The sequence below is a fragment of the Burkholderia contaminans genome, from assembly GCF_029633825.1.
In the GTDB taxonomy this organism is placed as follows: domain Bacteria; phylum Pseudomonadota; class Gammaproteobacteria; order Burkholderiales; family Burkholderiaceae; genus Burkholderia; species Burkholderia contaminans.
This window is the reverse complement of sequence record NZ_CP090642.1, coordinates 1322360-1378242: the sequence shown is the minus strand read 5'-3', so window position 1 is coordinate 1378242 and position 55883 is coordinate 1322360. Positions and strand designations below refer to the sequence as shown.

58 protein-coding genes and 1 pseudogene (2 of these 59 running past the window's edge) are annotated in these 55883 nt (G+C 67.5%); 41 read left to right on the top strand and 18 right to left on the bottom strand.

Features of this window, described 5'->3' with window-relative positions:
- Positions 1-112, top strand: partial view of a hybrid sensor histidine kinase/response regulator gene (locus LXE91_RS38310; protein ID WP_039371355.1) — the 3' portion only. The gene continues 2204 nt to the left of window position 1, outside the view; 112 of the gene's 2316 nt are visible here — the last part of the coding sequence; its start codon lies beyond the left edge, outside the window; the stop codon is at positions 110-112.
- Between the two features lie 31 nt (positions 113-143).
- Here LXE91_RS38310 and LXE91_RS38305 read toward each other — a convergent pair whose 3' ends face one another.
- Positions 144-1190, bottom strand: a complete 1047-nt coding sequence (locus tag LXE91_RS38305; protein WP_039371388.1) for a UDP-glucuronic acid decarboxylase family protein — start codon at positions 1188-1190, stop codon at positions 144-146.
- Positions 1190-2509: a glycosyltransferase family 4 protein gene (locus tag LXE91_RS38300; RefSeq protein WP_039371352.1), complete on the bottom strand. Its 1320-nt coding sequence runs from the start codon at positions 2507-2509 to the stop codon at positions 1190-1192. The genes LXE91_RS38305 and LXE91_RS38300 overlap by 1 nt, the downstream gene beginning before the upstream one ends.
- A gap of 242 nt (positions 2510-2751) precedes the next feature.
- Between LXE91_RS38300 and LXE91_RS38295 the strand changes: the two genes are divergently transcribed.
- The 7 genes from LXE91_RS38295 to LXE91_RS38265 all read left to right on the top strand — a co-directional run bounded on the left by LXE91_RS38295 (position 2752) and on the right by LXE91_RS38265 (position 7441).
- Positions 2752-3153, top strand: coding sequence for a BON domain-containing protein (locus tag LXE91_RS38295; RefSeq protein WP_039371349.1), 402 nt, complete (start codon positions 2752-2754; stop codon positions 3151-3153).
- A gap of 30 nt (positions 3154-3183) precedes the next feature.
- Entirely contained in the window at positions 3184-4212 is a 1029-nt protein-coding gene (locus LXE91_RS38290; protein WP_039371345.1) for an SDR family oxidoreductase, read from the top strand.
- 26 nt (positions 4213-4238) lie between these two features.
- Entirely contained in the window at positions 4239-4538 is a 300-nt protein-coding gene (locus tag LXE91_RS38285; protein WP_039371385.1) for a DUF2795 domain-containing protein, read from the top strand.
- A gap of 64 nt (positions 4539-4602) precedes the next feature.
- Positions 4603-5172, top strand: a complete 570-nt coding sequence (locus LXE91_RS38280; protein WP_039371344.1) for a hypothetical protein — start codon at positions 4603-4605, stop codon at positions 5170-5172.
- A gap of 105 nt (positions 5173-5277) precedes the next feature.
- On the top strand, positions 5278-6135 hold the full coding sequence (locus tag LXE91_RS38275) for an SDR family oxidoreductase (protein WP_039371341.1): 858 nt from the start codon (positions 5278-5280) through the stop codon (positions 6133-6135).
- Positions 6136-6169: 34 nt separating this feature from the next.
- Positions 6170-6775 (top strand): DUF4142 domain-containing protein, encoded by a 606-nt coding sequence (locus tag LXE91_RS38270; protein ID WP_039371338.1) that lies wholly within the window; start codon positions 6170-6172, stop codon positions 6773-6775.
- 57 nt (positions 6776-6832) lie between these two features.
- Positions 6833-7441 (top strand): DUF892 family protein, encoded by a 609-nt coding sequence (locus LXE91_RS38265; RefSeq protein ID WP_039371335.1) that lies wholly within the window; start codon positions 6833-6835, stop codon positions 7439-7441.
- A 71-nt stretch (positions 7442-7512) separates the two neighbouring features.
- Here LXE91_RS38265 and LXE91_RS38260 read toward each other — a convergent pair whose 3' ends face one another.
- Positions 7513-8793, bottom strand: coding sequence for an NRAMP family divalent metal transporter (locus tag LXE91_RS38260; RefSeq protein WP_039371332.1), 1281 nt, complete (start codon positions 8791-8793; stop codon positions 7513-7515).
- The gene (locus tag LXE91_RS38255; RefSeq protein ID WP_046196867.1) at positions 8790-9449 is read right to left on the bottom strand and encodes a UdgX family uracil-DNA binding protein; all 660 of its coding nucleotides are present in this window, start codon (positions 9447-9449) and stop codon (positions 8790-8792) included. The genes LXE91_RS38260 and LXE91_RS38255 overlap by 4 nt, the downstream gene beginning before the upstream one ends.
- A gap of 195 nt (positions 9450-9644) precedes the next feature.
- On the opposite strand from LXE91_RS38255, the gene LXE91_RS38250 reads away from it, so the two are divergent.
- On the top strand, positions 9645-10121 hold the full coding sequence (locus LXE91_RS38250) for a response regulator (protein WP_039371329.1): 477 nt from the start codon (positions 9645-9647) through the stop codon (positions 10119-10121).
- A 30-nt stretch (positions 10122-10151) separates the two neighbouring features.
- Here LXE91_RS38250 and LXE91_RS38245 read toward each other — a convergent pair whose 3' ends face one another.
- Both LXE91_RS38245 and LXE91_RS38240 read right to left on the bottom strand, forming a co-directional pair.
- The gene (locus LXE91_RS38245; RefSeq protein WP_039371327.1) at positions 10152-11363 is read right to left on the bottom strand and encodes an MFS transporter; all 1212 of its coding nucleotides are present in this window, start codon (positions 11361-11363) and stop codon (positions 10152-10154) included.
- 38 nt (positions 11364-11401) lie between these two features.
- Positions 11402-11674, bottom strand: a complete 273-nt coding sequence (locus LXE91_RS38240; RefSeq protein ID WP_039371324.1) for a DUF4148 domain-containing protein — start codon at positions 11672-11674, stop codon at positions 11402-11404.
- A gap of 195 nt (positions 11675-11869) precedes the next feature.
- Between LXE91_RS38240 and LXE91_RS38235 the strand changes: the two genes are divergently transcribed.
- The gene (locus LXE91_RS38235; RefSeq protein WP_039371322.1) at positions 11870-12763 is read left to right on the top strand and encodes a LysR family transcriptional regulator; all 894 of its coding nucleotides are present in this window, start codon (positions 11870-11872) and stop codon (positions 12761-12763) included.
- A gap of 111 nt (positions 12764-12874) precedes the next feature.
- On the opposite strand, the gene LXE91_RS38230 is transcribed toward LXE91_RS38235, so the two are convergent.
- The 3 genes from LXE91_RS38230 to LXE91_RS38220 form a co-directional block, all read right to left on the bottom strand.
- Positions 12875-13357 carry a PRC-barrel domain-containing protein gene (locus LXE91_RS38230; protein WP_039371318.1) on the bottom strand — a complete coding sequence of 161 codons (483 nt, stop codon included), beginning with the start codon at positions 13355-13357 and terminating at the stop codon, positions 12875-12877.
- A 91-nt stretch (positions 13358-13448) separates the two neighbouring features.
- A complete protein-coding gene (locus LXE91_RS38225; protein ID WP_039371315.1) occupies positions 13449-13880 on the bottom strand; it encodes a CBS domain-containing protein in 432 nt (143 codons plus the stop codon).
- Between the two features lie 79 nt (positions 13881-13959).
- Positions 13960-14214: a hypothetical protein gene (locus tag LXE91_RS38220; RefSeq protein WP_039371313.1), complete on the bottom strand. Its 255-nt coding sequence runs from the start codon at positions 14212-14214 to the stop codon at positions 13960-13962.
- 168 nt (positions 14215-14382) lie between these two features.
- On the opposite strand from LXE91_RS38220, the gene LXE91_RS38215 reads away from it, so the two are divergent.
- The 14 genes and pseudogenes from LXE91_RS38215 (at position 14383) to LXE91_RS38150 (ending at position 25378) form a co-directional block, all read left to right on the top strand.
- Positions 14383-14688 carry a hypothetical protein gene (locus LXE91_RS38215; protein WP_039371311.1) on the top strand — a complete coding sequence of 102 codons (306 nt, stop codon included), beginning with the start codon at positions 14383-14385 and terminating at the stop codon, positions 14686-14688.
- A 184-nt stretch (positions 14689-14872) separates the two neighbouring features.
- Complete coding sequence (locus LXE91_RS38210) at positions 14873-15100, top strand: hypothetical protein (protein ID WP_076841500.1); 228 nt, start codon at positions 14873-14875, stop codon at positions 15098-15100.
- Positions 15097-15408, top strand: coding sequence for a hypothetical protein (locus tag LXE91_RS38205; protein ID WP_039371305.1), 312 nt, complete (start codon positions 15097-15099; stop codon positions 15406-15408). The genes LXE91_RS38210 and LXE91_RS38205 overlap by 4 nt, the downstream gene beginning before the upstream one ends.
- Positions 15409-15433: 25 nt before the next feature.
- Positions 15434-15739, top strand: a complete 306-nt coding sequence (locus LXE91_RS38200; RefSeq protein ID WP_039371301.1) for a hypothetical protein — start codon at positions 15434-15436, stop codon at positions 15737-15739.
- Positions 15740-16238: 499 nt separating this feature from the next.
- On the top strand, positions 16239-16427 hold the full coding sequence (locus LXE91_RS38195; protein WP_039371381.1) for a DUF3008 family protein: 189 nt from the start codon (positions 16239-16241) through the stop codon (positions 16425-16427).
- Positions 16428-16473: 46 nt separating this feature from the next.
- The gene (locus LXE91_RS38190; protein WP_006767422.1) at positions 16474-16635 is read left to right on the top strand and encodes a DUF1328 family protein; all 162 of its coding nucleotides are present in this window, start codon (positions 16474-16476) and stop codon (positions 16633-16635) included.
- Positions 16632-17018: a DUF3022 domain-containing protein gene (locus LXE91_RS38185; protein ID WP_039371292.1), complete on the top strand. Its 387-nt coding sequence runs from the start codon at positions 16632-16634 to the stop codon at positions 17016-17018. Before LXE91_RS38190 ends, LXE91_RS38185 begins: the two co-directional genes overlap by 4 nt.
- A 129-nt stretch (positions 17019-17147) precedes the next feature.
- Entirely contained in the window at positions 17148-19253 is a 2106-nt protein-coding gene (gene katE / locus LXE91_RS38180; RefSeq protein WP_039371289.1) for a catalase HPII, read from the top strand.
- A gap of 12 nt (positions 19254-19265) precedes the next feature.
- Positions 19266-19769 (top strand): DUF421 domain-containing protein, encoded by a 504-nt coding sequence (locus LXE91_RS38175; RefSeq protein ID WP_039371286.1) that lies wholly within the window; start codon positions 19266-19268, stop codon positions 19767-19769.
- Positions 19770-19805: 36 nt separating this feature from the next.
- Positions 19806-20813: a non-homologous end joining protein Ku gene (ku, locus tag LXE91_RS38170; RefSeq protein ID WP_039371283.1), complete on the top strand. Its 1008-nt coding sequence runs from the start codon at positions 19806-19808 to the stop codon at positions 20811-20813.
- 24 nt (positions 20814-20837) lie between these two features.
- Positions 20838-23582: a DNA ligase D gene (ligD, locus tag LXE91_RS38165; RefSeq protein WP_039371280.1), complete on the top strand. Its 2745-nt coding sequence runs from the start codon at positions 20838-20840 to the stop codon at positions 23580-23582.
- Positions 23583-23762: 180 nt separating this feature from the next.
- A pseudogene (locus tag LXE91_RS43720) lies at positions 23763-24184 on the top strand (hypothetical protein).
- A 69-nt stretch (positions 24185-24253) separates the two neighbouring features.
- A complete protein-coding gene (locus LXE91_RS38155; protein WP_039371274.1) occupies positions 24254-24628 on the top strand; it encodes a DUF3022 domain-containing protein in 375 nt (124 codons plus the stop codon).
- Positions 24629-24829: 201 nt separating this feature from the next.
- On the top strand, positions 24830-25378 hold the full coding sequence (locus LXE91_RS38150; protein ID WP_039371378.1) for a type 1 glutamine amidotransferase domain-containing protein: 549 nt from the start codon (positions 24830-24832) through the stop codon (positions 25376-25378).
- A 135-nt stretch (positions 25379-25513) separates the two neighbouring features.
- Here the strand turns inward: LXE91_RS38150 and LXE91_RS38145 are convergent, their stop codons facing one another.
- Positions 25514-26764, bottom strand: a complete 1251-nt coding sequence (locus LXE91_RS38145) for a phosphatidylserine decarboxylase family protein (protein WP_039371270.1) — start codon at positions 26762-26764, stop codon at positions 25514-25516.
- Positions 26765-27140: 376 nt separating this feature from the next.
- Between LXE91_RS38145 and LXE91_RS38140 the strand changes: the two genes are divergently transcribed.
- Positions 27141-27716, top strand: coding sequence for a YbhB/YbcL family Raf kinase inhibitor-like protein (locus LXE91_RS38140; RefSeq protein ID WP_076841498.1), 576 nt, complete (start codon positions 27141-27143; stop codon positions 27714-27716).
- A gap of 30 nt (positions 27717-27746) precedes the next feature.
- Here LXE91_RS38140 and LXE91_RS38135 read toward each other — a convergent pair whose 3' ends face one another.
- From LXE91_RS38135 to LXE91_RS38120, 4 genes are all read right to left on the bottom strand, one after another.
- On the bottom strand, positions 27747-28403 hold the full coding sequence (locus LXE91_RS38135) for a hypothetical protein (RefSeq protein ID WP_135370830.1): 657 nt from the start codon (positions 28401-28403) through the stop codon (positions 27747-27749).
- Between the two features lie 176 nt (positions 28404-28579).
- Positions 28580-29416, bottom strand: coding sequence for a lysozyme inhibitor LprI family protein (locus tag LXE91_RS38130; protein WP_039371374.1), 837 nt, complete (start codon positions 29414-29416; stop codon positions 28580-28582).
- An 89-nt stretch (positions 29417-29505) separates the two neighbouring features.
- Positions 29506-31377, bottom strand: a complete 1872-nt coding sequence (locus LXE91_RS38125) for a hypothetical protein (protein ID WP_046196860.1) — start codon at positions 31375-31377, stop codon at positions 29506-29508.
- A gap of 171 nt (positions 31378-31548) precedes the next feature.
- On the bottom strand, positions 31549-32379 hold the full coding sequence (locus LXE91_RS38120) for a hypothetical protein (RefSeq protein WP_135370829.1): 831 nt from the start codon (positions 32377-32379) through the stop codon (positions 31549-31551).
- A 333-nt stretch (positions 32380-32712) separates the two neighbouring features.
- On the opposite strand from LXE91_RS38120, the gene LXE91_RS38115 reads away from it, so the two are divergent.
- From LXE91_RS38115 to LXE91_RS38105, 3 genes are all read left to right on the top strand, one after another.
- Positions 32713-33084, top strand: coding sequence for a hypothetical protein (locus LXE91_RS38115; RefSeq protein ID WP_135370828.1), 372 nt, complete (start codon positions 32713-32715; stop codon positions 33082-33084).
- The gene (locus LXE91_RS38110; protein WP_223274488.1) at positions 33084-34031 is read left to right on the top strand and encodes a hypothetical protein; all 948 of its coding nucleotides are present in this window, start codon (positions 33084-33086) and stop codon (positions 34029-34031) included. The genes LXE91_RS38115 and LXE91_RS38110 overlap by 1 nt, the downstream gene beginning before the upstream one ends.
- 222 nt (positions 34032-34253) lie before the next feature.
- A complete protein-coding gene (locus tag LXE91_RS38105) occupies positions 34254-34856 on the top strand; it encodes a TetR/AcrR family transcriptional regulator (protein WP_039371259.1) in 603 nt (200 codons plus the stop codon).
- Between the two features lie 202 nt (positions 34857-35058).
- On the opposite strand, the gene LXE91_RS38100 is transcribed toward LXE91_RS38105, so the two are convergent.
- The gene (locus LXE91_RS38100) at positions 35059-35661 is read right to left on the bottom strand and encodes a LysE family translocator (protein WP_039371256.1); all 603 of its coding nucleotides are present in this window, start codon (positions 35659-35661) and stop codon (positions 35059-35061) included.
- A 594-nt stretch (positions 35662-36255) separates the two neighbouring features.
- On the opposite strand from LXE91_RS38100, the gene LXE91_RS38095 reads away from it, so the two are divergent.
- Genes LXE91_RS38095 through LXE91_RS38080 form a run of 4 tightly spaced genes read left to right on the top strand, consistent with a single transcriptional unit; the run spans position 36256 to position 41858 of the window.
- Entirely contained in the window at positions 36256-37869 is a 1614-nt protein-coding gene (locus LXE91_RS38095) for a tryptophan halogenase family protein (RefSeq protein ID WP_046196863.1), read from the top strand.
- Positions 37869-38954, top strand: coding sequence for a monodechloroaminopyrrolnitrin synthase PrnB family protein (locus tag LXE91_RS38090; protein WP_039371250.1), 1086 nt, complete (start codon positions 37869-37871; stop codon positions 38952-38954). Before LXE91_RS38095 ends, LXE91_RS38090 begins: the two co-directional genes overlap by 1 nt.
- Before the next feature lie 58 nt (positions 38955-39012).
- On the top strand, positions 39013-40713 hold the full coding sequence (locus LXE91_RS38085) for an NAD(P)/FAD-dependent oxidoreductase (protein ID WP_039371247.1): 1701 nt from the start codon (positions 39013-39015) through the stop codon (positions 40711-40713).
- A 23-nt stretch (positions 40714-40736) separates the two neighbouring features.
- The gene (locus LXE91_RS38080; protein WP_046543616.1) at positions 40737-41858 is read left to right on the top strand and encodes a Rieske 2Fe-2S domain-containing protein; all 1122 of its coding nucleotides are present in this window, start codon (positions 40737-40739) and stop codon (positions 41856-41858) included.
- Between the two features lie 41 nt (positions 41859-41899).
- Here LXE91_RS38080 and LXE91_RS38075 read toward each other — a convergent pair whose 3' ends face one another.
- The 3 genes from LXE91_RS38075 to LXE91_RS38065 form a co-directional block, all read right to left on the bottom strand.
- Complete coding sequence (locus tag LXE91_RS38075; RefSeq protein ID WP_039371241.1) at positions 41900-43915, bottom strand: glycoside hydrolase family 3 protein; 2016 nt, start codon at positions 43913-43915, stop codon at positions 41900-41902.
- A 211-nt stretch (positions 43916-44126) separates the two neighbouring features.
- Positions 44127-45215 (bottom strand): aldose epimerase family protein, encoded by a 1089-nt coding sequence (locus tag LXE91_RS38070; RefSeq protein ID WP_039371238.1) that lies wholly within the window; start codon positions 45213-45215, stop codon positions 44127-44129.
- A gap of 27 nt (positions 45216-45242) precedes the next feature.
- Complete coding sequence (locus LXE91_RS38065) at positions 45243-46436, bottom strand: XylR family transcriptional regulator (protein ID WP_039371235.1); 1194 nt, start codon at positions 46434-46436, stop codon at positions 45243-45245.
- A 265-nt stretch (positions 46437-46701) separates the two neighbouring features.
- On the opposite strand from LXE91_RS38065, the gene xylA reads away from it, so the two are divergent.
- The 9 genes from xylA to LXE91_RS38020 form a co-directional block, all read left to right on the top strand.
- The gene (gene xylA / locus LXE91_RS38060; protein WP_039371233.1) at positions 46702-48024 is read left to right on the top strand and encodes a xylose isomerase; all 1323 of its coding nucleotides are present in this window, start codon (positions 46702-46704) and stop codon (positions 48022-48024) included.
- A 4-nt stretch (positions 48025-48028) separates the two neighbouring features.
- Entirely contained in the window at positions 48029-49507 is a 1479-nt protein-coding gene (xylB, locus tag LXE91_RS38055) for a xylulokinase (RefSeq protein WP_039371231.1), read from the top strand.
- A gap of 88 nt (positions 49508-49595) precedes the next feature.
- Positions 49596-50624 (top strand): D-xylose ABC transporter substrate-binding protein, encoded by a 1029-nt coding sequence (xylF, locus tag LXE91_RS38050; protein WP_039371228.1) that lies wholly within the window; start codon positions 49596-49598, stop codon positions 50622-50624.
- Between the two features lie 66 nt (positions 50625-50690).
- Positions 50691-52250 (top strand): D-xylose ABC transporter ATP-binding protein, encoded by a 1560-nt coding sequence (gene xylG, locus LXE91_RS38045; protein ID WP_039371225.1) that lies wholly within the window; start codon positions 50691-50693, stop codon positions 52248-52250.
- Positions 52247-53458: a sugar ABC transporter permease gene (locus tag LXE91_RS38040; protein WP_039371222.1), complete on the top strand. Its 1212-nt coding sequence runs from the start codon at positions 52247-52249 to the stop codon at positions 53456-53458. Before xylG ends, LXE91_RS38040 begins: the two co-directional genes overlap by 4 nt.
- A gap of 107 nt (positions 53459-53565) precedes the next feature.
- Positions 53566-53823 (top strand): hypothetical protein, encoded by a 258-nt coding sequence (locus LXE91_RS38035; RefSeq protein WP_046196870.1) that lies wholly within the window; start codon positions 53566-53568, stop codon positions 53821-53823.
- A 352-nt stretch (positions 53824-54175) separates the two neighbouring features.
- The gene (locus tag LXE91_RS38030) at positions 54176-54853 is read left to right on the top strand and encodes a GntR family transcriptional regulator (RefSeq protein ID WP_046196864.1); all 678 of its coding nucleotides are present in this window, start codon (positions 54176-54178) and stop codon (positions 54851-54853) included.
- 141 nt (positions 54854-54994) lie between these two features.
- Positions 54995-55780 carry an ABC transporter substrate-binding protein gene (locus tag LXE91_RS38025; RefSeq protein WP_039371210.1) on the top strand — a complete coding sequence of 262 codons (786 nt, stop codon included), beginning with the start codon at positions 54995-54997 and terminating at the stop codon, positions 55778-55780.
- Positions 55781-55865: 85 nt separating this feature from the next.
- Positions 55866-55883 carry the 5' end (the start) of an ABC transporter permease gene (locus LXE91_RS38020; RefSeq protein ID WP_039371208.1) on the top strand. 681 nt of this gene lie beyond the right edge of the window, so only the first 18 of its 699 coding nucleotides appear in the window; it begins with the start codon at positions 55866-55868; the stop codon falls past the right edge of the window.

The following is a 55883-nucleotide window of genomic DNA, read 5'->3' as shown; positions in this document are numbered from 1 at the left end:
GGCGGACGAGCGCCGTGCACTCGAGGCCGGCTTCGACGGCTATCTGTGCAAGCCCGTCGACGTGCGCGAACTGGCGCACAAGATCATGCACGTGACGAAGCGCGACGACTGACGGACGTCGCGCGCCGAATGCGCCGGCGTCGTCACTGCGCCGGTGCCGGGCGGCGCGGCATATCGACCTGCGCGAGCAGGTGCGACGCGATTTGCGTGCTGCGCACGAGATCGCCGGGCGGGTGATGCGCGGCCTGCCGATGAATGAAGTACCGCACGGTACGCGCGAGCCCGGTGGCGAGCGGCGTGGTCGCGCGCCAGTCGAGACGCCGCTGCGCGGCATCGAGGTTCGGCCGCCGCTGGCGCGGATCGTCGGACGGCAGCGGCCGAAATTCGATCGCGACCGTCGCGCCGACGATCCGCACGACTTCGCGCGCGATGTCGAGCATCGCGATTTCGGCGTCGCTGCCGAGATTGACCGGCTCGCTCGCGTCGCCCGGCTCGTTCATCAGCCGGATCAGCGCGTCGACCATGTCGTCCACGTAACAGAACGAGCGCGTCTGCCTGCCGTCGCCGTAGACGGTCAACGGCGCGTCGGCAAGTGCCTGCGTGATGAAGTTCGACACGACGCGGCCGTCGGCCGGATGCATGCGCGGGCCGTACGTGTTGAAGATGCGGGCGATCCGCACGTCGACGCCGTACTGGCGGTGATAGTCCATGAACAGCGTTTCCGCGCAGCGCTTGCCTTCGTCGTAACAGGCGCGCACGCCGACCGGGTTCACGCGGCCGCAGTATTGCTCGTGTTGCGGATGGACGTCGGGATCGCCGTACACCTCGCTCGTGGACGCCTGCAGGATGCGCGCCTTCACGCGCTTCGCAAGACCGAGCAGGTTGATTGCACCATGCACGCTCGTCTTGGTCGTCTGGACGGGGTCGCGCTGGTAGTGGACGGGCGACGCGGGGCACGCGAGGTTGTAGATCTCGTCGACTTCGACGTAGAGCGGAAACGTCACGTCGTGCCGCATCAGCTCGAAGGTCGGCGCGTCGAGCAGGTGCGCGATGTTGTCCTTCGCGCCCGTGTAGAAATTGTCGACGCACAGCACGTCGTGGCCGTCCGACACGAGGCGTTCGCACAGATGCGAGCCGAGGAAGCCGGCGCCGCCGGCGACGAGCACGCGTTTGCGATCATGGCCCTTCATCATGCGTTCTCCTTGCGATGGGCGAGCGCGCCCTGTGTGATCGAGACGGGCGTGCGGTGGCCGGTGCCGGCCGACGCGCCGGCGCGTCGTGGGCGGGCGACGTCGCGATAGATGTCGACGAGCCGGTCGGCCACGCCTTTCCATGTATAGAAACGATGCGCGCGCAGGTAGCCGGCGCGTCCCAGCGCCGTGCAGAGCTCGGGTTCCGCGCGTAGCTGGACGAGCCGCGCGGCCAGCGCGGCGGGATCGCGCGGGGGCACGAGATAGCCGGTCGTGCCGTCGTCCACCGTCGTGCGGATGCCGCCGACGTTGCTGCCGATCACCGGTGTCGCACAGGCCATGGCCTCGACCGGCGTGATGCCGAACGGCTCGTACCACGGGGTCGTGACGAACACGTCGGCCGCGCTGTAGTACAGGTGCAGCGTGTCGCGGTCGCGCCGGCCGACGAAGGTCACGCGATTGGCGATCCCGAGGTCGTGCGCCAGCCCGGCGAGGCGGGCGAGTTCCGGGTCGCGGGCCGGGTCGGGCGTGGCCTGGCTGCCGCCGACGATATAAAGGTGGGTCGGCCGTCGCGGGTCGCGCGGCATGCGGGCCAGCGCGTCGATCACCGTGTCGATGCCTTTGCGCGGCACGAGGCGTCCGAGCTGCAGCACGACGAACGCATCCTGCGGCCAGCCGAGCCGTGCGCGCGCGTCGATGCGTGGCGTCGGCCTGAGTTCCTGCACGTCGAAACCGCACGGCACGATCTCGATGCGCGCGGCGTCGGCGCGATAGTGCGTCGTCAGGTCGAGCGCATCCTGCGGGCATTCGGCGATCACGCGGTCCGAGCGGCGCGCGAGCGTGTCCTCGATCGCGAAGCGCGCATCGGGGAAGCCGTCGGCGTCGCCCTGATGGAGCCGGCGCACGCGGCCGAGCGCATGAAAGGTCGTGACGAGCGGGATGCCGAGCTGCCGCTTCACGCGCAATGCCGCGTCGCCCGACATGAAGAAATTCGCGTGCATCACGTCGACCGGGTCGGGTTCGCGTCGCATGCGCGCGACCATGCCGTCCGCAAACGCGACCATGTACGGCAGCAGCCGCTCCTTGGGCACGTCGGTCGGTGGTCCGGCCGGTACGTGGATCACGCGCATGCGCGTGCCGATCGGCACGACTTCCGGCAGGTGCGGATTGTCGCAGCGCGTGTAGACGTCGACGTCGAGGCCGCGCTCGGCCAGTTGCTTCGCGACGTTCGCGACATAGATGTTCTGCCCGCCGGCATCGACGCCGCCGATCACCCCCAGCGGCGATGCGTGCTCACTGATCAACGCGATTCTTTGCATGGTGTTGCTCCCGGTATCGGGGCCGCGTGGATGGGCCACCGTTGCCGGTGGTTCGGCAAGCGGCGTACCCGGTGCATTGCCCGCGAAGCCGCCGGTCGGGATACCGAAAAAATTACAACGGGTTGGATGAAAGGGCGTCTGATCGGGAGAACCCGCGACTGCGCCGCACGGGCGGCGCGGCACGCGACTTGCGCTGTCCCGTTCACCCGCCGGCAATCCCGGCTCGACGAAAGGAGGTCACGATGAAGGCATTTCCGCTGCAAGCCCGTTCCCTGGGGTTCCGTCGTCGCAACGCGATGCGCGCCGGCATGGCGATCGCGATCGCCGCCACCACGGCGTGCGCGGTGATTGCGCCGAACGCGCTCGCCGCCGGCGACGACAGTGCCGCGTCGACGTCGGCGTCGACGCATTCGACGACCGGCACGAAGATCCGCGACGCGACGATCACGACCAAGGCGAAGGCCGAGCTGGTCGGGACGAACGGCCTGTCGTCCGGCGACATCCACGTGAAGACGCGCCGCGGCATCGTGACGCTCACCGGCAGTGTGCCCGAGGAGGCGCAGCGCGCGCAGGCCGTCAGCGTCGTGAAGCAGGTCGACGGCGTACAGGACGTGCGCGACCAGTTGACGATCCGGGCCAAGTGACCGCGGCCGCGCCGCACAAGGAGTCCAGTCATGAACTGCATGCTCAAACCGGTCGGCGAGCAGACGATCGTGATCACCGGCGCGACGAGCGGCATCGGTCTCGTCACCGCGCGCAAGGCCGCGCGCCGCGGCGCGAAGCTGGTGCTGTTCGCGCGGAATGAAGCCGCGCTCGATACGTTGTGCGAGGAGCTTCGCCAGCATGGCGATCTCGCGGTGGCGGTCGCGGGCGACGTCGGCAATCTTGAAGACCTGCAGCGCGCGGCCGCGAAGGCGGTCGAAACCTACGGCGGTTTCGACACGTGGATCAACAATGCCGGCGTATCGATCTTCGGCCCCGCTTCCGCGGTGCCGCTCGACGACCAGCGCAAGCTGTTCGACACCAACTACTGGGGCGTCGTGCACGGCTCGCTCGTCGCGGCCGATCACTTCCGGCGCAAGAACGACTTTCACGGCGGCGCGATCATCAACATGGGCAGCGAGGCGTCCGACGCGCCGGTGCCGTTGCAGAGCGCGTATGTGGCGTCCAAGCATGCGGTGAAGGGTTTTACGGATTCGCTGCGGCTCGAGATGGAGGGTGACCATCTGCCGGTATCCGTGACGTTGATCAAGCCGGCCGCGATCGACACGATGTTCGTGATGCACGCGAAAAACTACATGAACGTCGAGGCGAAGCTGCCGCCGCCGATCTACGACCCGGAACTGGTGGCCGACGCGATCCTGTTCGCGGCCGCGCATCCGCGCCGCACGCTGTTCGTTGGCGGCGCGGCGAAGTTCACGTCGGCGAGCGCGTATCACGCGCCGCGCCTGTTCGATCGCATTGCGTCCCGGCTGTTCTGGCGCAGCCAGCGCACGGATCGCCCCGCCCGCCCGCGCGACGACAACGCGCTGTACGAGCCGCGCCACGCACTGCACGAGCGCGAAGGCATGGACGGGCCCGTGCTGCGCGGTTGCGCGTACAACACGGTGGTTCAGCGGCCGAAGGTGGCGGGGGCGGTCGCCCTCGGTGCGGCGGCGCTGGTGGTCGCCGCGCTGGCGCGTGCGCGCCGCGCGTCGACGTGATTTCGTTCATCTCCAAGGAGGGTTTCATGACATCCCGACAACATACGGGCCACGAATACAGCCACTCGCGCGCGCACGAAGGCGAGCGCACGCAGCAGGACCATGACAAGGGTGGCCACCAGGGCGGCCACGGCAAGGCGCCGAGCCCGATCGACGTGCAGAAGGCCCTGAAGGGCATGGACTATCCGGCCAGCAAGTCGGCGGTCATCGAGTGCGCGGAGCGCTCGCATGCGGACCCCGGCGTGATCGACATGCTTCGCCGCATTCCCGATCGCGAATACGGCACGCCGGCCTCGGTGTCGAAGGAACTCGGCCGGCTGATGTGAGCGCCGCCCCGTCGCGCCGCGTGCGGTTGCACGCGGCGCCACCCCCGTCACGAGGAGCACGACCATGGCGATGATCGTCGCAGGCCGCTTCACGACGTTCGACGAAGCGGAAGGTGGGGCGCGTCACCTGTACGAGCGCGCGTTCGGTTCGGATGACGTATCGATCTTCTTCCTGAATCCCGGCGGACAGCATGCGCGCTTTCCGATCGGCGGCGACGTCTATGCCGATACGGCGGCGAAGCCGGGCGGGCGCGGCGCGATGATCGGCGCGATCCGCGGGGTGGTGATCGGCATCGTCGTGGGGCTGCTCGTCTATGCGATCGGCGTGCGCTACTGGTTCGTGCCGGCCGCCGCCGCGCTGGCCGGCGCGTATCTAGGCGCATTCGGCGGCGCGCTGGGCCGCATGCGCGGCGAGCCGGCCGAGGGCAAAGGCACGCTCGCGAAGAGCGAAACCGGCGTGATCCTCGCGGTGCGCGTGGCGCCCGACACCGCGACTACCGCGGAAGACGTGCTGCGCGCGACCGGGGCGTCGTCGATCGAGCGGGTCGAGGGCGACTGGCAGGACGGCGAGTGGCGTGACTTCGATCCGGTACGCCGGCCCGGCGAGCCCGCATCGGGCGCCAATCAACACTGAATTTTTTACGCCCGTTCGCAGCGTTGCACGCGCGATGACGGCGCCGCCGTGCGCGGCACGCCGCTTGCGAGCGATTGACGACACCGTTCAGGGAGGAACGAACCCATGACTACCGCACAGACACCACCGCCGCAGAAGCAGGACCACCAGCCGGGCACCGAGCGCGACATGCATCCGGAGCCGCGCGACTTGGCGGCCGATTACGTCGGCAGCGGCAAGCTCGCCGGCAAGGTCGCGCTCGTGACGGGCGGCGACAGCGGGATCGGCCGCGCGGTCGCGATCGGCTTCGCGAAGGAAGGGGCGGACGTCGCGATCGTCTATCTGAACGAGTCGGACGACGCCGCGCATACGAAGCAGCTGATCGAACAGGCCGGCCGGCGTTGCGAGGCGATCAGGTGCGACGTCGGCGACCGCCGGCAGGCGCACGACGCGGTGGCGCGCACGGTCGAGCGGCTCGGGCGGCTCGACGTGCTCGTGAACAACGCGGGCGAACAGCATCCGCGCCCGGGCATCGAGGACGTGACCGAGGAACAGCTCGAACGCACGTTCCGCACGAACGTGTACGGGATGTTCTTCTGCACGCAGGCTGCGCTGCCGCACATGAAGCACGGCGGACGCATCGTCAACACCGCGTCGGTGACCGCGTATCACGGCAATCCGAAACTGCCGGACTACTCGGCGACCAAGGGCGCGATCGTCGCATTCACGCGGTCGCTGTCGGCGGAGCTGGCCGAACGCGACATCCGCGTCAACGCGGTCGCGCCCGGACCGATCTGGACGCCGCTGATTCCATCGACGTTCACCGCCGAGCAGGTCGCGAAGTTCGGCGCGAACGTGCCGCTCAAGCGGCCGGGGCAGCCGGACGAACTGATCGGCTGCTACGTGCTGCTCGCGTCGGAAGGCGCGAGCTACATGACCGGGCAGACGCTGCATCCGAACGGCGGCTCGATCGTCGGCGGCTGATGGCCGTCTCTCGCCAAATGCAAGGAGGAAGCCCATGAAACGACCCAACTGGACGATCGCGGTGTTCGCCGCGGCCGTGCTCGCCGCCGGCGGGTTCGCCCGCGCGCAGATGCCGAGCGAGCCGCCCGCATCGAATTCACATGTGCCGGGCGGCGTGATCAACCCGTCGTCGGGCGCGGGCGACGCGATGATCGCGAAAGCGCCGCAAGGCGGCGACGCGGAATTCGTCGACAAGGCCGCCATCGCCGGCAAGGCGGAGGTGCAGGCAAGCCAGCTCGCGCTGAGGCAGGCGCAGTCGCCGGACGTGCGCGCATTCGCGCAGCGCATGGTGGCCGATCACGGCAAGGCGAATGCGCGCTTGAACGAGATCGCCGCGCGCCAGGGCATGAAGCCGCAGGTCGAACAGATCCAGGATCCCGACGTCGAGGCGCTGCGCGGCAAGCAGGGCCGGGACTTCGACGTCGCGTACGTCGCGGCGGTCGGCCCGGAGGCGCACCGCAAGGCCGTCGCGCTGTTCGAAGGCGAGGCGCGCAACGGGCGGGATCCGCAATTGCGCGCGTTCGCGAGCACCACGCTGCCGACGCTGCGGCATCACCTGAGCATGGCGCAGGCGCTCGAACGCAAGGTGGGCACGCACTGACGCGTGCCCGTTCAACCCCGGGCCGCGCGTGCGGCCCGTCTTTTTGGAGAGTCAGTCATGGCCCATCGGCAACCGAAGCATGAAGGCATCCTCGAATTGCTCTGCCAGGCATACGAAACCGAGCTTGGCGGCGCGAAGATCTATGAAGCCGCGCTGCAATGCGCGACCGACGAGGATCTGCACAAGGAATGGGAGAAGTACCACCGCGAGACGCTGCATCACCAGGAGGTGCTGCGCAAGGTGTTCGAGACGTTCGGCATGGACCCCGACACGCAGACACCCGGCCGCAGCGGGGTGGCGGCCATCGGGAAGGCGCTCGCGCATACGATCGAGCAAGCCCGGAAGCAGGCCGACCCGGCTGTCGCGCAGGTCGTCGCGGCCGAGTGCGTGGTGCTCGCCGAGACCAAGGATCACCTGAACTGGGAGCTGATCGGCTATGCGGCAGACCAGTTGTCGGGCGACGCCGCGAAGACGCTGAAGGACGCGCACGACGAGGTCGAGGCCGACGAGGATCATCACCTGTATCACACGCGCGGCTGGGCGCGCGAGATGTGGATCGCGTCGATGGGCTTCAAGGCAGTGCTGCCGCCGCCGGAAGAAGTGAAGAAGGTCGAATCGGCGGCCGAGGCGGCGCGCGCCGAACGTTCGCGCGGCAAGATGATGTAATCGCGGCGAGCCGGGCATGGCCGCGATGCGGTCGGCCCGGCTCCATGAAAGTCGCACGCGCGATCAGCGGTTCAGGTCAGCAGGTCGACGACCATCGTCACGACCGATGCCGCCATCAGCGCGACCGCCAGCCAGCCGAACGTTTTCGACACGATGCCGCTGCCGGGTTGGCCGGCCGCCTCGCGCCGGTGCGACAGCAGCATCACGAGCACGAGCATCGGTACCGCCGCGATACCGTTGAGCACCGCGCTCCAGTACAGCGCCTTGATCGGATCGATGGGGCTCACGCAGATCGCGATGCCGACGATCACGCACAGCGCCAGCACCGCATAGAACGCGGGCGCACGCCGCACCGGCTCGTTCAGCCCTTCGCGGAACTGCCACGCTTCCGCGCAGCCGTATGCGGCGCTGCCCGCGAACGCGGGAATCGCGAGCAGCCCGCAGCCGACGATGCCGAACGCGAACACGAGAAACGCGGCTTCGCCGGCGATCGGCCGCAGCGCTTCGGCGGCTTGCGCGGTGGTGCCGATGTCGTGCCGGCCATGCGCGAAGAACACGGCGGCACCGATCACCATGATGCAGAACGACACCGCGTTCGTGACGAGCATGCCGACCCACGTGTCGAAGGTAACGCGCCGCTCGGTCTCGCGGCGCGTGTCGCGTTGCGTGGATGCCGTTTCCTCCACTTCGAGCGCGGCCTGCCACACGAACAGGTACGGGCTCAGCGTCGTGCCGAGCACGGCCACCGTGGTCGTCGCATACGCGTGCGTGAATTCGATCTGCGGCAGCACGATCGCATGCATCACGCCCCGCCAGTCGATCTGCACGAAGCCGAGTTCGAGCACATAGGCGATCAGGCCGAGCGTCATCCATTTGAGCCAGCGCGCATAGCGCTCGTACGACAGCGTCATCTGCAGCGCGAGCGACGCGAGCCCGTAGAACGGCGCATACCAGTAGCTGCGCCCGCCCGCGACGAGCGCGGTCGCGTCGCCCATCGCCGCGAGATCGGCGCCGACGTTGACGACGTTGACGATCGCGACCATCACGATCAGCGTCTTGGCGAGCCGGTCGGAGAAGTGCTCGCGGATGGCGGCGACGAGGCCCGCGCGGTTGCGGCGGCCGATGAACGCCGACGCGAGCTGCACGGCGACCATCATCGGCAGCGTGACGACGATCATCCACAGCATGTTGAAGCCGAACTGGCTACCGGCCTGCGCGTAGACCGCGATGTTGCCCGGATCGGCATCGGACGCCCCCGCGAGCAGGCCGGGGCCGAGCCGCCGGTACCACGGCGTCGCGGTGCGCGGCGCGGCGCCCGCGGCCGGCTGCGCGTCGTCGCCCGGCGTGTTCATCGGGTGTCTTCCCTTGCGCCGTGCCGGCTGGCGCGATCGCGGTCGCGGTCGGGTTCGCCGGCCAGGCCCGATGCGGTGCGCAATGCGTCGACGAGCGTCCGGTACGCGTGCTCGCGCGAATCGGCGCCGCGCGTGCGCAGCACGTACGACGGGTGATAGGTGGCGACGACGAGCCGGCCTTCCGCCGTGCGAATCGGTGCGCGCGCGGCCTCCAGCGTCGCATCGTTGTCTTGCAGCAGCGCGCGCAACGCGGTGCCGCCGAGCGCGACGATGACGCGTGGCCGTACCGCGTCGAGCTCGCGCTCGAGCCAGTAGCGGCACGCGGCCACCTCGCGTTGCGCGGGCGTCTTGTGCAGCCGCCGCTTGCCGCGCGGCTCCCATTTGAAATGCTTGACCGCGTTCGTCAGATAGCACTGCGCGCGCTCGATCCCGGCTTCATCGAGTGCACGGTCCAGCATGCGCCCGGCCGCGCCGACGAACGGCAATCCGTTGCGGTCCTCCTGGTCGCCCGGCTGCTCGCCGACCAGCATGATCGTCGCGTCGACGGGGCCGGCGCCGGGCACCGGCTGGGTCGCATGCTCCCACAGCGCGCAGCGGCGGCACGCGTCGAGTGTCGCCGGTGCATCGTCGGCAGCGGGCGGCGTCCGGCGCGTCATGTGACGACGCCCGTGCGGCACGTGGCGCGGCAGGTCGCCCATGCAAGCGGGGCGGAACGGAAAGGAAAGCGCAGCGTCACGCACATGAATGGCTCCGGTACGACGATTCGACCTGTGCAGCAACCGCCGTTCCGCATCGGCCGAGACGGGCGCGTGGTTTGCGTGGAGGCGGAGGTCAACGACAGGAGAAACGCGATGCTTCCCGATTCCGGCAACGATCCGGCCGCGGACGACGTGCTGCTATGGCGCGCACCCGACAGCGTGCCGGCGCGGTCGCATCGCGTGCTGATCGTCGACGACTATCGCGACGCGGCCGATGCGCTGCGCCTGCTGCTCGAGGCGCGCGGCTTCGAATGCCGCGTTGCCGTCGATCCGTTCGCCGTCTGCGCGATCGCGCGCGACTGGCAGCCGTTCGCGGTCGTGCTCGATATCGCGATGCCGGGCCTCGACGGGCTGCAGCTTGCGGCGCGGCTGCGTGGCGATCCGCACACCGGCGACATGCTGCTCGTGGCGTGCAGCGGCTTCGCGTCGCGACGCGACTGCGAGGCGGCGAAGCAAGCCGGGTTCGACGCGCACTGTGCGAAGCCGCTGACGCCGCACCGGCTGCTCGGCTACCTGGATGCGGCGAGCGGCCGCGCGCAGCGGGACGGGGAGGTTACACGGCGCTTGTAAAAACGCCGGCGGGGCGGGGTGGCGCAGGCATCAACCGTCGGTGCGCGTGGCGGCGCGCGCGGCGGACCTGCCCGCGACGACGGCCAGGCCGCCGGCGCACGCGAGCAGTGCCGCGCTCATCGCGAAGGTCGCGCGGTAGCCGTGCAGGTCGAACAGCATGCCGCCGATCGTCGCGCCGAGCCCGATCGCGAGTTGCACGACCGCCACCATCAGGCCGCCGCCGGCTTCCGCATCGTGCGGCAGCGTACGGGCGAGCCACGTCCACCAGCCGACCGGCGCCGCGGTGCCGAGCAGGCCCCATGCGCCGAGCAGGCAGGCGGTTGCCGCCGTGGAGCCGCCGAAGAGCGTCAGCGCTACCGCAATCGCGGCCATCAGTGCCGGCGTGGCCACGAGTGTCCGGTAGAGCCCGTGTTCCAGGACGCCGCCGATCAGGACCGTTCCCGCGAAGCCCGCGACGCCGATCACGAGCAGGATCAGCGACAGTGTGACGGTGCCTGCGTGCGTGACGGTTTCGAGGAAGGGGCGCAGGTAGGTGAACAGCGTGAACTGGCCCATGAAGAACACGCTGACCGCCGCCATGCCGAGCGCGACCGGCGGCCGGGCCAGCAGCCTGAGCGCGTTGGCCGACGTGCCGCGCGGCGCGGACTGCATCGACGGCAGGCTGACAAGCTTCCAGCCGAATGCGATCGCGGCGACCGGCACGACGCAGAAGAACGCCCAGCGCCACCCGACGATCCCGCCCAGAAAGCTGCCGAGCGGAGCCGCGACGACGGTCGCCAGCGCATTGCCACCATTCACGATCGCCAGCGCGCGCGGCACGTGCGTTGCCGGCACGAGGCGCATCGCGGTGGCGGCCGACATCGACCAGAAGCCGCCGATCGCCACGCCGATCAGGGCGCGGCCGGCGATGAACGCCGCGTAGTTCGGCGCGAATGCGACGAGCGTGCCGGACACGATCGTCAGCAGTGTCAACACCAGCAGCAACGGCTTGCGATCGCGCCGGCCGGCGAGCGATGCGATGAACAGGCTCGTGACCAGCGCGAACGCGCCGGATACGGAGATGGCCTGGCCGGCCTGGCCTTCGCTGACGTGCAGGTCGCCTGCAATCGGCGTGAGCAGGCTGACCGGCATGAACTCGGAGGCGACCAGCGCGAACGCGCCGAGCGACATCGCGAGGACGGCGCCCCACGCGGCCGCACCGTCAGGTGCGGTGCCGCGATCGGGCGTGGAGACGGAGGGCATGTCGGGAACCGGATCGGAACAAGGTGTGGGTCGCGCGCTCAGTCGCAACGCGTCGTGGCGCCGTGCACGGCGAGCTGCGTGCGCGCGTCGTCGGCGCGCCCGGCCTGCACGCGGGCCGCGGCGGCCTGGGCGTCGTCGACCCAGCTGCGCGGGTTCATGCGCGCCGGATTGAAGCCGGCGGCCTCGTAGCGCAGCATGTCCTGGCGGACCTGCTCACGCGTCAGGCCCGGTGCGGATTGCGCGAACAGTGGGCCGGATGCGGCAAGCGCGGCGACGGCGGCGGCAGCGGCGGCGAGAAAGCGGGTAGTCATGAGGTGGGCTCCGGAATGCGGGGTAGTCCGAGCGTCCGGGGCTTTGCCGAGGCGCATCGGGTCGATGGCTTCGCAGTCTAGCGAGCCGCCGCGGATCGATTAAGTAGCGCGGCACGCTTGGACTCATGAGCCAAACTGATGAATCGCCGCCGGCGGTGCTACGATTGGCGTCCGTCCCGACCGGAGCTTTTCGACATGGCGCGCGAAAATTTGAACGACCTGCTCGTCTTTCTCGCGGTGGCCCGCGAGCGCAGCTTCACGCGCGCGGCCACGCGGCTCGGCGTGTCGCAGTCGGCGCTGAGCCATACCATCCGCGATCTCGAAGCGCGGGTCGGCGTGCGGCTGCTGACGCGCACGACGCGCAGCGTGGCGACGACCGACGCGGGCGAAGCGCTGTTCCAGGCGGTGGCCCCGCGCATCGACGAGATCACCGCGCAACTGGCCGCGCTGTCGGATTTCAGGGACAAGCCGGCCGGCGTGGTGCGCATTACGGCCACCGAGCATCCGATCGATACGGTCATCTGGCCGAAACTCAGGCAGGTCCTGCCCGACTACCCGGACATCCGCGTCGAGCTGTCGGTCGATTACGGGCTGTCGAACATCGTCGAGGAGCGCTACGACATCGGTGTGCGCTACGGCGACCAGGTGGCGAAGGACATGATCGCCGTGCGGATCAGCCCGGATGTCCGGATGGCGATGGTCGCGGCGCCGGCCTATCTCGACGGCCGCAAGCCGCCGAAGAAGCCGCAGGACCTGCTCGATCACGATTGCGTCACGTTGCGGCTCGCCACGGCGAAGGGCATCTATGCGTGGGAGCTGAAGAAGGGCAGGAACGACGTGCTGGCGCGCGTGAACGGCCGGATCACCTGCAACACGCAGCCGCACATGGTCCAGGCGGCGCTCGACGGCTTCGGCATCGCGTTCGTCACCGAGGACATCGTGCTGGAGCATGTCCGCAGCGGCCGCCTGCGGATCGTGATGCCGGACTGGTGCCCGGTTTTTCCCGGCTACCACGCGTACTATCCGAGCCGCCGCCCGGCGTCGCGTGCGTTCACCGTCGTGATCGACGCGCTGCGGCATCGCGCGTAGCGCGTGTCGCGTCGGGGCCGCCGTCGCGACGCCCGGCAAGAAAAAACGCCCCGCGCGGGCGGGGCGTTCGACGCGGCTGCGCCGGCGAACCGGCGCCGCGTGGCGGCGCGATCAGTGACGGTCGCGTGCGCGCGGATCGTTGAGTTCCTCGGTCGGGTCGGTCAGCCCGAGTTCGTCGCCGGCGCTCCAGTACGGCGTGCTGCCGTAGAACTCGTGCAGCGGCGCGGCCCATTGCGGGTCGGCCATCGCCGGCCAGTGGTCCTTGTCGAACCCCGGTGCGTTGCGGATCCGCTCGGACGACACCGACAGCAGGAAGCATTTGCGCTCGGTGTCGAGCGTGAGCGCGCTCCACGGGATCGCGTGCAGCTTGTCGCCGATGCCGAGGATGCCGCCGCTCGACAGTACCGCGTAGGCGACGCGGCCGGAGCGCACGTCGAGCATGATGTCCTTGATCTTGCCGACGTCGTCGCCATCGGTCGTATAGACCTTGTTACCTTCGAGCGTATCGGCCGCCATCACGTCGGGGCCAGGGCCGGCCGCCGTTGCGGCGCCCTTGCCGATGATGCGGGTCTGACCTTGATCGGAAGTCTGCATGGTTTCCTCCAGGCTGCATGTGGCGCGACGGTGCCCGGGGCGGGCCCTGCGGGTCGCGCGGGGTGGTCGGGACGGGGCGGCGAGCGCTCCGTCACGTCTGCTTCGGTTGCGACACGCCTTCGAGCGTGTTCGCGAGATCGTCACGCTCCGGGCCGGCCATGCGCGTCGCGATATCCGCGAGCGACAGCATGCCGACCAGCCGCTTGTCGTGATCGACGACCGGCAGGCGGCGCAGTTGCGCGTCCGCCATGTAGTGCTGGATCTCGTCCAGCGAATCGTCGTCGAAACACCATTCGATCGGCCCCGACGCGACTTCGTGGATGCGCGTCTCCGGCGGCTTGCCGGCTGAAATCGCGCGCACCGCGAGGTCGCGGTCCGTCACCATCCCGATCAGCCGGTTGTTGTCGCACACGGGCAGCGCGCCGACGTCGTAGCGCTCCATCAGTTGCGCGGCATGACGGATCGAGTCGGTCGGTGCGATGTGCACGACGTCCTGCGACATGATTTCGTTGACGCGATGCATGAATTTCTCCTCTCGAGTTCGGTAGTGCAATGGTTCGAAACGGGCGGTACGGAATCAGCAAGCCGCATGCCGCAGGCGCTCATGCGTCGCCGCGTTCGCGCTTGTCCTGCCACGGCCCGTCGTCGTGCGTGCCGGGCGGCGTGTCCGGCTCGATGCGCGTGACGCCGCCGGTCGCGGGCGGATCGCTCGCGGGAAACGTGTCCTCGAGCTGCTTGTCGATATGGCGTTCCGAATGATGCGTACGCGCGCGGTCGCGGTGCTTGAGCGGCGGCGACGGATCGGGTTGCCGTTCGTGTGCCGGCGCGTCGTGGCCGGTCCGGGTCGAATCCTTCATCGCGAGCCTCCGTGTCGATGCCAATGGCGTGTTCCTGCCGCAACGGCCGTGCCCGGTACGCGCGGGGTTCGCTCTGGACTTCGGCGGCACGCAACTTGCCACGAAGGCGATGACCGCGGCGCGTGGTACGGAAGGTGCCCGCCCCGCACACTTCGAGCGGGAGGCACGATGACGATTCCGAAACGACGACCTGGCGTGCGCTACGAGGTCAATGTATGCGGCGGCGGATTCGATTCGCTGAAGAACCATTTCAACGGATGGAAGCATGAACCGCTGATCTACCGGCCCGAGCGCCGGATGTTCGAAGGCAAGGCCGACGTGCGGCCGCTCGGCGGCGATGCGTTCGGCTCGACCGAGCCGGCGCGGTTCGCGCTGCAGCGCGCGTGCGAGCCGTCTGACCCGTATGCGCTCGCCGCGCAGGTGCACGACGACGGCCGCGAGCTGTGGCTCGTGATGGCTGCCTACGACGCGTAGCCGCGCCGTTGCAAGATTTGCAGCGAACGGTGTAGCGAAGGCACGGCAGGCCGTTCGCGTCGCCCGCGTGTGCGTCGCGGCGGACCTTCGGATGACGTGAAGGACGGCATGCGGCTTGCGCGCCCTCGGCAGGCGAAGGTCGCGTCCGCTACCGACCCGCGGACCCCGCCATGAAGGAGCGCCGATGACACCTGACCCAGCGCAGTGGTTGCAGCGGCCCGAACCGCCGCTGCCCGACATCGGGCCGGATCCGGAACCGCCCGATCCCGACGACGTGCCCCCCGACCTGCCTGAACCTTACCGGCAACCCGAGGGCGATCCACCGGGGCATGCGCCGCCCGAGCGCGAGCCGCCCGTGCATACGCCGCCGATGAGCGCGGTATCGGGAACGCGCAAAGAGGCATTGCCATGAGCATCCGCGTGAAACCCGGCGTGTTGCGCGACATCGCCGAAACGCTCGGCCGCCATTTCGAGGCGCGCGCGATGCCGTTCCATATCGAGGAAGCGCCGGTCGGCGCGTTGCATATCGGCTTTCGCGTCGACGGCCATCCTGCGTCGCTGACCGTGGCGTTCGACGCCGACGCGTTCGCCGCGCTCGAGCAGGCCGGCATCGAATCGCAGCGTCGCGCGCTCACGCGCGTGGCGGTGGAATTCGACGCGATGATGGCGCGTCGCACCCCGACCGCCTATGCGGGCGATTTCCATTTCAACCGGCTATGAGACGCCGGGCACAGGGAGGATTTCGATGAACCCGATCCAGACGATACGCACGGGCATCCTGGCGTGTGCCGCCGCGTGCGCGCTGGGCGCATGCACGCAACCGGCGAACGGCCCCTACGGCACCCGCGGGGCGCCAGCCGACAGCCGTGGCGCACAGTCGACCACGACGATGCCCGACGCGCATGCGCGTGACGCCACGCGGCCTTCGCCGGGCGCCGTGATGCCGCAGGGCGCGGCCGGCGGCGAAGCGGCCGACGGGCCGTCGACCGGCTCGAACGATGTGCAGGGCGACCGGCCGCTGCCGGGCACGCCGCCGCTGATGCAGTACTGACCCGGCACCGCAACATCACCCACGGCATGCGCGCGGGATCGCGTGCGCCGTGCGGCGCGCCGTCCGATCGCATCGATGCGAAGCGATGACTGGTCACGATCCGACATGCTTTCCGGCTTACGGAAATGCGTGTCCAAAACTTTCCGCCGGCTTGTAAATAAGCGGTTCCCACCTGCTGCGACACGTGGGGCGCACCCACAGCCGACGCGCTTCGACGACCTGGCACGCTCAATGCATGAGGGATGCAGACGGTCAACCGTGAATCGAATCGCCTGACGGCTTTCGAGGCCGGATTCGCCGGGCGCCTCGCGGCCGAGGCATCGTTCTTGCGCGTTGCACCGTGACGAAGGATCGCCGGGCGATGACGATGCCGCCGGCCGGCCCGCGGTGCGGCGACGCGGCCAGGCGGCCGGGCGATTCAACCGCGTTCACCGCGTTCAACCGCGTGCGCACCATCGCTTGCCGCGATGCGCGCATTCACGAGAGGAGGAGCACGACCATGCCAGCAAAATCTCAGGCCCAGCAACGCGCCGCCGGGGCCGCCCTGTCGGCCAAGCGCGGCGAGACGAAAATGAAGGACCTCAAACCGCCTTCGAAGTCGATGGCCAAATCGATGAGCGAGAAGGAGCTCGAGAAAATGGCCTCCACGCCGGCCCACGGCAAACCGAAACACAAGCACGACGCCTGATCGACGCCGACGCGCGCCGGCGACCGCTGTCATCCAGGAGGGTTCCATGCTTCGATACGCCATCATCTTCTTCATCATCGCGATCATCGCGGCCGTGTTCGGGTTCGGCGGCATCGCAGCCGGCGCGGCGGAGATCGCGAAGATCCTGTTCTACATCTTCGTGGTGATCTTCCTGGTCACGCTGCTGCTGGGCGTCGTCCGACGATGAGCGTCACGCCCGACCGGTCGCAGCGCATCGCGGAACTCGAGCACGCGCTTGCGAACGGTTTCCCGTCCGAATCGACCGTTGTCGTGCACGCGGACGACGCGTCCGGGCAGCTGACGATCCAGGTGTCGTGGGTGCGTGTGCCGGCCGACGCAAGCGCGCGCGACTGGCGTTGCGCGGTCGACCTGCGGTTCGATCCGGACGTGATCACGCGCTACGCATCGCTCGACGCAGCCGGCCGGCTGCGCGTGCGCACCCGTTTGTGCGATAGCGCGCGGCGCGCGGTGGATGCGCGCAAGCCGCGCGTCGAGGATGCGGCGATCGAGTGCAACGTGGCGCTCGACGTGACGCGCGCCGAACTCGACGCAGCGTTGCGCGCGCCCTGACGCCACCGCCGGCCGGCGGGTGCGGTCGCGCCCGGCCGCGCCGGTTTTCCTGCTGTCCGCCCGTGCGGGTCGCGGCAACGCGGCGCGCGCATGGCGGATACCCCTTCGAATGCCACGAGGACCTGATCGATGACCCATTCCCCCTCATCCGGAACGACGCCGCCCGTCCAGCCGCAGGACAGCGCGAAATCGCGCCAGCTCGACGAGCACCGTTCGCGGCCCGACCACGAGGCACTGCGCACCAACCAGGGCGTGCGGATCGCCGACAACCAGAACACGTTGCGTGGCGGCACGCGCGGCCCGTCGCTGCTCGAAGACTTCATCATGCGCGAGAAGATCACGCATTTCGATCACGAGCGCATTCCGGAGCGCGTGGTGCACGCGCGCGGCTCGGCCGCGCACGGCGTGTTCCGCGTGTACGAGCCGATGGCCGACTACACGAAGGCCGCGTTCCTGCAGGATCCGGCCGCGGAAACACCGGTGTACGTGCGCTTCTCGACGGTCCAGGGGCCGCGCGGCTCGTCCGACACCGTGCGCGACGTGCGGGGCTTCGCGGTGAAGTTCTATACCGAAGAGGGCAACTACGACCTCGTCGGCAACAACATGCCGGTGTTCTTCATCCAGGATGCGATCAAGTTTCCCGATTTCGTGCACGCAGTGAAGCCCGAGGCGCCGAACGAGATGCCGACCGGCGCGTCCGCGCACGACACGTTCTGGGATTTCGTGTCGCTGGTGCCGGAAACCACCCACACGGTGCTGTGGCTGATGTCCGACCGCGCGCTGCCCGCGAGCTACCGCGCGATGGACGGCTTCGGCGTGCACACGTTCCGCTTCGTGAACGCCGCCGGCGCCGTGCGTTTCGTGAAGTTCCACTGGCGGCCCGTGAGCGGCGCGTATTCGCTGCTGTGGGACGAGGCGCAGCGGATTGCCGGCCATGACCCGGATTTCAACCGGCGCGACCTGTGGATGGCGATCGAGCGCGGCGACTATCCGGAGTTCGAACTCGGCGTGCAGATGATCGATCCGGCCGATGCCGACAAGTTCGACTTCGACCTGCTCGACGCGACCAAGCTGGTGCCGGAAGAACTCGTGCCGGTGCGTCCCATCGGCCGGATGACGTTGAACCGCAATCCCGACAACTTCTTCGCGGAAACCGAGCAGGTCGCGTTTCATCCGGGGCACGTGGTGCCCGGCATCGACTTCACGAACGATCCGCTGCTGCAGGGGCGCCTGTTCTCGTACACCGACACGCAATTGAGCCGGCTCGGCGGCCCGAACTTCCACGAGATCCCGATCAACCGGCCGGTGTGCCCGTTCGCGAACAACCAGCGCGACGCGATGCACCGGCAGACGATCAACGTCGGGCAAGCGTCGTACGAACCGAATTCGACGAGTGGCGGCTGGCCGCGCGAGACGCCGCCCGCGCCGGCCGGCGGCGGCTTCGAGACCGTGCACGAGCCGCTCGAAGGCGACAAGGTGCGCGTGCGCAGCGAATCGTTCGCCGATCATTTCTCGCAGCCCGCGCTGTTCTACCAGAGCATGACCGACATCGAGCAGCGGCATATCCGCGACGCATACTGCTTCGAGCTCGGCAAGGTGACGCAGCCGCACATTCGCGAGCGGGTGGTCAACGACATGATCGCCCGCTTCGACGCGGGGCTGGCCGCGCAGGTGGCCGAACGGCTCGGGCTGCCGGCACCACACGGAGGCGCGACGCCGGCGGTCGCGCAGCGTTCGCCCGCGCTGAGCCTGATCGGCCGCTCGAAGCCCGGCATCCGGTCGCGCAAGATCGCGCTGATCGCGACCGCCGGGACGAGCGAGACGCTCGTCCAGCAAGTGCGCGATGCGCTGCAGGCCGCGCACGCGGTGCCGACGATCGTCGCGCCGACGCTGGCGCCGATCGGCAGCATCGTGCCGCAGGCGACGCTGGCCGGCATGCCGTCGGTGATGTTCGACGCGGTGTTCGTGTGCGGCGGCGACGGCGACGGCCGCGACCTTGCGCACAGCGCCGACGCGCGGCATTTCGTGCGCGAAGCGTTCAAGCACCTGAAGCCGATCGCGGCCGTCGGGGCGGGGCGGCAATTGCTGAGCGCCGCGCACCTGCCGGATCCGGCCGAAGGCGTGTGCGTCGGGGAGGCCGTCGATCTCGACGCAGTCCTGAACGACCTGTCCGACCACCTCGGCCGTCATCGCGTCTGGGCACGCGAGCAGCAGGCCGCCGAGTTGCCGGCCTAGCGCCGCGCGATCATGGACGTCGTCGTCGCGCTGTTCGGACAGGGCCGGATGCTCGGCCCCGGGCAGATGGTGCTGCGGGCGATCGTCGTGTTCGTGGTCGCGCTGGTGCTGATCCGCATCGCCGGGCGGCGCGCGTTCGGCCAGCGTTCGCCGTTCGACCACGTGGTCGGCATCCTGCTCGGCGCGATCCTGAGCCGCGCGGTGGTCGGTGCGTCGCCGTTCGTCGCGACGGTGGCCGCGTCGCTCGCGATCGCGCTGCTGCATCGCGTGATCGGCTGGGCCTGCGTGCGCTCGCGCCGCCTCGAGCGGCTGCTGGTCGGCGCGGAGCGCGAGGTGTACCGCAATGGCCGCTTCGACGACGCGCAGATGCGCGCGGCCCTGATCACGCCGACGGACATCCGTGAAAGCGTGCGTCAGGCGCTCGGCGCGGACGACCTGTCGGACGTCGACGCGGCGATCCTGGAGCGTAACGGCCACGTCAGCATCGTGCGGCGCAGCCGTTGCCGAAAGCCGTGACGGCCGCGTGCGGCGGATGCCGCAAGGAGAACATCGATGACACGCATGATCTGGAAGGGCGCGATCAGCTTCGGGCTCGTTCACGTGCCCGTGCAGCTGTTCCCGGCCACGCGCACCGTGAAGCCGTCGTTCCGGCTGCTCGACAAGCGCTCGATGGACCCGGTCGGCTATCGGCAGATCAACAAGCGCACCGGCAAGGAAGTCACGCGCGAGGACATCGTGCGCGGCTACGAGTACGAGAAGGAGCGCTATGTCGTGCTGACCGACGACGAGATCCGCGCGGCGAACCCCGAGTCGACGCAGACCGTCGACATCGTCACGTTCGTCGACGAGGACGCCGTGTCGTTCCTGTATCTCGACACGCCGTACTACCTCGTGCCGGACCGCAAGGGCGAGAAGGTCTATACGCTGCTGCGCGACGCGCTGAAGGACAGCGGCAAGATCGGCATCGCGCACGTCGTGATGCGCGACCGCCAGCATCTCGGCGCGCTGATTCCGGTCGGGCCGCTGCTCGCGCTCGATACGCTGCGCTGGCAGGAGGAACTGCGGCCGCTCGACGAACTGTCGGTGCCGGCCGTCGACGCGAAGCGCGCGGGCGTCAGTGCGCGCGAGCTCGCGATGGCGAAGAAGCTGATCGACGACATGTCGGGCTCGTGGACACCCGACGAGTATCACGACACGTTCCGCGACGACATCCTCGAGCTGGTCGAGCGCAAGGTGCGCGCGGGCCGCGTCGAGGAAATCGAGGACCGGCCCGCGCAGACGGCGCGCACGGCGACCAACGTGGTCGATCTCACCGAGCTGCTCAAGCGCAGCCTGAAGGGCGGCGGCGGTGCACGTGCCGCACGCACGGACGACGACGAGGATGCCCGCGCGCCTTCGCATGCGACGGCCGCGCGGCGCAAGCCTGCGGCGAAGACATCTGCGAAACGCACGGCGAAGACGCCGGCGAATGCCCCGGCGAAGCGCGCGGCCGCGAAGCACGGCGCGACCGGCACGCACGCGGCGAAGAAGGCCGCCGTGCGCCGCAAGCACGCCGCGTGACGGCACGGGAAGGAGGGTGACGCGATGGCCGGCAAGCTCGAACCCTATCGCCGCAAGCGCCGCTTCGATGCGACGCCGGAACCCGCGGGGGCGCACGGACGGCGGCGCGCGCGTAAGGATGCCGATGCGAGCGCGCACGACGCGCATCAGGCGCGATCCTCCACGCGCACGGCCAGGCCGCTGCGCTTCGTGATCCAGGAGCATCACGCGCGGCGGCTGCACTACGATTTCCGTCTCGAACTCGACGGCACGCTGAAGTCATGGGCGGTGCCGAAAGGGCCAAGCGTCGACCCGTCGGTGAAACGGCTGGCCGTGCACGTCGAGGATCATCCGCTCGAATATGCGTCGTTCGAAGGCGAGATCCCGGCCGGCCATTACGGCGCGGGCTCCGTCGCCGTGTGGGACGAGGGCACGTGGACGCCCGACGGCGGCATTGCCCGGGCGCGCGACGGCTACCGCGCGGGCAAGCTGACGTTCCGGCTCGACGGCACGAAGCTGCACGGCGGCTGGGCGCTGGTGCGCAGCGGGCGGCAGCAGGGGCGCCAGGAGCAATGGCTGCTGATCAAGGAGCGCGACGACGACGCGCGCGATGCGGCCAGCTTCGATGTCGTCGCGCAGCAGCCGGGCAGCGTGCATGACGGCCGGACACGGGCGTCGCACACGGCGCCTGCCCACCCGCCGCATGACGGCGGGGCGCGCACGACGGCGATCGATCCGTCGCAGGTGGAAGGCGCGGTGCGCGCTGCATTGCCCGATCGCGTGACGCCGCAACTCGCGACGCTCGTCGATGCACCGCCTGCCCACGACGACTGGCGCTACGAAGTGAAATTCGACGGTTACCGGATTCTTGCGCGGATTGCAGGTCGCGGTGCGCGGCGGCATGTCACGCTGATGACGCGCGAAGGTCGCGACTGGACGCCGAAACTGCGCGTGCAGCGCGACGCGCTTGCGGCCCTCGACGTCGACAACGCGTGGCTCGACGGCGAGGCCGTCGTCCTGGGCGAGCATGGGCTGCCCGATTTCCAGGCGCTGCAGAACGCGCTCGGCGCGGGCCGTTCGGACGCGGTGACGCTGTTCGTGTTCGACCTGCCGTTTCTCGACGGATACGACCTGCGCGATGCGCCGCTCACCGCGCGGCGCGCGCTACTCGAACCGTTGCTCGCCGGCAGCGATCCCGCGCGGCTGCGATACTCGCCCGATCTCGGCGACGACGTCGCGTCGCTGATCGCGAGCGCGTGCGATACCGGGCTCGAAGGGTTGATCGGCAAGCGCGCGGAGTCACGCTATCGCGGCGGCCGCTCGTCCGCGTGGATCAAGCTTAAATGCCGGCGGCGCCAGGAGTTCGTGATCGGCGGCTATACCGAGCCGTCGGGCAGCCGGCACGGCTTCGGCGCGCTGCTGCTCGGCGTGTACGAACCGGCCGCGGGCGGCAAGCGGCCGAGGCGGTCTCATGCCGCCCCGCCGTTGCGCTATGTCGGCCGGGTCGGCACCGGGTTCGATACGCGTCTGCTCGACCGGCTCGCGGCGACGCTGCGCCAGCACGAACGCAGCACGACGCCGTTCGATCCTCCGCCGCGCGAACGGTCCCGCACGCGTGTCCACTGGGTCGAGCCGACGCTCGTCGCCGAATGCGAATTCGCGGAATGGACGAGCGACGGCATCGTGCGGCAGGCGGCGTTCATCGCGCTGCGCGAAGACAAGCCGGCGCGGCAGATCGTCCGCGAAGTGCCACGGCCAACCGAAACGGAGGTGACGATGAACGAATCCCGCGCGGCGCACGACGCATCCCCGCGTGCCCCGCATACCGATACGGCGCACGGTCGCACGCGCGGCGCGCGATCGTCCGCGTCTTCCGGCGACACGCAGGGTGCGGCCGCCGATCGTGTCGGCCGCGTGCGCATCACGCATCCCGATCGGGTGCTCGATCCGCAAAGCGGCACGCGCAAGATCGACCTCGCGCACTACTGGCAATGGGTCGCGCCGTGGCTGCTGCCGGACCTGAAGGGCCGGCCCGTGTCGCTCGTGCGCGCACCGGGCGACATCGCCGGCGAACTGTTCTTCCAGAAGCATGCCGAGCGCCGCGAGATCCCGTTCGTCACGCAGCACGAAGGGCTCGATCCCGGCCACGGGCCGCTGCTGTCGATCGACAGCGTCGATGCGCTGCTCGGCGCCGCGCAGATGGGCACGATCGAGCTGCACACGTGGAACGCGCACGCGTCGAACATCGAGCGGCCTGACCGCATCGTATTCGACCTCGATCCCGATCCGGCGCTGCCGTGGCGCGCGATGATCGACGCCGCGCAGCTCGTGCGCGGGCTGCTCGACGAGCTGGGGCTCGTCTCGTTCTGCAAGACGAGCGGCGGCAAGGGGCTGCACGTCGTCGTGCCGCTCACGCGGCATGCGGGCTGGGACGACGTGAAGAATTTCTCGCGTGCGGTGGCGCAGCACGTCGCGGGTGCGCTGCCCGACCGTTTCACGGCGACGATGGGGCCGCGCCATCGGCGCGGCAAGATCTTCGTCGACTACCTGCGCAACGGCCGCGGCGCGAGCACGATCGCCGCGTATTCGGTGCGCGCGCGGCCCGGCATGGGCGTATCGGTGCCGCTCGACTGGGACGAGGTGCCCGACACGACGGGCGGTGCGCAATGGACGATCGACACGTTGCGCGAACGCCTCGATGCGTTGAAGCGTGATCCGTGGGAGGGCTATGCGCACGCACGGCAGCGCATCACCGCGTCGATGCGCGCCCGGCTGGGCGCTGAAACGTGAATGTGTCGGCGCGGAAACTGCGGACGGTGGTGCCCGGTTATCGGCGGATTCGCGGAAATCCCGTGTGCGATCACGGATGTCGACACGACGGCCGGCACGCGTACCGGTGGCGGCATGGGCCTTGCTGAAAGGAAAGGGCAGGAATTTCCGTCACGTGGTCTCTATCAGGGAGAAAACTTCATGAAATCCGCATCCGAATCGAAGTATGTCGCGCCGCGCGTGCTGGCGTGCGCGGCTGTCGCGATCATCGCGGCCGCGCCTGCGGCATGGGCGCAGAACTCGCAGCGCCCGGACGAGGGCACCGGCGCGCCGAATCCGTCGATGGACATGTCGACGCCGGGCACCAACGGCAACACGGCCGCGCCGCCGCCGCCCGCGCGCATGCAGCAGCACGGTGCGACACAAGGCACCCGCTCGCACAGCGGATCGGCCGGCCATGTGAAGCCGGGCGGCGGCCCTAACGGCGCGGGTGCGGGCGGCAGCGGCGCCGGCAATGGCCCCGGAATGGCACCGGCGCCGGCAACGGCAGCTCGCCCGGGTCGACGGGCACGGGCGGCGGCGGCGCCGGCGGGGCGGGCAGCGCGGGTTCCAGCGGTTATTGACGGCGCCGTGCCGACGAAGGCGGCGAGGTTTCGCGGGACGGGCACGCCGCCACGACACAGGAGGACATCATGCAATCCAATTCCCGGAACAGGCTGGAGAACGACGACATCGACGAGATCGACGGCGACACGATCGAGGTGGACGATCTCGATACGACGGTGCATGTCGACGTCGCGACGGGCAGGATCAAGTTCCATTCGACCTGGGCGCTCGCACCCGATGCGCCGCCCGCATACGCGGGGCATGCGGTCGAACTTGCGCTCGACAGCGACACGATGGAGCGCTATGCGGCGCTCGACGACGGCACGCGGATGCGCGTGCATGCGATCTTGCACGACACGGTGCAGGCGATGCTCGACCGTCTGCCCGACACGGACGAGCGCCTGACGCTCACGATCGAAGTGACCGACGCGATGCTGGATGCGGCGAGCCACCTGCAGTAGCCGTGCGGGCAGGGCCGTCTGACGGCTCGCCTGCGGCGGTCGCCGGCCGGACGGCGTCGGGCCTGGCATGCAGGAAATCCGCGTGCCCGGCGCGCGACATCGTTCCCGGACGGCGGGTGCGCCCCGTGGGCGGAAACGGCACGCCGCTTGCTGCAAGACCGGCGCGGCACGACGTGTGCCGCGTCACTGACGGAGGGCTTCATGAGCGGAAGGCTGGTTCATTGCAAGGTGGCGATTCTTGCCGTCGACGGTTTCGAGGAAGCCGAACTCGTCGAACCGCAGCGTGCGCTTGCGGCCGAAGGCGCACAGGTCGACGTGATTTCGCAGAAGCCCGGCGAAATCCAGGGCTTCAGGCACGTCGACAAGGGCAAGCGCGTGAAGGTCGACCGCACGTTCGACGATGCGCGCGAAGGCGATTACGACGCGGTCGTGCTGCCCGGCGGCGTCGTGAACGGCGACGCGATCCGGATGGTGCCGGCCGCGCGCGAGTTCGTGACGGCGGCCGTCGGCGCCGGCAAGCCGATCGCGGCGATCTGCCACGGCGGCTGGCTGCTCGTGTCCGCCGGTCTCGTGGAAGGCCGCACGATGACGAGCTGGCCGAGCCTTCAGGACGATATCCGTCATGCGGGGGGCAAGTGGGTCGACCAGGAGGTCGTGCGTGACGGCCCGTTCATCACCAGCCGCAAGCCGGACGACCTGCCCGCCTTCAACGGCGCGCTGATCGATTCGCTGGCGCCGCAGCGGGCGTGAGCCGTGGCGGGCGACGCCATCCGTCGTGTCGCCCCGGCCGGCGTTCCATCGACGTTCTGCGGCATTACAAAGCGTTGAAAACATTGCACCGATGGCCGGCGTGCGTCGAGCATGCGCGCCCGACGCACGTGCGACTCACCGAGCGATCGCCACCGGTGAATTGACGTTGACGACGGCGGTGTCGTGGCCGAACGGCGGCGCAGGCACGAACCGGTCGATCACGCCGGCTTCGAACAGCAGGCAGCAGGTCGAGCCGCCGAACTGGAAATAACCGATCTCGTCGCCCTTGTCGACGCGCTGGCCCGGCACGACGTCGATCACGCAGGATGATACGTCGCCCATGCCGACGAACACGGCGGCAACGGTGCCGATGCCGGGATCGTCGCAGGCAATCGCGACCACGGCGCGCGTGGCGACCGCCGTCATGTACCCCTGGGAGTCGTTCAGTCCGGCAGGGTCGGGGCCTTCCGCCTCGACGACGGAGTAGTAGGTGCCGTGCACGCGGTACGCATGCGTGACGACACCGCGCACCGGTGCGTGCCAGCGATGGTAGTTGTATGCGCTCAGATACGCCTGGTACAGGTCGCCGCCGACGAAGCGCTCGGCGAGCGACAGCCGGGCCGGCGTGAAGATGTCGCGCAGCGAATACGGTTGCGCCTTGATCCAGAACCGGTCGCGCAGCTTCACGTTCGATTCGACGTGGTACGGCGCGGCCTCGCATGCGCTGACGATCACGTGCGGATCGTCGGGCGCCGCGACGGGGCGCTCGCCCTCGCGAAAGCGCCGCGTGAAGAAGTCGTTCCACGAAGTGAAGCCGCCGTGCGGCTGGTCGTCGCGATACTGGAACTGCGACAGCCCGATGCGCTTGCGCGCCGCGTCGCAGAACCAGCCGTCGGGCGCCGACGTGTCGAGATGCGTGCGCGAATGCGGGCCGCCAAGGAAGCCGCACCACACGTTCAGCACGTTCTGCAGATGCGCGTTGACGGTGGCGTCGCGAAACACCGCATGGCCCGACGGCATGCACATCGGCCAGTCGAGAAACGCATTGATCGGGCACACGATCAGGCTCGCGTCGCTGAACGGCGGCGTGTAGGTCATCAGGTGATCCAGGACGGTCATCAGCTCGCCGATCGACGCATAGCCGAGCCGGCGGCCCGATTCGACCGCTTCATCGATCGCGCGGACCAGGCTCATGCGCAGCACCGCGTGGTCGTCGAACAGCCGCGCGAGTTCCTGCACGGCCGGCGTACGCAGCCGGTCGCCGGCTTGCGCGCGGGCCTCCGCCGCGACTTTTTCGCGGAACGCGGCCATATGCGCTTCTTCGCGGGCCATCCATTCGCCGAGCCGATGGCGCTGGGGCGGCGGGGGGTTGAGGTCGGTCGGCATCGTTGTCTCCGGGGCGATTGTCGGGAATCGATGCAAGGAGCAATCCGCCTGCCCGGTTGGGGGCATCGATCTTGCGGATCGGGTGCGCGCCCATGGCGTGCCGCCAGCGCGACGAGCCGTTCCGGCATGCGTTCGCGGATTGTTCTGTTTCACGCACCAGGCTGATGTTGTCTGCCGACCTACTGCCGAATTCACGATGACCCTAGGATGTGTCGCGCAGGCTCTCGCACAGGCACCAGGGTGAGCACGTCATCGGTGCGACTCATGTTTGAAGTGCGAGCGCGGAATCCGCGTCGACGATCGTTGCATGCACTGCATCTCGGGTGTCAATCTGGTCGTACGAAACATCACACCGAACCTGGCTTGGGATCGCGCCATGAGATTTGATATTTTTCTGCGATCGGGTATCTGCTCCACGGTACTTTTTGCAATCGTGCCCGCAGTTGCTTTTGCTGATCCGCTTACCGTAACGGTCGACCATCTCGACCATGACGGTCAGTTCACGAATGCTCAGGTGTACAACGGATTCGGATGCCGCGGCGACAACGTCTCGCCTCGCGTCTCGTGGGCACACGTTCCGCCGGGAACCAGAAGCATCGTCGTCACCCTGTACGATCCTGATGCCCCGACCGGCGGGCTCGGCTGGACGCATTGGGAAGTCGTCAATATCCCGCCTTCGGAAACGTCGATTCGGAAAGGGGCATCGGGAGATGCGCGCCTCATGCCGGTGGGCGCGCTCGAGACGCTGACCGATTTTGGCGAATCCCGGTACGGTGGGCCATGCCCGCCGCAAGGTGAGTCTCATCGATATATCGTGACGGTATCCGCATTGTCCATTCCGCATGTCGACGTGAAATCGACGTCGAGTCCGGCGGTCGTTGCCTATCAGATGCATGGAAACATCCTGGGACAGGCACGATATATCGCGACTTATCACCGAGCATCGAATTGACAGTGCGCGCCGGTTCGCTCGCGGCTTGCCCTATCGCACCAATACCGCCTTCACGCAGGCCGGACCCAGCGGCTCGCCGTTGTCGGAGAACGCCCTGAGCGGATAGACCCTGATATCCATGCGTGGCCGCTCGAAAGAATCGAAGACCCACCGGCCGTGTTCGCCGTAATGGGTGTGGCGACTGAACCCCATGGACTCCAGTGCGTGCGTGAATTGAGCGAAAGTGGGCTCACATGCCGTCAACGGAGAGGCCTGCGTACCGGGAATCGGATCAAATATCAGGTCCACACGCGGCCCGGTATCACCGACCGTCACCCGCTGGAGACTGAATGCCCAGTTGCCCGGCAAGCGTTGACCATAGCCGAACTGATCCTTGCCGATCGCCGTGGTCTGCACGCCGAAGATGCGGTGTACCGTTTCGGGCGTGATGTCGGTAACCTGCCCGCTTGCCTGAATCAGCGCCAGCATGCGCTGTAGCGCTTGCGTCGCGCTCAGGTTGGCCGGCGTCCGGGATTCGGTAGGCGAATTGCCGGCGGGGTCCGGCGTGGTCGCGTCAGCAGGCTGTCCGTGCACGCTGCCAAACGGGATGCATACACTCAATGCCGCCACGACGATCCCCCGCGTGACGGACATGCTGCCGGTGCGCCGGACTGAAAATTCCGGAATGCTGCTTCGGGGCGGCATCATGCTGAATCCTTGTGGCGGGTGACGACAGGTAAAGAGAGCGCTTCGCACTCCCGATGGCCAACAGGAGCGGACATAGGCAGTTCATGTAGGAGCGAATGCTTCGCATCGGCGGAATGGTGCATGTCATGATTCCGCGTGGGAATGAACATCGCTGACGCACCCGATGCGCGCGGTTCTCAGCGTACCGCGCGAGGGTAGCGGCTGTCGGTCAGGCAGGCGCGTAGCCAGCCCGTGTCTTCCGTGCCCAGTTCGGCTTCGGCGTCCAGCTTGGGCAGGGCCGTTGGCGTCAACGGCGGGCGGCCCGGATGGAGATTCCAGCCGGCGGCCGACTTGCGCGGCTCATCCGCATCCGGATCCGGGCACGGGCTGCCGCCCTCGGCGCCGTCGCCGCATGCTGCAACGGTTTCCAGCCTGCCCTGGACGACGTTGCCGACCAGGCGCGTCTCGTAGTAACCGCCGCTCGCCCAATCGTCCTGCAGCGTGCAGATCCTGTCGTGGTTCTGATAGCGGCGTTCGCTGAAGCATCCATAGCTCAGTTGACCATCGTGGGGCAGGAAGTCGCATCGGGTCTCGAATCCGGCGAACGGGCCGCCCGTGAATTGCGTCAGAAACGTGCGCTGCGCAAGGGCCGTTTCAAGCAGGCGCGGCGCGGCCTTGCCGCGTTCGCTCAAGGTCTCGGTGCGCTGGCGGATCGCCTGGAGCAGGCTCGCACGCAGGGCCTTGGCATTCGGTGCGCCGGGAAAATCGACCGGATCCGCGAAACGCTTGTCACGCGCCGCGAGCCAGCGCTTCTGACTGCGTACCAGCATCGCGCGCAATTCGCTATCGTTGCCCGCCTGCTGCATGACGGCCGTATAGGTTTTGCCCATTTCCGCATCGGCGGCCTTGAGCTGTTCATCGGCACAGATCGTGTGCTCGACGCGGTTGCTGGCCTTCTTGCAGTCGATTGCATGTGCGGAAGCTGCGGTGAAGAGCAGGGCGAAGCAGGCGACGTGCTGGATGATGGGTTTCATGCTGGTTTCCGTACCGATCCGGTTGTTCAGGGCCTGGGTCAGGCCGCGCTTCAAGTCCTGGCGGCCATGACGATGGTTGGGGCGTGCGCTCAACGCACGCCGAGCGAATAGTCCTGACCGTACACCGAGCGAAGTTCACCCGGCTTGCCCAGGAGCTTGAGCGGGCGATACCTGGCGTTGGACAGGATGCGCGTGGCGCGCGGGTAGAACCCCGGGTCGGATGCGAGCCCCTGTACGTGCGCCATGTCGGCCGGGATACGGGTGAGGGTATAGCGCGTCAGGTCGCACTGGATCTGGCCGCTGACGATCTCGCAGGCCTGCTTGTCGTAGTCCGCGTTGGGCGGCGTGGGGTACAGCCCGTCAATCACGACGGCTTCGCCCGCCGCGACGCTGAACGAAGCAAACTCGCGCTTGAGCCGGGTCGAGACCGCCAGCCCGTCGACGGACTTCTCCCGGGTGACGGTCTTCCATCCCGCGGGCTCGGTCATCTCCGACACCGTTCTCTTCTCCGTCGCCCAGAATGCGCAGCCGCCGCTCTGGACGAAGACCGACGAGCAGTACGTATCCGTGACCTCCCGGTCCCGAAACTGTGCGTTGAACCATTCCTGCGACTGGATGAAGTCGGTGTTCTTCTTCGGCAGCAACGCGATCTGCCCCAGCGGCGAACGCCCCGGCTTCTGCTGGGTGCCGAGCTGCGACATCGTGTCGGCGGTCGTCTCGTAGGTATTGCCGGCGACCGTGTAGGTACCCGGATTGACGATGTAGACGAAGTACTGCGTGTTGCCCGCCACGAAGGTCGAGACATAACCGTGCAGCCCCACTTCGGTGAAGGGTTCGTCCGGCCCCACGCGTATCACGTCACGGGCGTTGGCCTTGTTTTGCCAGATGGTGGTGGCGGTCACGTCGGTACGGAATGCCCATTTCTTCTCGTTGACGGCTTCGTCGCCGGTGTACTTTCTGTCGAGGTTGATGGCGGGCACGATCACGAGGGACTTGCCGGCCACCACGGCGCGGTTGATCAGCCAGTCGATGCCGGCGTGCCAGCGTTCCAGCTTACGCTCGCGGGGCAGCGCCGGCGGCTCTTTCGATTCGCCCGGCGCCGCCGCGGTGGCGGCCGCGACGAGCGAGCAGATTTCCTTGCGCAGTGTTTCGTCGTCCATCTCCTGCTTCGGGTTGAGTCGGGCGACCACGGAGATCACGCCCAGCGACTCCTCCAGCATGAAGCGAATCGGGAACGCGCGCTTCTCGCCCTGGTCCGGGAGCGGCTGGACGAGCGTGACTTCGGTCAGCGTGCCGTGCCGTTCGTTCGACGTCACGCCCAGCTTGGCTGCGGTGGCCGCTTGTGTCAGCCGGGCAGCCGCGTCGGCCGGGTTCAGCGCCTTGATCGGCAGCCAGGTGGTGTAGTGGCGGCCGGTGACGCCATCCAGAGCGGGGCGGAAGTTGTAGGTGCAGGTGGTAAAGGCGGGCGCGCCCGGGAAGGCGTCGCCGGGCGACGCGGGCGCCGTAGCCGACACGGCGGTGCTCACTGCGTTGCGGCTCATGTCGACGCGGCCGAGCATGCCGCACATGCCGCCCCGGATGGTTTCGGGGGCTGCCTGCATGCCTGGGGGCAACGTCGTCGCCACGGAAAGGGTTTTCGTGTCCTGATTGGCCGTCAGCGTAATGGCGAATCCGCGGGCGCGGTCACTTTGCTGTTGCTGGATCGTCAGCTGGCCGGCCGAACCGGTGTAGTTCTCGTCGCCGATCAGGAAGCCGTCGCCCGCGGCAATCTGCTTGAGTTGCGCGATGGCGTTGCGTGCGTCCAGGCCCGGAACTGTGGCGAACGTCGAGAAGCGTGTGCCGGCACCGGTGTCGGCTTCACGCTTGAAATTGGCTTCGCAGCCGGCCGCAGCCGCGGCGTGGTGCCAGCCGAGACCCAGCATGAGCCCAAGGAATGTCAGGCGCAGGCGTGCGGAATTCATGATGGTGCTTCCCCCGTGTAGTGATGGCTTCAAGCCGATGTCTTCCATTCGATCAGCAGTCCGGATGGGCGGCGACGCACTCGAAACTCGCTGCGCGGCCGCATTTGCGGCGCCGGGCAGGTGCTGGCATGCCCGGCTCGGGCGCATGCCCTGACGCCCGCGTGCTCCAGCTCAGGCGTCGGCGCCCTTGCATTTCATGCTTGCGATACGTTGGTCCGGCCGGGAGCGGTAGAACACGAAGTTCGTTGCGCCCGGGCCCTGATTGCCGCCTTCTTCTTCGACGTACGTTTCCGCAAACACCGGCACGGCGGCGTTGGCGATGGTGACCCGGAAGAACACGTTGTTTTGCGTGTTCGGCGCAGTGGTGCCGTAGTCGAGCGCGCATCGGCCGGCGATGCGCCTGACCGTAGCGCGGCTGCCGAGCTGGCGCAGCAGGATGTCCTGCGTGTCGTCGCTCGGGTAGAACTTGCGCAGCGCGATCGACAGGACCGCGGTCGCATTGCCATTGAGGACGACGCCGACGTGGCCTTCGTTGTCCGTCTTGACGCCGGCGTCCTCGCCGACCTTGCCGTCCGGCACATCCACGTCGCCGAAGCCGGCGAGCAGCGTGCTGCCGCCACGGTAGTGCGTGGCCACGGGGGAATGGCTGTCCGGATTGCGGAGCGGCTTCGCGTCGCTCCATTGCATGCCGGGCAGGTTGTCGAACGCCGGCCAGGCTGCCGGCTTCGCCCCGCCGAATACGCCCAACAGTGTTTGCAACGGCGATGCAGGGGCCGTTTCCGATATCTGGGCAGCCGACAACGACACCGCGGAGGCGGGGGCCGCCGTCGGGCTGGCGGGCGGCGTGGCGCGCTGGCACGCGCCCAGGCCGATCAGCAGGACGCCGGCGGATAGCGCACGCCCCATGGGGGGCGGGAATCGCATGGGCAGACGTTGCGTGACGCGCTCCTGGTTTGCGCGGCGGCGCGGGTGACGCAGCCAGTGACAGGCGATCAGCGGCATTTGACGTCGTAATCCGTGACAGACGGGAAGTCCCCCTCGCCGACGGTGATCAACGTCAGATTGCCGGCATTGCGGGCGTGTATTAACCGCCGAATAGCATTTTTGTGAAACGTGTTCATTTCCCAAATATTAGGATCGGAAAATATATCGAGAAGTAGAAACACGGCGGCCGTCGTGCGTGCGCCGATTGCCTCGGTCTTGCTGATCGCGATTCTAGTCAAAGTAGATCGACTAGTATACATTCATCATATCGTTCTTCTGGCGTCGTCAAGGTGTGGACCGGATGCCGAGCGGTGCAGGGGCGTCCAGTTCGGTATACGCAGGAATTTCACCATGACGCTGACAGACAGTATCAATGAGATTGCCCGTAGCCTGAACGGGTTGGAGCCCCCTTGGCTGCCCGCCTACGACATGCGGGCCTATGCAGCCAAGGTGGATTCGGAATGCGGATATAGCGCCGAAATGATGGTCGCCCTCGAGATCAATTCGAGAATGTTCGAGGAAGTCGTTGCGTTCGTGCATTTGTGCGGCGCGTTTGCGTCGATGCATCCATCCACTGCGCGGCAGTACGAATGCGTGCGCAACGACGGGGCCGAAATCGACGATGTGCTCGCACACCATGCGACCGGCGCATGCCCTACGTATACGGGGTTGCTGACGTCGTTCGTCGTTCGGGGCATCCTCGTGCGATGTGCGCCCGGTTGATGTTCAACTCCAATCGCGGCTGTGTGCCGCTTTCGTTTCGACTGCGAAGCATCGCGTTCGCAGTCACGATCAGTACCCAGCTCGAGATGACCACGCGTTCCGGACGCCCTGCCATGCAGACAAAAGCCATCAAGAAAGCTACTATTTTGTTCGCCCGGGTCAACCGGGCGACCGCTGACAGGTCGCGTCAACGCCCGGCGGCTGTTTGCGCGACAGTCGGGTTATTGCTCGTCGCCAGCGTGTTTTCGGGGTGTGCGCCGCTATCGGCGTCCGCGCCGGCCGATCCTCAACAACAGGCTGTCGCAGAGCAGCGGAATGCGAATGCGTTGTATAGCCGGAAGGTATTGGCATACAAGCCGATGTTCGAGAATCCTGGCGGCTATGGTCGAGCGCAGATACTGGACGCATACGAGGCGGTCCTCCAGCAGTACTCCGTCGCTGCCATCGTGTATGCCCGCATCATCTACCCCGAGGCTCGACAGGCGCTTCCCCCTTCGCTGCAGCCATTGCCGGCGCCGTCGGGGCCGGTCACGCTGGCGGTCGTCAATCGCGACTACGAACACGTGCTCGGAATGAGCGCTGCGTTGTGGGAGATGGATATGGCGGCGAACTTTGGCCGGCCGTCGAAATTGCCGATACCGAAATACACCGGCCCGGTGCTCGTCATGCCGCCTTTGCCGCCGTTTCCGCCGCTGCAGGGTGTTCGCGATCCCAAGTTCGCCCGGCTCGTGACCATGACGAAGAAAGTGGACGATGCGCAGAAGGCGGATCTGGCACGAGAGCACGCCGCGATCGAGCAACAGTATGCCGAGCAGGCCGCCTGGAGGGCTCGGCACCCGATGGGGCAGTATGACAACCTCGATCCGAGGACCGGACTGCCGTATGCGCCCCCGCCACAGGAGACGCAACGATGGTGCATGATGGGCGGCGGCCGGGTGCCTTGCTGAAACCGCTTCGCGCGGCGGTCATTGCGGCATCCATTCCCCACGTAGGGCCTTCTGCTTCAAACCCCATACTTGCCTGCCCGGGTGACGCTGTTCGCCGACGGCGATCGGTTGCGCATCCTGGTCAACCCGGTATCCGGCAAGGGGCAGACGTGCCCGACAGGCTGAAAGGAGCGGTGCGGGCGGCGGTGCTAAGATGCCGCCCTGTCGTCAGGAGATGCATGAATGCGCGCGAGCAAACGCCAGCAGGTGGTCGACAAGGCAGGTGAGTTGTTTTCCCTCCATGGTTTTCATCCGGTCGGCATCGACCGGATCATCGCCGAAGCGGACGTTGCCCGCATGACGCTCTACCATCACTTCGCGAGCAAGGACGACCTGATCAAGGCCGTGCTGGAACAGCGCTACACCTTCATCATGGAGAGCATCGCCGCGAAGCTCGGCCCCATGCCGCACGCCGCTGCGCGCCTGAAGGGAATATTCGACTGGTACGGCACCTGGTTCAGCAGCCCGGAGTTCGCGGGCTGCCTGTTCGAGCGTGCGCTGGCCGAGTTTGGTGCGACCTGCCCCAAGGTGACCGACGTGGCGGTGCGCTATCGGGATGACTTGCTGGCCCTCATGGAGCAACTGCTCGCCGAGATCGTTCCGCGTCGCCGGGCCCGTCAGCTGGCAGGCGTGTACGTGATGTTGCTGAGCGGGGCGACCGCGGATGCACGCGCGATCGGGGATCCGCGCGCTGCCGCAAGGGCATGGCAGGCGGCGGAGATGCTGCTGAACGAGTCCAAGGTCGCAGCGGAAAGCATGCGCAAAGCCCGTAGCGGTCGTGCCTGATCCGTTGTGGGCCTCCGTTTAGCCTTGGCGCAACGCCGGCCGTAGCGAGGACGAACGCGGGGCAACGCTGTCAGGCATTTGGTGAACGCGCTGCAAGGTGATCCCGGCATCCATGCCGATGGGTGCCACGAGAACGCACCGCGATTTTTGCCGTTCGTTTTGACGAAGGCAATGCAACGCGGAAAGGTGCACCGCGACCGCCTCATCGATTGAGCACGGAACTGGCCAGCGTTGCTGCGAACGTCAGCAATACGAGCGAGGAGCACCGCAACACGATGGAGGCCAGTCGGCCCTCCGTACGATTCATGACCAGCAGCCGGCCCGACCGGGACCACAGCAATCCGATCGGTACCAGCGTGATCAGAAATACACCTGTCGACGTCAGGAAAATCTCGAGCGACCTGAACGCTGCCTCCGGGAAAATTGCGCTTGAAAACAGCAAGGCCTTCGGATTCATCAAGGTCGCGAGGAAAAGCCCTCGGAACCCCAGCGGCGGCGAGTCGGTGGTGTCGAAGTCGGCGCCCTTGAACCACATCTTCACTGCGAGGTAGAAGATGAATGTGGCGCTGATCAGCTTGACGACGCTGACGATCCACGGATATTGCGTCGCCAGCGACCAGAGAAAAAAGCCCCATACGGTGATGGCGATCACATAGCCTGACGCCTCCGCCGCGACCAGCCTGCACGCACCTCGCAGATTCAGCTTGAGCCCGGCGGACAGCAGCAGCGTGTTTGTCGGCCCGGGTACCAGCAGCACGATTGCGGCGTAGAACGACATCTTCAGCATGGGGCTCAACGTCAACATGGGTGAACCTCGTTTTTCCAGCGATTGGTTTGGTGCGGATCATCATAAGTCGCGGAAAGTGTCAGTGACAACTTTTGTTCCTCGCGTTTGAGATAGTGAAACTCCGCGAGCGATCGCTTCATCCGATTATCACGATATGTGAGTCGATGACATGAATTATCCCGCTCAAAATTAAAACCCGGGAATCTGAAATTGTCTCTGATATTGATCCAGATATTTTAAGGTTCCAGGTCGAATTTGCCGAAATAAATTTATTCGTATTTCAAGCGCGCAATTTTTGCGGGGTCATATTCGATAACGTGATGTCGGCACGCCGATGTGCCTGGCAGGGAGGCGAAAAACGGGGATAATTCAATGGTCATGCACTAACCATCAAATTGCTGACAAATATTGTTTTCAATATGAGGTGATTTATTGTCGATGCGCATCGTATTCAGTATCTGGATCGCGAGATGGAATCCCGGGTAAAACAAATAAAAATCCTGTCAAACATGCCAGTTTGATTTAATTAATCGACGGCCTATTCTAAACGCGGATCAATTGAGCACCCTCGCAGATGTCCATTCGGGTTTCAAATCCTATGGGAAGCGCGTCATGAGCCATCCGATCAAGAATATCGTCATCGTGGGCGGCGGCACCGCGGGCTGGATGTCCGCCTCGTACCTCGTCCGGGCACTCCAGCAGCAGGCGAACATCACGCTCATCGAGTCCGAGGCGATCCCGCGGATCGGCGTGGGCGAGGCGACGATCCCGAATCTGCAGAAGGTGTTCTTCGACTTCCTCGGGATACCGGAGCGGGAGTGGATGCCCCAGGTGAACGGCGCGTTCAAGTCCGCCATCAAGTTCGTGAACTGGAGGAAGTCGCCCGACCGCTCGCGCGACGATCACTTCTACCATCTGTTCGGCAGCGTGCCGAACTGCGACGGCGTGCCGCTGACCCATTACTGGCTGCGCAAGCGCGAGCAGGGCTTCCAGCAGCCGATGGAGTACGCGTGCTACCCGCAGCCCGAGGCGCTCGACGCCAGGCTGGCCCCGTGCCTGCTCGACGGCACCCGCCAGATGCCCCACGCATGGCACTTCGACGCGCACCTGGTGGCCGATTTCCTGAAGCGCTGGGCCGTCGCGCGCGGGGTGAAACGCGTGGTCGACGAGGTCGTGGAGGTTCACCTGAACGAGCGCGGCGATATCGCCAGCCTGTCCACCAAGGAAGGTCGGACGCTGGAGGCGGACCTGTTCATCGACTGCTCCGGCATGCGGGGGCTCCTGATCAACCAGGCCCTGAAAGAGCCCTTCATCGACATGTCCGACTACCTGCTGTGCGACAGCGCGGTCGCCAGCGCGGTGCCCAACGACGACGCGCGCGTGGGGATCGAGCCGTACACGTCCGCGATCGCGATGAACTCGGGGTGGACCTGGAAGATTCCGATGCTGGGCCGGTTCGGCAGCGGCTACGTGTTCTCGAGCAAGTTCACGTCGCGCGACCAGGCCACCGCCGACTTCCTCAACCTCTGGGGCCTCTCGGACAAGCAGCCGCTCAACCAGATCAAGTTCCGGGTCGGGCGCAACGGACGGGCGTGGGTCAACAACTGCGTCGCGATCGGGTTGTCGTCGTGCTTTCTGGAGCCGCTGGAATCGACGGGGATCTACTTCATCTACGCGGCGCTTTACCAGCTCGTGAAGCACTTCCCCGACACCGGGTTCGATCCGCGGTTGAGAGACGCGTTCAACGCCGAGATCGTCTACATGTTCGACGACTGCCGGGATTTCGTTCAGGCGCACTATTTCACCGCGTCGCGCGACGACACGCCGTTCTGGCTCGCGAACCGGCACGACCTGCGGCTCTCGGACGCCATCAAGGACAAGGTCGAACGCTACAAGGCGGGGCTGCCGCTCACCACCACGTCGTTCGACGACGCCACGTACTACGAAACGTTCGACTACGAATTCAAGAACTTCTGGTTGAACGGCAACTACTACTGCATCTTTGCCGGCCTGGGGCTGCTGCCCGACCGGTCGCTGCCGCTGCTGCAGCACCGGCCGGCGTCGGTCGACAAGGCCGAGGCGATGTTCGCCCGCATCCGGCGCGAGGCCGAGCGTCTGCGCGCGAGCCTGCCGACGAACTACGACTACCTGCGGTCGCTGCGTGACGGCGAGGCAGGGCGGGTCCGCAGCCAGCCCGGGCCGGTCGCGGCGCCGGAGACGCTGTAGTGGAGCGCGCCCTGGGGCGGGCACGCGCATTCGCGGCCACGCACGCCGCGGTGGCGGCGTGCGATCCGCTGCGCGCGCGGGCGCTCGTGCTGCAGCTGCCGGCCCTGAATCGCAGGAACGACGTGCCCGGCATCGTCGGCCTGCTGCGCGAGTTTCTTCCGGCGCGCGGCGTGCCGTCCGGCTGGGGCTTCGTCGAAGCCGCCGCCGCGATGCGCGACATTGGGTTCTTCCTGGGGTCGCTGAAGCGGCATGGACACGAGCCCGTGGACGCAGTGCCCGGGCTCGAGCCGGTGCTGCTCGACCTCGCGCGTGTTACCGACCTGCCGCCGCGCGAGACGCTCCTGCATGTGACGGTCTGGAACCCGGCGACGGCCGACGCGCAGCGGAGCTACACCGGGCTCGGCGACGAAGCGCACCTGCTCGAGAGCGTGCGCATCTCGATGGCGTCCCTCGAGGCGGCCATCGCGCTGACCGTCGAGCTATACGACGTGCCGCTGCGCTCGCCCGCGTTCGAGGAAGGGTGCGTCGAGCTGGCGGCCCATCTGCAGAAAATGGTCGAATCGATCGTCTACGCGTACCGCTTCATCTCGCCGCAAGTCTTCTACGACGAGCTTCGCCCGTTCTACGAACCGATTCGTGTCGGGGGCCGGAGCTACCTTGGCCCCGGCGCCGTGGAAATGCCCCTCTTCGTGCTGGAGCACGTGTTGTGGGGATCGCAATCGGACCACCCGGCTTATCTGGAATTCAAGGAGACGTACCTGCCCTACGTGCTTCCCGCGTTCAGGGCGATCTACGCCCGGTTCGCCGGAAGGCAGGCGCTCGTCGACCGTGTGCTCGGCGAGGCGCAAGCGGCCCGCGAGCGGGGCGAGCCCGTCGGGGCCGGGCTGGCGGCCCTCGAGCGGATCTTCGAGATCCTGCTGCACTTCCGGGCGCCTCATCTCAAATTGGCGGAGCGCACGTACGCAGCCGGGCAAACCGGCCCCACGATCGGCAGCGGCGGGTACGCGCCCAGCATGCTCGGCGATCTGCTCACGCTCACGCGCGACGCACGGTCCCGCCTCCACGCCGCGCTCGCCGAAACCTGATACCAGATGCCTGACGTGCTTGGCCGTGTGTTCCATCTCACCAGGAGAGCTTGCCCCCATGACTCAGAAGAGCACTGCAAACGAGCGCGATAACCACCACTTCGACGTGATCATCCTCGGTTCGGGCATGTCCGGCACCCAGATGGGGGCCATCCTGGCCAAACAAAAGTTTCGTGTCCTGATCATCGAGGAGTCGTCGCACCCACGGTTCACGATCGGGGAATCGTCGATCCCCGAGACCTCGCTGATGAACCGCATCATCGCCGATCGCTACGGCATTCCGGAGCTGGACCACATCACGTCGTTCTATGCGACGCAGCGTTACGTCGCGTCGAGCACGGGCATCAAGCGCAACTTCGGCTTCGTGTTCCACAAGCCCGGCGAGGAGCACGATCCGAAGGAGTTCACCCAGTGCGTCATTCCGGAGCTGCCGTGGGGACCGGAGAGCCATTATTACCGGCAGGACGTCGACGCCTACCTGCTGCAGGCCGCCATCAAATACGGCTGCACGGTCCGCCAGAAGACGAGCGTGACCGACTACCACGCCGACAAGGACGGCGTCGCGGTAGCCACCGCCCAGGGCGAACGGTTCACGGGCCGGTACATGATCGACTGCGGGGGGCCCCGCGCGCCGCTCGCGACCAAGTTCAACCTCCGCGAAGAACCGTGCCGTTTCAAGACGCACTCGCGCAGCCTCTACACGCACATGCTCGGGGTCAAGCCGTTCGACGACATCTTCAAGGTCAAGGGGCAGCGCTGGCGCTGGCACGAAGGGACCTTGCACCACATGTTCGAGGGCGGCTGGCTCTGGGTGATTCCGTTCAACAACCACGCGCGGTCGACCAACAACCTGGTGAGCGTCGGCCTGCAGCTCGACCCGCGCGTCTACCCGAAAACGGATATCCCCGCGCAGCAGGAGTTCGACGAATTCCTCGCGCGGTTCCCGAGCATCGGCGCGCAGTTCCGCGATGCCGTGCCGGTGCGCGACTGGGTCAAGACCGATCGCCTGCAGTTCTCGTCGCGCGCGTGCGTGGGCGACCGCTACTGCCTGATGCTGCACGCGAACGGGTTCATCGACCCGCTCTTCTCCCGCGGGCTCGAGAACACCGCGGTGACCATTCACGCGCTCGCGGCGCGCCTCATCAAGGCGCTGCGCGACGACGATTTCTCCCCCGAGCGCTTCGAGTACATCGAGCGCCTGCAGCAGAAGCTGCTGGATCACAACGACGACTTCGTCAGCTGCTGTTACACGGCGTTCTCGGACTTCCGGCTGTGGGACGCGTTCCACCGGTTGTGGGCGGTCGGCACGATCCTCGGGCAGTTCCGGCTCGTGCAGGCCCACGCGAGGTTCCGCGCATCGCGCAACGAGCGTGACCTCGATCACCTCGACGACAACGCGCCGTATCTCGGCTTCCTGTGCGCGGACATGGAGGGGTACTACCAGTTGTTCAACGACGCCAAGGCCGAGGTCGAAGCGGTGAGCGCCGGGCGCAAGACGGCCGGGGAGGCCGCCGCGCGGATTCACGTCCTCATCAACGAACGGGAATTCGCGAAGCCGATGTTCGGCTTCGGGTACTGCATCACCGGGGCCAAACCGCAGCTCAACAATTCGAAGTACAGCCTGCTGCCGGCGATGAAGCTGCTGCACTGGACGCAGACCAGCGCGCCGGCCGAGGTGAAGAAGTACTTCGACTACAACCCGATGTTCGCGCTGCTCAGGGCGTACGTCACCACCCGCATCGGCCTGGCGCTGAAGTAGTCGGCCGACACTGCCACGAGACCATGGACGACGTTCAATTTCAATTGCATCAAGCGGATGCCCGGGAGCAACCGTCGGGGGCGTACGACGCGACCACGCGCGTGGCCGCGAGCTGGTACGTCGCGATGCGCTCGGACGACCTCAAGGACAAGCCGCTGGAGCTGACGCTGTTCGGGCGGCCGTGCGTGGCGTGGCGCGGCGCGATGGGGCGGGCCGTGGTGATGGACCGCCACTGCTCGCACCTCGGCGCGAACCTGGCCGACGGGCAGGTCAAGGACGGGTGCATCCAGTGCCCGTTTCATCACTGGCGGTACGACGAGCAGGGCCAGTGCGTACACATTCCCGGCCACAGCGAGGCGGTGCACCGGCTGGAGCCCGTGCCGCGCGGCGCGCGCCAGCCGACGCTGGTCACCACCGAGCGGTACGGCTACGTGTGGGTCTGGTACGGCTCGCCGCAGCCGCTGCACCCGTTGCCCGACATCGCCGCGGCCGACGTCGACAACGGCGACTTCATGCACCTGCACTTCGCGTTCGAGACGACGACGGCGGTCTTGCGGATCGTCGAGAACTTCTACGACGCGCAGCACGCGCACCCGGTCCACGCGCTGCCGATCTCGGCGTTCGAGCTCAAGCTCTGCGACGACTGGCGCCCGTGGCCGGAGGTCGAGCCGCTGGCCCGGGCGGGCGCGTGGTTCGGCGCCGGGATCGACTTCACCGTGAACCGGTATTTCGGGCCCCTCGGCATGCTGTCGCGTGCGCTCGGCCTGAGCATGTCGCAGATGAACCTGCACTTCGACGGCTACCCCGGCGGGTGCGTGATGACCGTCGCGCTGGACGGAGACACCAAATACAAGCTGCTCCAGTGTGTGACGCCGGTGAGCGACGGCAGGAACGTCATGCACATGCTCATCTCGATCAGGAAGGCGGGCGGGCCCGTGCGCCGCGCGATCGACTACGTGCTGTTCGGACTGCAGACCAGGCAGGCCGCGGGATACGACGTCAAGATCTGGAACGGGATGAAGCCGGACGGCGGCGGCGCGTACAGCAAGTACGACAAGCTCGTGCTCAAGTACCGCGCGTTCTACCGGGGCTGGGTCGACCGCGTCGCGTCGAGCGAGCGGCAAGGCGCGAGCCGGCGGCCCTAGCCGATGCCGGCCCCGGTCAGCGGGCCGGCATCGACAACGCGTCAATACGAGAGGCCGAAGCCGAACGGATACAACGGATGCGCGGTATCGTGCGGCACGTCTTCCCGCTGCGCCGCGACTTCCGCCATCGACGACGGCAGCTCGAACGGCAGCTTCCCTTGCGGTTGGCCTTTCCCGGTCAGCACGTCGAACAGCGCGGCATCGGTCACGCCGAAATTCGCGAGGATCGCGGTGGCCTTGTCCTGCACGTTGGTCAGGATCGCGGGACGATCCATGTACACCGAGACGATCGACTTCGGCGCAAGCGCGGCCTGCTTGATGGCCTCGTAGTCGGCACTGCCGTCGACGAACGCGAGACTGCCTTCATGCTGCATCGAGCCGAACATGTAGTTCGGGTGCAGCGTCTGATAGGGCGTGCTCACGCGGAGAATCGCGACGTCCGCGGCCTGCGGCGTATCGACGACCTGATAGCCATATTGCCGCGCGACGGCGGGATCGATGCCGTACAGCCAGACTTTCTTGCCCGACGCCGTCATCGGCAGCAGCTTGCCGTCGTTCTGCAGCAGCACCATCGAGCGGCGCTGCGCATCGAGCGCCTGGGCCTGGAAGTCGGCGTTTCCGACGATCTTGCCGGCCGCGTCCGCATCGACATACGGATGGTCGAACAGGCCTTGCTGGAATTTCTGCAGCAGCACGCGATAGGCCGACTCCGACAGGCGCGCTTCCGACAACTGCCCGCGATTGACGGCGTCGATGAGGTCGCTCGGATCGTCGTCTCCGCCGAACTGGTCGATGCCGGCGTTGACCGCGCGGGTGAAGCGCTGCACGCGGGTCGCGCCTTCCATCCCCCAGGGCATGCCCAGCCCGACGAACGACGGCGCGCCCGACGACACACCGTTGATGCAGTTCGCGTCGCAGTCGTCGGCGATCAGCCAGTCGGACACGATCACGCCGTTGAAGCCGTATTTCCCGCGCAGCAGGTCGGTCAGCAACGCCTTGTCGTAGGCGCCGCCCACCGGCTCCAGCGTGATGCCGTCGACCGTCACCGTCATGTCCGGTTCGGAATAGGTCGGCATGACCGAGCCTACGTTGGCGGCGAAGGCGCCTTCGAACGGCTTCAGGTGGTAGGCGAAATTGTTGCCCGGATAGGTCGCATAGCGGCCGTAGTAATTGTGGCTGTCGAACCCGAGTTTCTGCGCGCCATATCCGGCCCAGTGCTTGACGACCGCGATGACGCTATTGGCTTGGATGCCGTTGCTGCCGCCCTGGAAGCCTTCGATATAGGCCTGGACCTGCGTGCGGGCGAGATCGGCGTCTTCGCCGAAGGTGCCGTTGATGCGTGCCCAGCGCGGTTCGGTTGCCAGATCGGCTTGCGGTGAAAGCGCCACGGTGATGCCGACGGCGCGATACTCCTGGCGCGCGATGTCGCCGAATTTTCGCGTGAGCGCCGTATCGCCGATCGCGGCGAAGCCGAGCGTTTCCGGCCACTGCGAGAAACCGCTGCTGCCCGCGCTTGCGCCAAGCGTGTACTGGAAATGATTGCGCGGATCGGAGCTGATCGACACCGGGATGCCGAGCCGCGACTGCTCCGCCAGCGTCTGAATCTGGTTCGCCTGGTCGGCCATGGTGCGCGCATCGGCACTCATGCGCGTGATATAGGTGTTGACGCCCCGCTGATTGATGAGCGTCTTGAGCGCCGCCAGGTCGTACGCGGAGCCGGTGCCCGCACCGGTCGTGTCGTTCAGCACCGGCGCGGTGCCGTGCATCATCAGGCCGGCTTTCTCGGCCAGCGTGAGGCGGCCGACCAGGTCCCGCGCACGCACTTCGGCACTCAGCCGCCAGTCTTCGTACGGTTCGATCTGACCGCTCTTGTCCATGTCCTTGAACTTCAGGCCGTCCCGGGTGATCAGGTTCAACGTGGTGTAGCCGAAGTCCTGCTGCGTGACAGGCGGGGCAGAGGAGTCGACGCCGCCGCAGGCAAACAGCCCCAGCGTGAGCGCGGTGCCGGATGCGGCCCGTGCCGATCGGCGAATGGCTGATCTCGTGATGCGTTGCATTGCTTGTCTCCTGAATCGGATTTTTGGCGCGGCCGTGATGCATGACGCAGGGCCGCCGGCCACTTTACCGAGCTGTTTCAGGGGACGTTTTGCCGCCGGGTGCAGTTTTTGCCCCGATGGGGCGCGATGTGTCGGGCCATGCGGTCGGGCGGATTTTCAACGCGGTCCAGCGGCTTCGGGAGCCGGCTTGCCGCTCGTCCGCCCGCGCACGCTACGCATGAACGGCCACCCGATACCGGGTGGTCTGTCTATAGACGGCGTCCGGATAAAGGATCACGTCGCCGCTCAGGCCGGGCATGTTGACCTGGTCCGGAAAGCCGCCCGCCTCCAGGCACAGCGCCGCGTGTTGCGTGCAACGTGTGCCGCCGCTCACGCGCAGGCCATCGAGATAGTTGCCGGTATAGAGTTGCAGGCCGCGCTGATCGGTCGACACGACCAGCTCGCGGCCGCTTTCCGGATCGTAGACGCGTGCGACGGGCCGGGCCTCGTGCGCGCCGTCGCCCAGCACGAAGCAATGATCGAAGCCGCGTGCACGAGCCAGTTGCGCGTGCGGCCAGTCGAGGCGCGCGCCGAGCGGCGCGCTGTGCCGGAAATCGAACGCGGTACCTGTCACGTCGGCCGTGCCGGTCGGGATCAGCGCATCGTCCACTTCGAGGAACGCGTCGGCGTCGATCTGCAGCAGATGGCCGCGCACGTCGCTGCCCGGGCGCCCGTTCAGGTTGAAGTAGCTGTGATTCGTCAGGTTCAGCGGCGTCGGCGCATCGGTCCACCCGGAATAGTCGATCGTCAGCGTGCCGTCGTCGTCGAGCGTGTAGCGAACCTGCACGGTCACGTTACCCGGAAACCCCCCGTCGCCTTCCGGCGAAGCGAGTCGAAGCGTCAGCCCGCCGCAATCGTCGATCACGTCCCAGCGCGCGCGATGAAAGCCGTTCGCCCCGCCGTGCAGCAGGTTGCCGTTCTCGTTGCGGTCGAGCGGGTAGCCGATGCCGTCGAGCTCGAAGCGCGCGCCGGCGATCCGGTTCGCCCAGCGGCCGATCGTCGCGCCGAGGTAGGCACCGGATTCGAGGTACTCGGCCGGCGTGTCGTGCGCGAGCACGATATCGGCAAAGCGCCCCGTGCGGTCGGGCGCGAGCCACGACACGACGGTCGCGCCGAGGTCGCTGACGACGACGCGCATCCCGTGCGCGTTGCGCAGCGTATAGCGCCGCACGGGCTCGCCGTCGGGCAGTGCGCCCCACGGCTCGGCAAGCACGCGTGGCGCGCCGGGTGTCAGATGGGAGGATTCGGTATCGATGTGCATGAGTGGATGTCGAATGGGCGGCGGGCGTCAGTTCGTGGCGGCCGCACGTTCCTGGTATTCACGCGGCGTGCAGCCGAGTTCGCGCCGGAACACCGCGTACATGTATTGAAGCGACGTGAACCCGCAACGGATCGCGACCTCCGCGCTCGACGCCTGCCGGCCGGCGAGCAGCGCCTGCGCGGCTTCGAGCTTGTGACGCAGGATTTCCTGGTGCACGGTGCGCTGCAGTTCGCGCCGGAAGTGCTCCTCGAGCAGCGAACGCGACACGCCGACGTAGTCGGCAACCTGTTCGGTCTTGATCCCCTGGCATGCGTACTGGCGAATGAAATGCCGCGCACGCATCACGTGCGGGCTCGCCAGCGGCTGGTGGCGCGTCGATTCAAGTACGTTGATGCCGACCGGCGGCACGAGAATGCGCTGCCCGGGAAAGCGCGCGCCGCGCAGCATCCGGTGCAGCAGGTGCGCGGCGGTGCGGCCCATTTCCTCGGTGCCCTGGATCACCGACGACAGCGGAATGCGCGTCAGCGTGCGCGTGAGCGGGTCGTTGTCGATGCCGATGATCGCCACCTGTTCCGGCACCGCGATCCCGGCGATCAGGCACGCCTGCAGCAGGTGCCGCGCACGCGCATCGGTCACGGCGATCACGCCGACGGGCTTCGGCAGTGCATGCAGCCAGTCGATCAACTGTTCGATCGCGTGATTCCAGCCCGATGCGCTCGTCGACAGCCCGCGGTAGATCGGCGCATCGAGCCCGTCCGCGCGCGCGAGCCGGTCGAACGCGAGCTCGCGCTGCTGCGCCCAGCGGTTCTCCTGCGCGATCGGCAGGCTGTACATCGCGAAATGCGCGAGTCCCGCCCCGATCAGGTGCGTGTACGCGAGCGACACCAGCTTCGGGTTGTCCGTCGCAATATATGGGACATCGTCGGGATACTGGGCCGGATCTTCGTACGACGAGCCGACCGCGACGATCGGCAGCGGCGAGCCGGCGAGCGCGTCGGCGACGGCCGGATCGTCGAAGTCCGCGATGATGCCGTCGCCGTCGAAGCGCTCGATGCCGGTGAGCCGGCAGCGGAAGTCGTCTTCGAGGAACAGGTCCCACACGACGCGCGTCGTGTGCAGGTACTGGCCGATGCCGCTGATGATCTCGCGGTCGTAGACCTTGTTCGCGTTGAACAGCAGCGCGATGCGATGCGGTGTCTGGGCGGAAGGGACGCGTGTCATCTCGATCTCGGGGCACGCGCGTCGGGGGGCGCGTGCCGTTGTCTCCGGGGCGCGCCCGGGTCGGCGGCGCGCGATGTCTGGTGTTCGGCGATTGTAGGGCGGAACGTGCGCCGCGCGCAGCGGCTGGCAAGAAACATTAAGCGTGCTGCGCAATTTCGCAATTGCCGCCCGGCAGGGGCGCGGGCACGATCCAGCCTACCGAATTCGGCCGCGTGCGCCACCACGACGCGCGTTGCGCTGCAACAAGAACCTGCACGGAGACGCCATGTCGTATTTCGAACACATTCCCGCGATTCGCTACGAAGGCCCGCAATCGGACAACCCGCTTGCGTATCACCATTACGACCCCGAGAAGCGCGTGCTCGGCAAGACGCTTGCCGAGCATCTGCGGATCGCCGTCTGCTATTGGCACACGTTCGTCTGGCCGGGCCACGACATCTTCGGGCAGGCCGCATTCCAGCGGCCGTGGCAGCAGCCGGGCGACGCGCTCGAACGCGCACGGATGAAGGCCGATGCCGCATTCGAATTCTTCACGAAGCTCGGCACGCCTTTCTATACGTTCCATGACACCGACGTCGCGCCGGAAGGCGACAGCCTGCGCGAATACGCGGCGAATTTCGCGCGGATGGTCGACTATCTCGGCGAGCGCCAGCAGGCAAGCGGCGTGCGGCTCCTGTGGGGTACGGCGAACCTGTTCTCGCACCCGCGCTTCGCGGCCGGCGCCGCGACGAACCCGAACCCCGACGTGTTCGCGTGGGCCGCGACCCAGGTGTGCCACGCGCTCGACGCGACCCACCGGCTCGGCGGCGAAAACTACGTGCTGTGGGGCGGCCGCGAAGGCTACGAGACGCTGCTCAATACCGACCTGAAGCGCGAGCGCGACCAGTTCGCCCGCTTCCTGTCGATGGTCGTCGAGCACAAGCACCGGATCGGCTTCAAGGGCGCGCTGCTGATCGAGCCGAAGCCGCAGGAGCCGACCAAGCACCAGTACGACTACGACGTCGCGACCGTGCATGGCTTCCTCGTGCAGTACGGATTGCAGAACGAGATCCGCGTGAACATCGAGGCGAATCACGCGACGCTCGCCGGCCATTCGTTCCATCACGAGATCGCGAATGCGTTCGCGCTCGGCGTGTTCGGCAGCGTCGACGCGAACCGCGGCGATCCGCAGAACGGCTGGGACACCGACCAGTTCCCGAACAGCGTCGAGGAGCTGACGCTCGCGTTCTACGAGATCCTGCGCCACGGCGGCTTCACGACCGGCGGGATGAACTTCGACGCGAAGGTGCGCCGCCAGAGCATCGATCCGGAAGACCTGTTCTACGGCCACGTCGGCGCGATCGACGTGCTTGCGCTCGCGCTCGAACGCGCGGCGGTGCTGGTCGAGAACGACCGGCTCGACGCGCTGCGCCGGCAACGCTATGCGCAGTGGGACGACGCATTCGGCCGCCAGATCCTGTCGGGCGGCTATACGCTGGAGTCGCTCGCGGCCGATGCGCTCGCGCGCGGCGTGAACCCGCGGCACGTGAGCGGCGCGCAGGAGCGGCTGGAGAACATCGTGAACCAGGCGATCTACGGGCTGCGCTGACGCCATGTACATCGGACTCGATCTCGGCACGTCGGGCGTGAAGGCGGTGCTGCTCGACCGCGACGGGGCGGTGCGCGCGAGCGCGAGCCGCCCGCTCACGGTGAGCCGGCCGCAGCCGCGCTGGTCCGAGCAGGCGCCGCGCGACTGGTGGGACGCCGCCTGCGGCGCGCTCGCCGCCCTCGTGTCGGACGCGCGCTCGGGCGGTATCGATCCGCGCGACATCGACGCACTCGGGTTGACCGGCCAGATGCACGGCGCGACGCTGCTCGATGCGCACGGCGACGTGTTGCGCCCCGCGATTCTGTGGAACGACGGCCGGGCCGACGCCGAGTGCGACGAACTCGAACGGCTCGCGCCCGCGCTGCGCGCGGTGGCCGGCAACATCGCGATGCCGGGCTTCACCGCACCGAAGCTGCTGTGGGTGCGTCGTCACGAGCCCGACGTGTTCGCGCGCATCGCCCATGTGCTGCTGCCGAAGGACTACCTGCGTTACCGGCTGACCGGCGCATTCGCGACCGATCCGTCGGATGCCGCCGGCACGCTGTGGCTCGACGTCGCGAAGCGCGATTACGACGACACGCTGCTCGCCGCGTGCGGCCTGTCGCGCGAGCAGATGCCGGCCGTGTTCGAAGGCAACCGCGTTACCGGCACGCTGCTGCCGGCCGTCGCACGGGCGCTCGGCCTGCGCGAGATCCCGGTGGTGGCCGGCGGCGGCGACAACGCGGCCGGCGCGGTGGGCGTCGGCATCGTGCGGCCCGGCGATGCGTTGCTGTCGCTCGGCACGTCGGGCGTGTATTTCGCGGTGTCGGACGGGTTTCGTGCGAATCCCGAATCGGCGGTGCACAGCTTCTGTCATGCACTGCCGGATACGTGGCACCTGATGTCGGTGATGCTGAACGCGGCCGGCTGTATCGACTTCACCGCGCAACTGGCCGGTTACGACGGCGTGGCGGCGCTGCTCGACGATGCGCAGACGCATGCACGCGCGAGCCGCCCGTGGTTCCTGCCGTACCTGAGCGGCGAGCGCACGCCGCACAACGACGTGAACGCGAAGGGCGTGTTCTACGGGCTCACGCCCGACACGCAACGCGCCGATCTCGCGAACGCGACGCTCGAAGGCGTCGGCTTCGCGCTGCTCGACGGCATCGACGCGCTGCATGCGGCCGGGCTCGCACCCGACGGCATCACGGTAATCGGCGGCGGCTCGCGCAGCGCGTACTGGACGCAGATGCTCGCCGACCTGAGCGGCCGCGCGCTGACGCTGCGCGCGGGCGGCGAAGTGGGGCCGGCGCTCGGCGCCGCGCGGCTCGCGCATCTCGCAGTCGAACCGCATGCGCGGCTCGGCGACGTGTGCCCGCAGCCGCCCGTCGTCGCGGTGCGCGAGCCCGATCCCGAGCGCCACGCGTGGTATCGCGACGTGCGCCGGCCGACGTTTCGCGCGCTGTACCGCGCGCTCGAACCGGTGTTCGCGACGGGCGCTTGACGCGCATTGCAGTGACTCGATGCGGGCGGCGCATTCCGGCGGCCGCCCGCGGTTCGTGAGGTGGTTCCATAACAAGGAGTTTGGAGACATGAAAACCGTGACGCGTCGTACCGTATTGAGTTCGCTTGCCGGCGCCGCCGCGCTGGCGCTGTTCGCGCTGGGCGCACCGCTCGCGCATGCGAGCAAGGACAAACCCGAAATCGGCTTCTGCATCGACGACCTGCGCGTCGAGCGCTGGTCGCGCGATCGCGACTATTTCGTCGCGGCCGCGACGAAGCTCGGCGCGAAGGTGTCGGTGCAGTCGGCCGATGCGAGCGAGGAGCGGCAGATTTCGCAGATCGAGAACCTGATCTCGCGCGGCGTGGACGTGATCGTGATCGTGCCGTTCAATTCGAAGACGCTCGGCAACGTCGTCGCCGAAGCGAAGAAGGCCGGCATCAAGGTCGTATCGTACGACCGGCTGATCCTCGACGCGGATGTCGACGCTTACATCTCGTTCGACAACGAGAAGGTCGGCGAGCTGCAGGCGCAGGGCGTGTTCGATGCGAAGCCGAAGGGCAACTACTTCCTGCTCGGCGGCGCGCCGACCGACAACAACGCGAAGATGCTGCGCGAAGGACAACTGAAGGTGCTGAAGCCCGCGATCGATCGCGGCGACATCAAGGTCGTCGGCCAGCAGTGGGTGCCCGAATGGAGCGCGTCGACCGCGCTGCGGATCGTCGAGGATGCGCTGACCGCGAACAACAACAAGATCGATGCGATCGTCGCGTCGAACGACGGCACGGCCGGCGGCGCGATCCAGGCGCTCGCCGCGCAGCATCTGGCCGGCAAGGTGCCGGTATCCGGGCAGGACGCGGATCTCGCGGCGGTCAAGCGCGTGATCGCCGGCACGCAGACGATGACCGTCTACAAGCCGCTGAAGCTGATCGCGAGCGAGGCCGCGAAGCTTGCCGTCGATCTCGCGAAGGGCACGAAGCCCGCGTTCAACGCGCAGTACGACAACGGCCGGAAGAAGGTCGACACGGTGCTGCTGCAGCCGACGCTGCTGACCAAGCGTAACGTCGACGTCGTCGTGAAGGACGGCTTCTATACCCAGGCGCAGCTGGCGAGCCAGTAAGCGGACGACGGACGCGACGCGCAGCCGCCGCGACGGCGGCCGCGCTTACTGCGAGGCAACGAACGAATGACGGAACCCTTGCTGACGATGCGCGGCATCGTCAAGGCATTCGACGGCGTGAAAGCGCTCGACGGTATCGACCTCACCGTGCGGCCCGGCGAATGCGTCGGGCTGTGCGGCGAGAACGGCGCGGGCAAATCGACGCTGATGAAGGTGCTGTCGGGCGTCTATCCGCACGGCACGTGGGACGGTGAAATCCGCTGGGAAGGCGCGCCGCTCGAGGCATCCGGCGTGCGCGACACGGAGCGGGCGGGCATCGTGATCATCCACCAGGAGCTGATGCTCGTGCCCGAACTGTCGGTGGCCGAGAACATCTTCCTCGGCAACGAGATCACGCTGCCGGGCGGGCGCATGAACTTCTCCGCGATGGTCCAGCGCGCCGAGGAGCTGCTGCGCGAGTTGCGGATCGACTCGATCAACGTCGCGCAGCCGGTCATGAACTACGGCGGCGGCCACCAGCAGTTGATCGAGATCGCGAAGGCGTTGAACAAGGACGCGAAGCTGCTGATCCTCGACGAACCGTCGTCGTCGCTGAGCGCCGCCGAAACGCGCATCCTGCTCGACATCGTGCGCGACCTGAAGCGGCGCGGCGTGGCGTGCGTGTACATCTCGCACAAGCTCGACGAGGTCGCGGCCGTCTGCGACACGGTCACCGTGATCCGCGACGGCCGTCATGTCGCGACCGAGCCGATGGCCGCGCTGACCACCGACCGGATCATCGCGATGATGGTCGGCCGCGAGATCCGCGACCTGTATCCGCGGGAGCCGCACGAGATCGGCGAGGTCGTGCTGGAAGCGCGCAACGTGACCTGTCGCGACGTGACGAACGCGCGCCGCAAGCGGGTCGACGACGTGTCGTTCAGCGTGCGGCGCGGCGAGATTCTCGGCGTCGCCGGGCTCGTCGGCGCGGGCCGCACCGAGCTGATGCAGGCGATCTTCGGCGCGTATCCGGGCGCGTGCACGGCGAGCGTGACGATGAACGGCCGGCCGCTGTCGATCCGCTCGCCGGCCGACGCGATCCGCGCCGGCATCGCGATGGTGCCGGAGGACCGCAAGCGCCACGGCATCGTGCCGCAGCTCGGCGTGGGCCACAACATCACGCTGGCGGTGCTGCGGCGCTTCGCGGCGCGCGGGCGGATCGACGCGGCCGCCGAGCTCGATGCGATCCGCACCGAGATGCAGCGGTTGTCGGTGCGCGCCGCGCATCCGTTCCTGTCGATCGCGAGCCTGTCGGGCGGCAATCAGCAGAAGGCGGTGCTCGCGAAGATGCTGCTGACCGAGCCGCAGGTGCTGATCCTCGACGAACCGACCCGCGGCGTCGACGTGGGCGCGAAGGTGGAGATCTACCGGCTGATCTTCGCGCTTGCGAAGCGCGGCGTCGCGCTGATCGTCGTGTCGTCGGAACTGCCGGAGGTGCTCGGTCTCGCCGATCGCGTGCTGGTGATCGGTGAAGGCGAACTGCGCGGCGATTTCGTCAACCAGGGCCTCACGCAGGAACAGATTCTCGGCGCCGCGCTGAAGCCCGCGCGGCTGCCCGCCGAACCCACCGCAGCGAGTGCATCATGAATTCCGAACTTTCTTCCTCGACCCCGGCGACGCCGGATACCGATGCGCGTCGTCCCGACGGGCGTGCGCCGCGGCTGGCGTTGCGTCATATCTTCACGCGCTACAAGCTGCTTGCACTGCTGTTCGCGGTCGTCGCGATCTGGGCGTTCTTCTCGGTGCTGACCGACGGCGCGTTCGTCACGCCGCGCAACGTATCGAACCTGCTGCGGCAGATGTCGATCACCGGCATGCTCGCGTGCGGGATGGTGTTCGTCATCATCGCGGGCGAGATCGACCTGTCGGTCGGCTCGCTGCTCGGGCTGCTCGGCGGCGTCGCCGCGATCCTCGACGTCAACCGCCACTGGCCGGTCGCGGCCACGGTGCCGGTCGTGCTCGCGCTCGGCGTGCTGATCGGGCTCTTCAACGGCTGGTGGTCGACCTACCGGCGCGTGCCGTCGTTCATCGTCGGGCTCGGCGGGATGCTCGCGTTTCGCGGCATCCTGCTCGGCGTGACGGGCGGCTCGACGATCGCGCCCGTGTCGGACGGCTTCGTGTTCATCGGGCAGGGCTATCTGCCGCGCATCGCCGGCGATGGCCTCGCGGTGCTGCTGTTCGTGGTCGCGACGCTGCTGGTGGTACGGCAGCGCGGCACGCGGCGGCGCTACCGGCTCACGGTCGCGCCGTTGTGGCAGGACGTCGCGAAGATCGTCGGCGCGGGCGCCGTGCTGTTCGCGTTCGTCGCGACGCTCGACCGTTACGGCGGCATTCCGGTGCCCGTGCTGCTGCTGCTCGTGCTGCTCGGCGTGTTCTCGTGGATCGCGACGCAGACGGTATTCGGCCGGCGCATCTACGCGGTGGGGTCGAACCTGGAGGCGACGCGGCTGTCGGGTGTCGATACCGATCGCGTGAAGCTCGTGATCTTCGCGCTGATGGGGCTGATGTGCGCGTTTGCCGGCCTCGTCAACACGGCGCGGCTCGCGGCCGGGTCGCCGTCCGCCGGCACGATGGGCGAGCTCGATGCGATCGCCGCGTGCTTCATCGGCGGCACGTCGATGCGCGGCGGGTCGGGCACCGTCTACGGCGCGCTGATCGGCGCGCTCGTGATGGCCAGCCTCGACAACGGGATGTCGATGCTCGACGTCGACGCGTATTGGCAGATGATCGTCAAGGGCGCCGTGCTGGTGCTGGCGGTGTGGATCGACGTGGTGTCGCGGTCGAACCGGCGGTGACGTGCCGGTCGGTGTCGGTCGGTCGCGAGTCGATAAAGAGGAAGACCATGGAACGAAACACGATGCGCGTGCCGGATGTTGCCGTGCGGCCGGCCGGGCCGTTTGCGATGCCGGATGCCGGTTCCGTGCTGGGCCTGGATGACCCGCGCGACCGGCAGGTGATCGCGGATGCGCTGCGCGCGCTGCTGCGCGAGCGTTCCGAAGCGCTCGCGTTCGCGATGCGCATGGCCGACCAGTGCGGCCGGCCCCGGCCCGATGCGGCCGATTTCGCGCTGACCGACATCATTCGGCTCGCTCGTATCGTCGAACGGATCGAGCGGGACGGCGTGTCGAAGCGCGCTGCCGTGCCCGCGGACGCGCGCTGACAGGCCAGGCGGCCGACGCGCGGGCCGCAGGCTAAAAAAACGCCACGCATGCCGTGTGCTCAACGCGGCGCATCGAGGCGCACGCTGCAATGGGTTGATACGCCCGACGCCGGATTCCCGGCGTCGGGCGTTTTTTGTTGGCGGGTGAGGGCGCGTCAGTGCCTCGCCGATCCCAAGGGTTAACCCATATTCGACATTATTTCTGGCGTCGTATAGTGCAGCCGTAGATACAAATATCCACTATTACACAATCCTTTCATTCGGGATCGAACGGAAGTTCGCGAGCCTGCCACGCGCCTGCGCGTGCGGGCATTGCGCGGCGATGCCGACGTTCCGCGAAAGAGGTCATTGCATGAACATGGACACACGTACGCCGCCGCTGCATCCGCAATTTCCCGCCACGGCCGAGGAAGAGGCCTACGCACACGTGCTCTACCGCATCCGGATGGGAACGTACAAGGCCGGCGATCGCCTGATTCCCGAGGACATCGCCGCCGAGATCAATACGAGCCGCATGCCGGTGAGGGAGGCGTTCCGTCGGCTCGCCAGCGAAGGGCTGGTCGCGATCCGTCCGAATCGCGGCGCGATCGTGCGGGGGCTCGACGTCGACGAGATGGAGGTGGTGTTCGGCATGCGCGGCGTACTCGAAGGGCTGGCGGCGCGCATGGCGCTGCCGAACATCACGCCGCAGCATGTCGACGAATTGACGCGCCTGATCGATGCGATGGAGCGCGCGGAAGCCGACGGCCAGCAATGGGTCACCGCGCACCGCAGCTTTCACGAATATCTGTGCCGGCTGTGCGGCCGCCAGCGCCTGATCACGCAGATTGCCGGGCTGCACACGGTGGTGGAGCCGCACATGCGTCTGTGGCTCGAACTGGCCTACAAGCCGAAGACGTCGCGCGACGACCACATGGGGCTGATCGACGCGATCCGGGGCCGCGATCCTGCCGCGCTCGAGGCCGCGGTGCGCGAGCACATCGAAGCGACCGTCCCGGCCTTGCGCGACTGGATGACGGGCGGGCACTGACGGAAACAGGACGAGGCGACGGCTGTCGCCTCGTGCCTGTCGATAAGTCATCCGAACGAATTGTCGGACAAACAACCTGCAACACGATCACGCAATCATTTCCCACGAAACACGTTACGGAGTGTCGATATGAAACGACCCATGATGAGATTCCTGCTGCTCGTCGCCGTCCTGCTGGCGGCCGCGCAGGCCCAGGCGAAAGAGTGGAAGGACATCCGGATCGGCTATGAAGGCGCGTACCCGCCGTTTTCGTCGATGCAGCCCGACGGCACGCCGGTGGGCTTCGACATCGACGTCATCCATGCACTGTGCGCCCAGATGCACGCCAATTGCACGCTGGTTCAGATCGGCTGGGACGGCCTGCTCCCCGCGCTGATGGCCGACAAGGTCGACGCGATCGTCGCGTCGGTCGCGATCACCGCCGAGCGCAAGCAGAAGGTCGCGTTCACCGACAAGTACTACAACACGCCGCGCCGGCTGGTCGTCGCGAAGAACAGCCCGATCAAGGACGCGACGCCGGCGGAACTCAAGGGCAAGCGCGTCGGCGTCCAGCGCGGCACGCTGGCCGACAAGTACGCGAGCGCGTACTGGGTGCAGAACGGCGTGCAGCTGGTGCGCTATCCGACCCAGGACGAGGTCTATCTCGATCTGCGTTCGGGCCGCATCGATGCCGCGTTGCAGGACGCGACCGCCGCCTATTCCGCGTTCCTGACGAAACCGGAAGGCGCGAACTTCAAGTTCGTCGGCACGCCGATCGTCGGGACGACGCCCGAGCAGAAGACGCTGCTGGGCGAGGGCTACGGCATTCCGGTGCGCAAGACCGACGACGATCTCCGGCAGCAGCTGAACCAGGCGATCACGGCCATTCGCGCGAACGGCGTGTATCAGTCCATCGAGAAGAAGTACTTCGATTTCGACATCTACTGATCGTCGGGCGATCGGCATCGCGCCGGCGCGCAGGGATGCGCCGGTGCGGCCGGGCCGAACCCCGACAGCGCGGGAAAGGAGCGTCATGTCCGCATTACAGCAA

Coding starts and splice junctions, on each gene's coding strand:
- LXE91_RS38150 (WP_039371378.1), top strand. CDS start 24,830: ATGAGCGGAAGGCTGGTTCATTGCAAGGTGGCGATTCTTGCCGTCGAC.
- LXE91_RS38280 (WP_039371344.1), top strand. CDS start 4,603: ATGGCGATGATCGTCGCAGGCCGCTTCACGACGTTCGACGAAGCGGAA.
- LXE91_RS38175 (WP_039371286.1), top strand. CDS start 19,266: ATGGACGTCGTCGTCGCGCTGTTCGGACAGGGCCGGATGCTCGGCCCC.
- LXE91_RS38270 (WP_039371338.1), top strand. CDS start 6,170: ATGAAACGACCCAACTGGACGATCGCGGTGTTCGCCGCGGCCGTGCTC.
- LXE91_RS38285 (WP_039371385.1), top strand. CDS start 4,239: ATGACATCCCGACAACATACGGGCCACGAATACAGCCACTCGCGCGCG.
- xylB (WP_039371231.1), top strand. CDS start 48,029: ATGTACATCGGACTCGATCTCGGCACGTCGGGCGTGAAGGCGGTGCTG.
- LXE91_RS38250 (WP_039371329.1), top strand. CDS start 9,645: ATGCTTCCCGATTCCGGCAACGATCCGGCCGCGGACGACGTGCTGCTA.
- xylA (WP_039371233.1), top strand. CDS start 46,702: ATGTCGTATTTCGAACACATTCCCGCGATTCGCTACGAAGGCCCGCAA.
- LXE91_RS38230 (WP_039371318.1), bottom strand. CDS start 13,357: ATGCAGACTTCCGATCAAGGTCAGACCCGCATCATCGGCAAGGGCGCC.
- LXE91_RS38235 (WP_039371322.1), top strand. CDS start 11,870: ATGGCGCGCGAAAATTTGAACGACCTGCTCGTCTTTCTCGCGGTGGCC.
- LXE91_RS38135 (WP_135370830.1), bottom strand. CDS start 28,403: ATGATGCCGCCCCGAAGCAGCATTCCGGAATTTTCAGTCCGGCGCACC.
- LXE91_RS38240 (WP_039371324.1), bottom strand. CDS start 11,674: ATGACTACCCGCTTTCTCGCCGCCGCTGCCGCCGCCGTCGCCGCGCTT.
- LXE91_RS38215 (WP_039371311.1), top strand. CDS start 14,383: ATGACGATTCCGAAACGACGACCTGGCGTGCGCTACGAGGTCAATGTA.
- LXE91_RS38105 (WP_039371259.1), top strand. CDS start 34,254: ATGCGCGCGAGCAAACGCCAGCAGGTGGTCGACAAGGCAGGTGAGTTG.
- LXE91_RS38245 (WP_039371327.1), bottom strand. CDS start 11,363: ATGCCCTCCGTCTCCACGCCCGATCGCGGCACCGCACCTGACGGTGCG.
- LXE91_RS38210 (WP_076841500.1), top strand. CDS start 14,873: ATGACACCTGACCCAGCGCAGTGGTTGCAGCGGCCCGAACCGCCGCTG.
- LXE91_RS38080 (WP_046543616.1), top strand. CDS start 40,737: ATGGACGACGTTCAATTTCAATTGCATCAAGCGGATGCCCGGGAGCAA.
- LXE91_RS38115 (WP_135370828.1), top strand. CDS start 32,713: ATGACGCTGACAGACAGTATCAATGAGATTGCCCGTAGCCTGAACGGG.
- LXE91_RS38130 (WP_039371374.1), bottom strand. CDS start 29,416: ATGAAACCCATCATCCAGCACGTCGCCTGCTTCGCCCTGCTCTTCACC.
- xylF (WP_039371228.1), top strand. CDS start 49,596: ATGAAAACCGTGACGCGTCGTACCGTATTGAGTTCGCTTGCCGGCGCC.
- LXE91_RS38120 (WP_135370829.1), bottom strand. CDS start 32,379: ATGCCGCTGATCGCCTGTCACTGGCTGCGTCACCCGCGCCGCCGCGCA.
- LXE91_RS38070 (WP_039371238.1), bottom strand. CDS start 45,215: ATGCACATCGATACCGAATCCTCCCATCTGACACCCGGCGCGCCACGC.
- LXE91_RS38300 (WP_039371352.1), bottom strand. CDS start 2,509: ATGCAAAGAATCGCGTTGATCAGTGAGCACGCATCGCCGCTGGGGGTG.
- LXE91_RS38255 (WP_046196867.1), bottom strand. CDS start 9,449: ATGACGCGCCGGACGCCGCCCGCTGCCGACGATGCACCGGCGACACTC.
- LXE91_RS38075 (WP_039371241.1), bottom strand. CDS start 43,915: ATGCAACGCATCACGAGATCAGCCATTCGCCGATCGGCACGGGCCGCA.
- LXE91_RS38085 (WP_039371247.1), top strand. CDS start 39,013: ATGACTCAGAAGAGCACTGCAAACGAGCGCGATAACCACCACTTCGAC.
- LXE91_RS38295 (WP_039371349.1), top strand. CDS start 2,752: ATGAAGGCATTTCCGCTGCAAGCCCGTTCCCTGGGGTTCCGTCGTCGC.
- LXE91_RS38140 (WP_076841498.1), top strand. CDS start 27,141: ATGAGATTTGATATTTTTCTGCGATCGGGTATCTGCTCCACGGTACTT.
- LXE91_RS38195 (WP_039371381.1), top strand. CDS start 16,239: ATGCCAGCAAAATCTCAGGCCCAGCAACGCGCCGCCGGGGCCGCCCTG.
- LXE91_RS38220 (WP_039371313.1), bottom strand. CDS start 14,214: ATGAAGGATTCGACCCGGACCGGCCACGACGCGCCGGCACACGAACGG.
- LXE91_RS38030 (WP_046196864.1), top strand. CDS start 54,176: ATGAACATGGACACACGTACGCCGCCGCTGCATCCGCAATTTCCCGCC.
- LXE91_RS38200 (WP_039371301.1), top strand. CDS start 15,434: ATGAACCCGATCCAGACGATACGCACGGGCATCCTGGCGTGTGCCGCC.
- LXE91_RS38100 (WP_039371256.1), bottom strand. CDS start 35,661: ATGTTGACGTTGAGCCCCATGCTGAAGATGTCGTTCTACGCCGCAATC.
- LXE91_RS38185 (WP_039371292.1), top strand. CDS start 16,632: ATGAGCGTCACGCCCGACCGGTCGCAGCGCATCGCGGAACTCGAGCAC.
- LXE91_RS38290 (WP_039371345.1), top strand. CDS start 3,184: ATGAACTGCATGCTCAAACCGGTCGGCGAGCAGACGATCGTGATCACC.
- LXE91_RS38065 (WP_039371235.1), bottom strand. CDS start 46,436: ATGACACGCGTCCCTTCCGCCCAGACACCGCATCGCATCGCGCTGCTG.
- LXE91_RS38155 (WP_039371274.1), top strand. CDS start 24,254: ATGCAATCCAATTCCCGGAACAGGCTGGAGAACGACGACATCGACGAG.
- ligD (WP_039371280.1), top strand. CDS start 20,838: ATGGCCGGCAAGCTCGAACCCTATCGCCGCAAGCGCCGCTTCGATGCG.
- LXE91_RS38260 (WP_039371332.1), bottom strand. CDS start 8,793: ATGAACACGCCGGGCGACGACGCGCAGCCGGCCGCGGGCGCCGCGCCG.
- LXE91_RS38035 (WP_046196870.1), top strand. CDS start 53,566: ATGCCGGATGCCGGTTCCGTGCTGGGCCTGGATGACCCGCGCGACCGG.
- LXE91_RS38145 (WP_039371270.1), bottom strand. CDS start 26,764: ATGCCGACCGACCTCAACCCCCCGCCGCCCCAGCGCCATCGGCTCGGC.
- LXE91_RS38225 (WP_039371315.1), bottom strand. CDS start 13,880: ATGCATCGCGTCAACGAAATCATGTCGCAGGACGTCGTGCACATCGCA.
- xylG (WP_039371225.1), top strand. CDS start 50,691: ATGACGGAACCCTTGCTGACGATGCGCGGCATCGTCAAGGCATTCGAC.
- LXE91_RS38190 (WP_006767422.1), top strand. CDS start 16,474: ATGCTTCGATACGCCATCATCTTCTTCATCATCGCGATCATCGCGGCC.
- LXE91_RS38125 (WP_046196860.1), bottom strand. CDS start 31,377: ATGAATTCCGCACGCCTGCGCCTGACATTCCTTGGGCTCATGCTGGGT.
- LXE91_RS38110 (WP_223274488.1), top strand. CDS start 33,084: ATGTTCAACTCCAATCGCGGCTGTGTGCCGCTTTCGTTTCGACTGCGA.
- LXE91_RS38265 (WP_039371335.1), top strand. CDS start 6,833: ATGGCCCATCGGCAACCGAAGCATGAAGGCATCCTCGAATTGCTCTGC.
- LXE91_RS38025 (WP_039371210.1), top strand. CDS start 54,995: ATGATGAGATTCCTGCTGCTCGTCGCCGTCCTGCTGGCGGCCGCGCAG.
- LXE91_RS38095 (WP_046196863.1), top strand. CDS start 36,256: ATGAGCCATCCGATCAAGAATATCGTCATCGTGGGCGGCGGCACCGCG.
- LXE91_RS38305 (WP_039371388.1), bottom strand. CDS start 1,190: ATGAAGGGCCATGATCGCAAACGCGTGCTCGTCGCCGGCGGCGCCGGC.
- LXE91_RS38040 (WP_039371222.1), top strand. CDS start 52,247: ATGAATTCCGAACTTTCTTCCTCGACCCCGGCGACGCCGGATACCGAT.
- LXE91_RS38275 (WP_039371341.1), top strand. CDS start 5,278: ATGACTACCGCACAGACACCACCGCCGCAGAAGCAGGACCACCAGCCG.
- ku (WP_039371283.1), top strand. CDS start 19,806: ATGACACGCATGATCTGGAAGGGCGCGATCAGCTTCGGGCTCGTTCAC.
- LXE91_RS38205 (WP_039371305.1), top strand. CDS start 15,097: ATGAGCATCCGCGTGAAACCCGGCGTGTTGCGCGACATCGCCGAAACG.
- katE (WP_039371289.1), top strand. CDS start 17,148: ATGACCCATTCCCCCTCATCCGGAACGACGCCGCCCGTCCAGCCGCAG.